The organism is Desulfobaccales bacterium (genome assembly GCA_041648175.1).
GTDB lineage: Bacteria > Desulfobacterota > Desulfobaccia > Desulfobaccales > 0-14-0-80-60-11 > 0-14-0-80-60-11.
On the sequence record JBAZPO010000008.1, the window covers coordinates 1 to 57671 of the forward strand.

The following is a 57671-nucleotide window of genomic DNA, read 5'->3' on the forward strand; positions in this document are numbered from 1 at the left end:
TAATACCAAGTTGCGTCCATAGAAGTAAAAATAGCTTCGGTTTTGTAGGATCGTACCTGCATGTTCGGCCACCATGAGGGCGGACACATAGGTCCGCCCCTACAAAAACAAAATTACCTGTATGAGCGCAACTTGGTATAAGAGGAGCCTTCGCGGCGCTTGGGCGGAAAGTGGCGTTCCCAAGTACAACTTGGGAATGAGGTTAAAAATTCGCTGCGCACTTCCGGCTCCGAGAAGATTACTTCCCCCTCACCCTAACCCTCTCCCCCATTGGGGAGAGGGGAAAAAGTGGAACCGATTTAATGCTTTATGGTTACTAAAACGGTCACATCTCCTACCCCCTCTCCACCCGCTTCGGGGGGAGAGGGCTGGGGTGATACCAAGTTGCGCTCATAGAAGTAAAAATAGCTTCGGTTTTGTAGAGGCACACTTGCATGCGCGACCACTCTGAGGGCGGACACATAGGTCCGCCCCTACAAAAACTATAATTACCTATATGACCGCAACTTGGTATGAGGGGGGCAGAACAACCTCATGCAATTTTCTAACCGGACACTGCTGCCTAATCTAAGTCCCCCTTTTCCAAAGGGGGACTTAGATTAGCACAGGCGAGACGCCTGTGCCACCGAGGAATTTATAAACGCCCAGATTAAGATATCGACCTCAACGAGACTTTTGCAAGAGGCTCAAGGTTTTTCTTATTAGCCCTGACGCTCTCCCACAAGGGGCGAGGGAAATAAGAAGAAAGACCTTTTGGCAATCGCGATAAGATGAGGCAGCCCTTTGCCAAGATCAATCTTTAGCTGGTTCCTCCGACTCGCTTAAGTCCAAGGCACCGGATTTTTTTAGGGCCGCGAGGCCGCCTTGGACGTTGACGGCGTTACAGAGGCCCGCGGTTTCGAGCTGGCGCAGGGCTTCATAAGAGCGCACGCCGGAGTTGCAGACCACCAGGAGGCGTTTATCCGGCGGGATTTCGCTGAAGCGGTCTTTCAGGGTCTCCTGGGGGATATTGAGCCAGCGGTCGCCAAAGAGGTCGACGTAGGGCGCAGCGTTGGCGGCGCCGCGCACGTCCAGACAGAGGGTGTCAGCGTCCTTGTCGGTAAGGAAACACTGCTCAAACTCGGCTACTTCGATGGTACGGTTGTAGCCGTCCAGGATATTTTCCAGGGTGTTGGCCACGGCGTTGACGATATCCAGGGCCGCGGCGAAAGGCGGGGCGTAAGCCACCTCCAGGTTGGAGAGGTCTTGTAAGTCGGCCTTGAAGGGCAGGAGTGCTGCTATGCTATTGATGCGGCCCACCAGGGCGTCACCGTTGTGGCTGATACCCTGGGCCCCTAAGAGCTGCCGGGTTTTGCGGTCCGCCACGAGGGCGAGATACATGAGGTCCTGGGTGGGGTAGAAATGAGCCCGGTCGGCCTGGATGACCAGGGCCTCGACGGCATCAAAGCCTTCCCGAAGGGCCGTAGTAAGGTTCAAGCCGGCCCCGGCCACGGCCAGATCAAAGGTCTTGAGGGTGAAGGAGCCGACGATGCCATTGAAGGTGGCGCGGCCGCCAGCCAGGTTGGTGCCGATGACGCGGCCCTGGCGGTTGGCCAGAGACCCGGAAGGGAAATAGACGGATTTGCCGGTGATGAGGTGGTGGTTGTCGATGCAGTCACCGCCGGCATAAATGTGGGGGTCTGAGGTCTGAAGGCGGCGGTTGACTTTGATGCCGCCATCGGGTCCAACCAAGAGGCCGGCTTGGCCGGCCAGCTCGGAGTTGGGCACCGCGCCCACCGCGGAGATGACCAGGTCGGCAGGGAGGACGGCATTATCGGTGACCACTTCCAGGGCAGCGCCGCCGCCGGAGTGAGGCCGGATTTCCTTAATGGACTCCTTAAGGTGAAGTGCGACACCCTTGCCCTGGAGATGTTTTTGGACCATGCGGGCCATTCCGGCTTCCAGGACGCCGGGGAGGACCTGGGGAGTGATCTCCACCAGGGTGGTCTCCAAACCCCAAAGGTCGGTCAAGGCTTCGGCCATCTCAATCCCGATGGCGCCGGCCCCGATGATTACGGCGGAGCCCACCTGGCCCTTGGAGATTTGGTCCCGGACGGCCATGGCCGCGGTAAGATTGGAGACATTCATGACCCCCGGAAGATCGGCCCCGGGGACAGGAAGGGGGCGAGGGCGACTGCCGGTGGCCAGGACCAGCTCGTCATAGGGGAGGTCTTCCTCCTGGCCGGATTCCAGGTCGCGGACGCGCACCAGTTTGGCCGCCCGGTCGATGGCCAGGGCCCGGGTTCGGGTGCGGACCTGGACGTCTTTGGCGCCCTCAAAAAATTCCGGCGTCCGCAGCATATGGAAGCTGGTGCTCATCAGCTCCTTGATATCGCTTAAGTCACCGGAGATATAGTAAGGAATGCCGCAGCCGCCGTAGGAGATGTACTCGCCTTGATCAATCATGGTGACGGTGAAATCGGGGCGCAGGCGTTTGACGCGGCAAGCGACCTTGGGCCCCAAGGCCACGGCCCCGATGATGACTATGCGTTTGTGCTCCATATGAGTTCCTCTCTGGCTAAACCAGGCTGCGCTGCCACCCATTGGGCTGCTGATAGAGCGCTTCCATAGGTTTATGCCGAATGCTGGCTTTTATTGCGTTTGCCATAAATTTATGCCGCTGGCAGAGAAATCCCCCCTAACCCCCCTTTGGCAAAGGGGGGGATAAGAGGAGCCCAAGCTGAGCTTGGGCTGAAAGTGACGTTCCCAAGTACAACTTGGGAACGAGGTTAAATCCAAATCCCCCTAAACTAAATCCCCCTTTTTCAAAGGGGGACTTCGATTCGCACAGGCGAGACGCCTGTGCCACCGGGGAATTTATCAACGCCCAGATAAGATTTCGACTGCAACGCGACTTTTGCAAGAGGCTCAAAAGTTTTTTCTTATTAACCCCTCACCCTACCATTGGGGAGAGGGGAAAAAGTGGAACCGATAAAATTATTTTTCCGGAGGATCGGACTTGCCCGGGTTTTTATGGCGGCCGTTGCAGGTGAGGGTGTCTCGCCGCCAGAGGAGCTGCATCCTGGTGTCCTCCCGGCGATGCTCACAGAGGTCGTGGCCGCAGATGGGGCACTCCGGTTCCATGCAAGGATCGGCATGGATGAGGATATCAGCCTGGCCCCGGAAGTAATCATCGAGAATATTTTCCAGCTTTTTTACCTCATCGTGACTGACTTCCAGGGAAAGGTCCCGGGGCAGGATAAGGTGGAAGTCCATAAAGACGTGAGTACCGGACCGGCGGGCGCGCAGTTGATGGATATCGATCCACATGGGGCGGCGGTGCTCGGCGATCACCCGGCAGATCTCTTCTAAGAGTTCAGGGTCGGAGGTGTCCATAAGGGCGGCTCCGGCCTGGTGAACCAACCGGGCTCCGGTCACCAGGATATTCAGCCCCACCAGGATGGCCACGGCGCCATCCAGCCAATTCCAACCGGTAAAATAAACGCCGACCAGGCCCAGGACGACCCCAGCGGTGGTGTAGACATCGGTGAGGATGTGCTTGCCATCGGCGACCAGGACGATGGATTTGGTGCGCCGGCCGACAACGAGCAGGATGGCGCCCAGGATAAGGTTAACCAGGGCTGCACCTACAATGAGGATCAGACCCTCTTCCAGTTTGGGAATGGCCTGGGGGTGGAAAAGACGGGGCCATGCCGCATAGAAGATGCCGAGGGCTGCAAAAACGATGAGGGCTCCTTCAAAGCCGGCGGAAAAATGCTCGACTTTGCCGTGGCCGTACGGGTGAGCGGGATCGGGCCTCTTGGCGGCCACGAGGATACTGACCAGGGCGAAGCCGGCGGCCACCACGTTGATAATGGACTCCAGGGCGTCGGAGAGGATGGCGGCGGAATTGGTGAAATAGAAGGCTGTGAACTTGATGGCCATCAGACCCGCGCCGATGAGCAGAGAGGCGGAGATGGCCAGGAGGTGATTTCTGAGGTTGACGTTTGTCTGGGAGTTCACGGACGCATTATAAGGGAAATTAAACTTTTATAGCGTTTGCCATAAATTTATGCCGTTGGCTGATTTTTAAATCCCCCTAAATCCCCCTTTTTCAAAGGGGGACTTTATAAGTAATTCCTTATAGTTCCCCAATTTACCAAAGGGGGCTTAGGGGAGATTTGGGGTGTTAAAGTATCTCCTATTTACGGAAAAAACTTTTGGCAAACGCTATATGTACTTCAATACCTACCATATAATCAGGCAATGGAAAAGCCTCCAGGAGCGTCAGGTTTGACGGAAAAGGAAATTTTCGCAGCCAGACCGTTAAGAGCGTTGGTTACTTATGAAAATGTATGAAGATGTTCTCCCGTTCAAAAACTCCCTTGAGTATTATTTCTTCCTGATCCGATGAAAAGAAGGGGTGCAGGTCGAACTCTTCTTCGGGGAACCAATCGGTTTCCAGGGTGAGGCCGGAGTCCCTTTGCCGGATGATCAGATGGCCTTCATCGGCCTCTTCCAGGGGCCAGGCGAGATAAAGGCTGAAGGTCAAGGAATCGGGGGTACGCTGGATGGTGGCTTTCTTGGCCTCCCAGATTTCGTACTTGGGATCGCCGAAACCGGACAACCAGTAGAGGGTGATATAGTTCAGGCCGTCGAACATAGAGGCTCCGGGATAGGTCTCGGGGAATTTGTGAAATTATGCGCAAGATAGTTATTAAATATAGTTCAGGGGAAATTTGTTGTCAAAGACTTTGTGGGGCTGAGTGGAGGAGCGAAGGGTAGCACTACAGATAAGAATTGTTTGGTTCTATTGGGGTGGAGGAGCCGATTTCGGATAAACGGGAAGCGCCGGGATGGAACCCGGCGCCTTGGGAAAAATCCGATGAGGGATGACTTACTGCCGACGCCGCCTCCAGGCCAATAGACCGGTCAGCCCGGAACCCAGGAGCAGCATGGTTGATGGCAAAGGAATAGCTGCATACCGAAGGTCGTCGACTGCGAAGGCATCACTGGCAGCGGAACTTGGCCCAATCTGGATGGAGGCGATATCAGCGGTGAGGCGCTCAAAGCCCACAAAAATCCCCGGGAGGGGGAAGGTGCCGGGAGGAGGGAAGAAGCCGCCGGAATACCCAGGCGGCAGGGTCTCCGAAGCCAGGACGGTGAGACTTTCCAAGACACTGTGACCGGCATCATAGGCTGTGACCGTATAATCCCCCAAGGGGGCGGTGTCAGACAGAAAAATCTGGACGGCAGATTGTAAAGTGGCAAAAGCGGCAGTAATGCCTGCTATGGTCGGGGATGAATAGCCGCCTTCCGTGCTGCCGGTCAGAACGTGATCCCCCGAACTGGCGCCGTACCCAAAGAGCCAGGGAAACACATCGATTTGGGGGCGGCCAGCCAAAGGCGCCTGGCCAAAGGTTACCCCCGGATATTGGGTGTCGATCAGGGTTCCTTCGGAAAAGCCCTCAAAGTCGATGAGGGAGCCTCCGGTAAGAACCGGGGTATAGGATTTAATGGGGGTCGCCATGGCGGTACCCACGGCAAAAATGACGATCAAAGCCAAGGCAAGCATACTGATTTTGAGATGTCGCATACAACCTCCTTGGGGTCTACGATTCTTCGCCAATTGAGGCAGGCCTGGCGATAGTTTTCCGCCAGATCCAAACAGGCCGACAAAGTTTAAGTTTCCTCTCTGGACTGCGGGTGTTCCCTCCTTTACAAGAAAATCAGGATGCCTCCAACAGGCACCTTGGTATCTCAATCCTTAATACCCATGGCTTTCCATTGCTGCCCCATAATATAATTAATTTAAATAATAATCAATTATATTTATATAAATTAGTAAACTATTAAGCTAATTTTAATTTAAAATAATGCAATTTATACTCATTGTTAAAAAAAACCCTGACCTCCCGCAAGGCCCGCAAGGGGAGAGGGGAATAGAAGGAAAGAACTTTTGGCAAACGCTATGAGTTAAGCGGGGCTTTGCTTATGAAGCAGGGTACTTAAAGACCATGACCAGAATCACCGCGGCCAGGATGAGACGGTAAATGGCGAAGGGGATAAAGGTGTGGTGTTGGAGGAAGCGCAGCAGGTACTTGATGGTAAGGTAGCTGGAGATCACCGCGGCTAAAAAGCCCAGGGTGGCAGGCAAAAGGGGAAGGGTCCCGGCGGGTTCGTTAATCCACTTGGGGAGGTGGTGAAGGCCGGCGCCGGCAATAATCGGGGTGGACATCAAAAAGGAGAAGCGGGCGGCGGAGCGGCGGTTGAAGCCCAAAAAGAGGCCCGTGGTCATAGTGATGCCGCTGCGGGAGACCCCGGGCATGATGGCGAAGGCCTGGGAGATGCCGATCAGAATAGAGTCCTTTAAGGTCATCCCGTCCAGGCGGCGGATATGCCGGGCCATGATCTCGCCCAGAATGAGGAGCAATCCCACGGCGCCCAGAAGGATGGCGATGCGGGTCGGCTCCCGGAAGATGGTCTCGGCCTGCTTTTCCAGGAACAACCCGGCCAGGGCCCCGGGAATGGTGGACACAATGAGGAAGAACAGCATCTTGCGTTCCGGGCGGTTATAGCGGGAGGGCGAGATGAAGGCGTGGAACATATCCAGCCAGTCCCGGTAGAAATAGGCCACCAGAGCGAACAGCGTGCCTACGTGCAGGAGAATGTCGAACCCCAGGCCGCCGGCCTCAACGTGCAGGTAACGCTCCAAGAGGGCCAGGTGGGCTGAACTGGAGATGGGTAAGAATTCGGTAATACCCTGAACCACGCCGAGCAGGAGAGCTATGAGGGGGTGCATAGTTGCGGAATGTATCACGGGAAAGGAGCGCAGGCAATCTGAAAAAGTTGGAGCCAAAAATATTTTATCAATTCATTCCGATAAACGCACTAGTTCCGCAAGTGGTCGGCAATAAAATAAAACAATCATTATTTATCGTTTAACGATAATTTTATCTTGACGAAGCGCTGCAATTGGATAAAATTGCGGTAGTTTGAAAATCGTTTAGTTGCTTTCCCACTTTTCTCATGGCAGAGGCAACAGGGAGAAGCCAGGTGCAAAGGAAAGCAAGATTCAGGCATTGAGCCTCATCGAACCCAGCGCGGAGGAGGAGTTGAGCCATGGAGAATACCCAACGCATCATAAGCGTGAGCCGCAAGTTAAGGATTACCTGTAAATGGTTGATTATCTGCCTGCCGATAATATATGGGGTCTTTTGGACTTTCTTCAATCAGCTCTATGGCATGGGGCCATTGGTTCCTTTGCCGGTGCGCGTGGATCATGATCTTCCCCGCCTGACGCGGTTTCTGGCCTTCCTGGCCGATATGATTCCCATGGTGGCTATCATTTACGGTTTGCAAAAACTTGAAGGACTATTCCGGCTCTATGAAAAAGGCTTGATATTCACCGAGCGGCATGTGAGATGTTTTCGCAGTCTGGGCCGGACGCTGATCGTTTGGGTGGGGTGCGATGTGGTGAGAAATTCATTGTTGAGCATGGTCCTGACATTGGACAAAACACCAGGGACGAGGGTAATCACAGTGGGGTTCGGTTCAGCAGACTTCGCCGCGGTATTCGTGGGCATCGTGGTGCTGATCATCTCCTGGGTGATGGATGAAGGTCGAAAGATTCAGGAAGACCAGGCGCTTATCATCTAGGAATTGCTATGACTATCATAATTAATTTGGACGTCATTCTTGCCAAACGGAAGGTCAAATCAAAAGAACTGGCTGAGTATGTCGGCATCACCGAGCAAAATCTATCGCTGATCAAAACCGGAAAAGTGAAAGGAATTCGGTTATCGACCTTGAATTCCATCTGCGCATACTTAGGTTGTCAGCCTGGAGATATCCTGGAATACCGAGAGACTGACTCCTGACCACATGCTCAGGACAAAGTCGCCAGGAATCAGGAAGACTTGGCTACGGTCACGGTCACGATGGTGGGCTTAGAGCGCACCAGGCTGAGGCCGCCGGGCAAGTCCACGGAGACATTGACGCGGTGGCGGCCGGGGCTCAGGTTTTGCGTGTCCACCCGGGCCTTGAGGTCTTCTGCCTTGAGACTCTGCACCTGGGGCCAAGGGCCTTTGATGGTGAGGGTCACCTGAGTGGGAGATATCCGGGTTAACGGGGGCTCAGAAAACACGGGAACCCCGGAAAAAGTCCGGGTAAGGGTTTTGGGGCCGATCTGGATATCGGCCAGGATGGGGATTGGCTCTTTCAAGGACAGATGGAGGTTCTTAAAGTCCAGGTCCGTGGCGATGATGGTGTTTTCCTTCAGATGCAACAGGTCAATGGGAAGAGTGGGAATGGAATTCAATTCGTCCAGTTCAGAATGAGGTCCTTTTACCGTTACCTGGGCAGGTTTGGTTTGGGCGCTGATGACCTCGTAACCCTCGGGAGGGTTGTTCTCCAAGACCGGTTTGATGGGCAAGGTCCGAGTCATGGTGCTGGCCAGGGTCAGGTTGATGGGATTGGGTTGCATGCGGATGACCTGCACCCCTCGCGGCAAAGCGAAACTGTTGGGGCCGAGATAGAAGGTGTGACGCCCGCCTTTATAGCCGGCGAGGTCCAAAGTTTCGGTTTGGCGGGTCTGGGAGAGACTGTTAACGATGGAACGGGGACCCACAACCCGGACCTGGATGGTCGGCGGCACCTCACTGGTGACCATGAGATTAGGCTGGATATTGACCATTTCCAGGGCCATGTTGAGCGTGGTCTCGGTGCGCTCCTCACCGCTGACCGCAAACCACAGAGCCACGGCCAACAAAATGGAAAGGAGTTTCAGGAGCCTGTTACGCTTTAAGGTGCCGAACCAGCTTGTCAAGCCAATTTCCTTTATGGTGGGCCGGGGTTTCCAGGAGGTCCCGGAGGGCCTGGCGGAGTTGCAGCCGGGTAAGGTCGCGTCGCAATTTGCCCCCTTGCGCCAGGGAGATCTGTCCGGAGGTTTCGGAGACCACCAGGGCCAGGGCATCGCTTTGCTCGGTGATTCCCACCGCGGCCCGGTGACGGGTGCCCAGGGTAGGGTCCAGGTTGGGGTTGCGGGACAACGGCATCAGGCAACCCGCCGCCACGGCCCGGTCCCCCTGGATGATGACCGCACCGTCATGGGTGGGGTTGTGGGGCCAGAACAACGAAACCAGCAACTCTTTGGAAACCAGGGCATCCAATTTGATGGCGCTATCGACAAAATCTGACAAGCCGATGTAGCGCTCCATGATGATGAGGGCGCCCATGTGGCGAGAAGCCAGGGTGTCGGCGGCATCACAGACTTCTTCAGCCGTGACCGGGGCTTGGATGCCGGTAGGGGCCAGGGCTTTTTTGCCCATGCGGCTGAGAACCCGGCGGATGTCGGCCTGAAACAGAATGATGACAATGAGCACAAAGCTTTTGACGATGATATCCAGGAGCCATTCCAGGGTAAAGAACTCCAATTGGCGAGCCACCAGATAAGCCAGGAACAGGAGGAAGAGCCCGGCCAAGACCTGGATGGCCTGGGTGCCGCGGAGCACCAGTACCACCTGGTAAATGATGATGGCCACCAGAATGATGTCCACACCATCCTGCCAGCGCAGATTACCGAGAAATTGCCACATGATGGGGTAAGAGCGAGTCCTTTCCTGAGACTAGTATACTCATTGCCAACAGAGCCGCTTGCAAAATTGCCGGGCATTATGTAGTCGCAGGCTTTACCGTGAAAATCCAAATCCCCCTAAATCCCCCTTTTCCAAAGGGGAACTTTAAAAGCCCCCTTTAAATAAAGGGGGAAGGGAGGGTTTCATCCCTCAGGGGTGGCAGCTTGCGGCCATGTATGTTTAACCTGCATGAGCACAGGCTGGAAAGCCTGTGCTACCGGTGAATTTATAAGCACCCATAAGGATTCGACCACAAAGAGACTTTTGCAAGAATCTCTTTTGGCAAAGCGCTGTAAAATGGTGCGCAGGGCGCACCCTACATCTTCTTTTGAAGGGCCACGGGCCAAAAACGTTAAGCTTGTGGGTACAGTAATGCGCAGGGCGCACCATTATACCAACTACAGTTAGGACGGAACTTAAGGGATTTTATGGGGTTAATAGAAATCTCCCCTAACCCCAATACTGTTCACTTAAGCATTGGCCATGTCTATTCGGATGCAGGAGCGGGGTTTTCCCACCCGGCCCATGCCATTTTTCGAACCAGGGCGGGGAGACCCCACCCCTACAAATGCTTAAGTGAACAGCATTGGCCCTAACCCCCCTTTTCCAAAGGGGGGAATTACTGGGCTGGCTTTTGGGGCGCTCTTTGTGAGATCTTTCGTTGCCTCATACCGAGTTGCATTCAAAGAGCAATGTCGGGTAGGCGCAGGCTATTCCTGCGCCTGCACAGGCGAGACGCCTGTGCCACCGTTTGAATGCGAATTGGTATCAGAATGACAAAAAGCTATTTTTCAGCAGCCGAACAAGCGGCTGTTGCCGCCGGGGTGGAGCGGATCGCTTCCAGTACGGCCAGGAATTGTTGGGCATAGGCCACGTTGTGGGTGCGGACGATCTTGGCGCCGCGCAGCACCGAGATGGCCAGAGCCGCCAGGGTGCCGATGTCGCGCTCCTCTCCGGCGGGCTGCCCGGTGATGCGGCCAATAAAGGCTTTCCGGGAGGGACCCAGCAGGAGGGGGACGCCCAAATCAAGGAAGACATCCAGGTGGTTCAAGATTTCCAGGTTGTGTTCCCCGGTTTTGCCAAACCCGATGCCGGGGTCCAGGACCAGGAGGTCGGCCGGTATCCCCTGGGATGCGGCGAAGTCCAAGCGTTCCTGAAAGAAGGCCCGAATTTCCCCCAGCAAATTGTGGTAGTGCGGCTGGCGCTGCATATCCCGGGGGGTGCCCTGCATGTGCATCAAGACCACCGGAGCCTGATATTCGGCGGCCAGGGAGGCCATATCCGGGTCGAAGGTTAAGGCGCTGATGTCGTTGATCAGGGTGGCGCCTTTCGTAAGCGCGGCTTTAGCCACCGGCGCCTTGTAAGTATCGATGGAGATGGGGATGGTGATCTCAGGGAGAATGGCGTCGATGACCGGCAAGACCCGGCGCAGTTCTTCCTCAAGGGGCACGGGGTCGGCGAAGGGACGGGTGGATTCACCGCCGATGTCCAGGATGTCGGCGCCGGCCGCCACCAGGGCCCGGGCCTGGGCCAGGGCCGCGGCATGATCAAAGAAGCGGCCGCCGTCGGCAAAGGAGTCGGGGGTGATGTTGAGCACCCCCATGATCAGCGGGCGTGGCGCAGCCAGAAGGTCCGCCCAGATCTGGCGACGCGATGGCATCCCCGCGGGGCCGGAGTGAGACACCAGGCCCGCCATGGTTACGCCTGCTGGAGCGTCAGTGAGGCCGTAACTTCCGGGGGTTCAAGGGGTTCGTCCGGCGGCTTGAAAGAGTTCAGAATCCGGTCGATATCGTTTGAGTCCAGGGTTTCCTTCTCAAGGAGCCCTTGGGCCAGGGCTTCGAGTTGGGCCCGATTCTCGGTCAAAATGTCCCTGGCCTGATTATAGGCGCTGAGAACCAGGTTCTTGATGGCGTGGTCGATGACCCGGGCGGTTTCTTCACTGAAATCTTTGGATTGGGAGATTTCCCGGCCCAAAAAGATGTGTTCGTCCCGCTTGCCGAAGGTTACAGGGCCGAGTTCGTCGCTCATGCCCCAATTGCAGACCATCTTGCGGGCCAAATCGGTGGACCGTTCCAGGTCGTTGCCGGCGCCAGTGGTGAAATGCTGAAAGATCAGTTCCTCGGCGGCCCGACCTCCCAATAACACGGTCAGGGTGCCGGAAAGATATTCCTTGGGGTAGGTGTGGCGTTCATCCAGGGGTAACTGCTGGGTGAGGCCCAAGGCGCGTCCTCGGGGAATGATGGTGACCTTGTGAATGGGGTCGGTGCCCGGCATGACCTTGGCCACCAGGGTATGACCGGCCTCGTGGTAGGCGGTGTTGATGCGTTCGCTCTCAGTCAAAATGAGGCTGCGCCGTTCGGAGCCCATGAGGACCTTATCTTTAGCCTGTTCGAAATCAGGCATGGTGACCGTATCACTGCCGCGGCGGGCGGCAAGCAGAGCGGCTTCGTTGGCCAGGTTCTCGAGGTCTGCGCCGGAAAAACCGGGTGTGCCCCGGGCCAGGATAGAAAGTTCCACCGAGTCGGCCAAGGGGGTACGGCGGGTGTGGACCTTGAGGATGGCCTCACGTCCTCTGACGTCGGGGACCGGGACCACCACCTGGCGGTCGAAGCGGCCGGGCCGCAACAAAGCCGGGTCGAGGACGTCCGGGCGGTTGGTGGCGGCAATGAGGATTACGCCTTCATTGGCCTCGAACCCGTCCATCTCGACCAAAAGCTGGTTTAAGGTTTGCTCCCGCTCATCGTGGCCGCCGCCCAAACCGGCGCCCCGATGGCGGCCCACGGCGTCAATTTCATCGATGAAGATGATGCAGGGGGCACTTTTCTTGCCCTGAATAAACAGGTCTCGCACCCGGGCAGCGCCGACACCCACGAACATCTCAACGAAATCGGAGCCGCTGATGCTGAAAAAAGGCACGCCGGCTTCCCCGGCGATGGCCCGGGCCAGGAGGGTTTTACCGGTACCCGGCGCTCCCACCAGAAGGACACCCTTGGGGATGCGACCGCCCAGGCGGGTGAACTTCTTGGGATCTTTGAGGAAATCGATGATTTCCGAGACCTCTTCCTTGGCTTCCTCGATGCCGGCCACATCAGCGAAGGTGATCTTGACGGTGTTTTCCGTCATGAGGCGAGCCCGGCTTTTGCCGAAAGACATGGCTTTGCCGCCGCCGGCCTGCATCTGGCGCATGAAAAAGATCCAGATGCCCACCAGGACCAACATGGGCAACCAGGAAATCAGCAGGGTGGTATACCAGGGAGAATCATCCCTGGGCTTGGCAGTGATCTCCACCTTTTTGGCCTGGAGCAGCTTGATCAAATCCGGATCGGAGGGGGCATAACTTTTAAAGGCCTTGCCGTCTTCCATTTCGCCGGCAATTTCATCGCCTTGGAGGGTAACCCGGGTGACTTTGTCGTCTTTCACCAGTTCGATGAATTTGCTGTAATTGATGGTAGCTTTGCCGCGGGCGTGCTCCACGCTGTTGAAGTAGTTAAAGAGGAAGATCATTACCAGGGTAATGAGCAGCCACAAGGCGATATTCTTATAAAAGGGGCTTAAACGGTTATTCATTGGGTCCTTAGGCATATACGGAAGCTAGAAGAATGTCGATTTTATCGAATTCACCAAAGTTTATTTTAAGGCTAACGGAGGAAAAATGCAAGGAGCATTCTGGTCCAGGCTTGAGGCGAGGCGGGAGAGCCCGGGAAGGGGGTCCAAGTCCCGCTCTTTTCCTAGCCTGACGGAAAAGAGCGGGACCTGGGGTTAGGGGGGGTATCGATAGAAAGGAGGAGCGAAGTCAGGTGGATCTAAAACGTCTCTCCCGGCAGCAGGCTGGCCAGACTTTCCCGGGGAATGCGCCAGGGGCCGCGACCATATTTGACCCCATTGATCCGGCCATCGCGCATCATCCGGTAGACGGTGCGGCGGGAGAGAACCAGAATGGCGGCCGCTTCATCGGGCCGAAAAAACCGCTTATTACTACTGACTAATTCCATGTATAGCCTCCTTGCGGTGCGGGTTGCTCTTCCTTGAGCCTTCTGGCGACCTGTTTATGCAAAGCGGGTGCCATTTATAGCGTTTGCCATAATTTTATGCCGCTGGCTGATTTTTAAATCCCCCTAAATCCCCCGTTTTCAAAGGGGGACTTTATAAGTAATTCCTTATAGTTCCCCCCTTTACCAAGGGGGGTAGGGGGGATTTGGGGTGTTAAAGTATCTCCTATTACGGAAAAAACTTTTGGCAAACGCTATATCTCTTTCTGTTTATCTGTTGCCGGAAATTTGTCTTTTCACTCCTCGTAAGGATATGCGTTCAAACAGATAATTTGGTAGCCACAGGCTTTTACCGTGAAAATCCAAATCCCCCTAAATTCTGAAACGTTAAGTATAGCATCTATCATATCGGAACCATTTAATAATCCCCCCTAACCCCCCTTTAAAAAAGGGGGGAATTAAGGAAGGTTTATATTACTTAACGTAACAGGACTAAATCCCCCTTTTGCAAAGGGGGACTTTTTACCCCCATCCCTTAAGGCTCGCGGGTTTCGGACCTGAAGGGTCGTCAGCCGGCGCCTAACTTTCCGGGATTAATCATCAGCCTCGCAAGGGCACAGCGCAGCAGTCAAGAGCACACTCCGATCGGGAATGTCCCTCCAGGCTCTCAGGAGCGCCAATAGTTCAATAAGTTCATTTGCCCCCTAATATTAGGGGGGCTTTCGGACAATACCCCTAGGGATTGCCGAATAGCCCTATACCCTTTGGGGTCCCGCCAGCCGTGTCGTAGAGCCAGCCTGATCCAAAAGAGAGGAGCTAATCCTTAAAAGTTGGCACGGGTCAGATTTTCGGGGCCGAAGGTTGGCACCATGAGGCGCCAGGCGGGCCAAAGGCCGCTGCTTTAGGGCAGGCTTGGGTTTGCGGCCCTCAAGGGAGCGGCCTTTGGTCCTTTTTGCTCCCCAGGCAAGGGGGCTCAGAGGGCCTCTGAGGCAGGGAAATCTGGGGATTTGTGACAAGTTGGGACAAGTGTCCTTAAGGTTGCACGAATCTTGAATAGAGAGTTGGCATCTGCGCCAAGAAAGGGAGGAACAAGCGATGATCCAAGAACGGCTGATGCGGCCCAGGGAAGTGGCCAACCGCCTGGCGGTGTCCCGCTCCACGGTATACCGGTGGTTTTGGGAGGGCAAGCTCAAGGGCGTCCAGATCACCGGGGGAACGGTCAGAATCCTGGAAAGCGCAGTAAACGAGAGGATGGCCGAGGTTTATTAAGGGTGATTGAGGCAAATTACCGTATAGCCGGGGGCCGGAGCGCCGGCCACCGAGTAACAGCAGAAAGCAAAGAGGTTACGCCGATCTGGTAAGGCATGGATAAAACTGAATCTGATGTGGAGGTACGGATGGTGGTCCCTAGTTTTAGATAAGTAAGAGCGTTGGGGATGGCTGTTCCAGGTGTGCTGGAGATTGAACCGACTATTATTGATATCCAGGCAGCCATGACGGAAAACAAGAAAAAGGCGAAAAAAGGTAAGCGGGATTTGTACTGGGAGGATGCCCAGTCGCAATTCCTGGCAGGAAAAGAATTAGAAGAGATTAAGGATCTGGTCCCGGTGGCCCTTCAGACTTTGAAGAAATGGCACCAGGAAGGGCAATGGGAAGAAAAGCGGCGGCAGGTGCCGGTATCACCCCGATGGCTGGGAGAAGCCTTGAAGGGGGTCCTGCGGGAAAAGGCCGGAAAGATCATTGTCAGAGGCGACCTGAAGACGCAGGAACTGGATGAGCTGACCAAGATTGTGACTCTTCTCGACCGCCTGTGCAGCCAGGGATGGGACCTGCGGGCGGCGGCCCTGGAAGTGATGGACCGATTCAGCGATTTTTTGCGGGGCTTCGTGACGGATCAGGATGAATTGAAGCGAATTTCATTCCGGGTGCAGGAGTTTTTCCGGCAATTGGAAGAGGATCTGTGAAGGCGAGGTTTTGTCTTATTCGCACCCCTCACCCTAACTCTCTCCCCTCAAGGGGAGAGGGGATAAGGAAGGAACTTTTAGCAATGGGAAGGAGGCGGGCGGGACGCCCGCCCTACCGCACGGAAGCCCTTTTTTAAGGACCGCAGGCGGGGTCTAGAGCGCCCCCCTCAAGATGGTCACGATGGGAAACGAATGATTCTTATGGCGGGCATGGATGCCTGCCACACCGGCACAAGGAAGTGCAATGACTTTAAATAAAAAGCTGACCAAAAGCGAGTTTCGCAAGCGGGCCGACAAGATCCTGAACCGGCTATCGCTGGAAGTGATGCCCTTTTGGGCGGACAGCGAAGAAAAACAAAAGCAGCGCCTGAAACGGGCCGCTGGTGATCCGCTCTATTTTTGCCGCACTTATCTCCCTCATTATTTTCCCCACGCCCCAGCGCCCTTCCACTATGAACTGGTGCGGATGCTGGAGCAGAGGGACGGCGACGTGGTGACCCCCATGGTGGTGGCCGCCCCCCGGGAATTCGCCAAAACCACGGTGTGCACCTTCGGCTACGTGCTCCATCAAATCTGTTTCCGGAAGCGGCATTTCATCCTGATCGCCAGCGACACCGAAGATTTGGCCTCGGATCTCACCGGCTACATCTACCTGGAGCTGCTCTACAACGAAAGATTGCAGCAGGATTTCGGTGAACTGGTGAAAGGCAATAAGCCGGTGGATGATTTCGTCACGTTGAATGACATCCGGGTGAAAGCCCGGGGGCGGGGACAGCGGCTCCGGGGTCTCAAGCACAAGCAGTATCGGCCGGATTTGGCCATCCTGGACGACATGGAAAACGATACCAACGTGCGCAATCCCGAGATCGTCCAGGCCTTGTTAGATTGGGTGAAATCCACGGTCTATCCGGCTCTGGACGCCCGAGGCACCCTGATGATCATCGGCACCATTCTGCGGTGGCGCAGTGCCCTGCACCAGATGTTGACCAGCCCGGATGAACCCTACTGTAATTTCCAACGGCAGGTTTACCGGGCTTACCAGGATGACGGGACCTCGTTGTGGGAGGCGCGGCACCCGGTGGCCCGCCTTAAGCTGCAAAAGCAGTTGATGGGCAGTGTGGCTTTTAACCGGGAGAAGATGAACGAACCGGCGCCGGACGGCGGCTTTTTCAAGGAAGAATGGATTCATTACTATCATCCGGACAGTCTGAAGGACCGGGAGTTGGTGGTGACGGGTTTCTTTGATCCATCTTTGGAGACCGGGGCCACTTCAGATTACAAGGCTTTTATCACCGTGGGGTGGTGCCGCCGGGAAATGGTGTTTTACGTGATGGACGCGGTAATCCAGAAGACCACTTTAGAGCAGGTTATGCGGACGATTTATAACCGGCACCAACAATACGGCTATCAGGTGGTGGGGGTAGAGGACAACCTCTTTCAGCGGCTGCTGCTCAAGGACTTCGACCGTTTGGGGCAGGAGCGCAGCCAGATATTGCCCGTGAAAGGGGTGACCCACCGCATTGCCAAGGAAACGCGGGTGGCCGGCCTGTCGCCGCTGTTGGAGCGGGGCAAGATACGCTTCATCCGCGGGCACTCGGACCAGGAACTGCTGGTGGAACAGTTGCTATTTTTCCCCTCCCGGACGCTGCACGACGATGGGCCGGACGCGTTAGAAGGAGCGGTGACGCTGACCCAGAATGTGCCGACGGGAGAAGCGCCGAAGTTCACCCCCTTAAAGACGCGGCATTTCACGAGCGCAGGGGCTTATTAATACCGAGTTGCATTCAAAGAGCAATGTTGGGTAGACGCAGGCTATAGCCTGCGCCTGCACAGGCGAGACGCCTGTGCCACCGTTTGAATGCGAATTGGTATAAGACGTGCGAAGACGGGCGGGGACGCCCGTTCTACCAAGGGACGGCGGGCGAGGACGCCCGCCCTACCGGGACGGCGGGCGGGGACGCCCGCCCTACCGGGGCGAGGACAACATGGGGCTGAAGGATTTATTCGGAAGGCTGTTTAAAGAGACGGTGAAGCCGGAAACCCGGGAACTGTCGGCAGTAAGCCTGTTGGAACGCTGGAGTAGTTACCCCAGCTCGGGACTGACGCCCAGCCGCCTATCGGGAATCTTCCGGGAGGCGGATCAGGGCAACGTGTATCGGCAGATGGAGCTGTTTGAGGAGATGGAGGAGAAGGACTCCCATCTGGCGGCTATCCTGCAGACCCGGAAGATGGCCGTGTTGAGCAAGGACTACGAGGTGATGCCCTTCGCTAAGACTCCGGAGGATGAAGAGATCGCGGCGCGGGTGGGGGAGATCGTCTACGGCATCCCCAACCTGGAGGAGGCCCTCCTGGACCTGTTGGACGCCACTGGCAAGGGGTTCGCATTGAACGAAATCCTCTGGGAAGTGACGGGCGGAGTGGCAACGGTGTCGGAGCTGAGGTGGATTCCCCAGAAAAAGGTGACTTTTGGCGAAGATTGGAAGCCGCGCCTGATGACCTCGGAAGCCAACTTTCAAGGAGTGACGCCACCACTTTGGAAGGTCATCTACCACCGCTACAAGGCCCGGAGCGGTTACGCCAACCGGTCGGGGGTCCTCAGGGTGGTGGGCTGGATGTATCTCCTCAAAAATTTTGCCATGAAGGACTGGGCGGCATTCAACGAAGTGTTCGGTATGCCGCTCCGGCTGGGGAAGTATGACGCCACGGCTTCGCCGGCGGATCGGGAGGCGCTGGTTACGGCCATCCGGAACCTGGGGTCCGATGCCGCGGGCGTGATCAGCAAGTCCACCGAGATTCAATTTGTGGAAGCTGCCCGGGCGGGAGGGGCCAATCCCTATCAACTCATGGCGGAATTTTGCAACCGGGAGATGTCCAAGGCGGTATTGGGGCAAACTTTGACCACTGACACGGCGGGGTCCACGGGCACGTATGCCGCAGCCAGGGTCCAAGGGCAGGTGCGCCGGGATCTGGTGGACGCCGACTCCCAGGCCCTGGCCGCCACCCTGCGGGAACAACTGTTGCGTCCCCTGGTGGGATTCAACTTCGGCTGGGACAAGCCGGTGCCCTGGTTCCGCTTCAGGTTTGAAGAGGAGGAAGACCTGAAGGCGTTGTCCGAAGTTTTCCGTAATCTGGCGGCCATGGGGTTCCCCGTGGATATGGAACACGTGGCTGAACGGTTCGGCATTCCAATGGCCGGGGCCGCGGGTAAGGGCAGCAGTTCATAAGCTAATATGGGGAGGCGGGCGGGGACGTCCGCCCCGAAGAGGAGGATAGGACTCATGAGGAAAGGCATGTGGCTATGGGTGGTGGCTCTGGCATGGCTCAGCGGCGGTTGCTGCAATAATCCGGGGATGTTCCAGAAGGTGCACGACTCCATGGCGCTGGTGCAGAGCTTCTATGATCCGTTGATCAGGCAGGATCTGGACCGCAACGAGACCGCAAAACAGGCGGTAGTGGCTGCGGATACTACTCTGCTGCTGGCGGGAGAACTCCAGAAGCAGTGGTGTCCAAATCCCGGTCAGGCCAAGCAGTTGGAACTGCAGGCTCAAGAGGCCAAGCAATTGGCTCAGGCTGCAGGGGTAGCCGAAGGGAGCGCCGCCCTCGACAAAGTCTCAATGAAAGGCTCGGAGTAAAGGGGGAAGACCATGGCGCCTAACGAAGGTAGCAAAAACCAGTCTGCAGTCCTGCCCGAGTGGATCAGGGTGCTCCCCCTGGGCAAAGTGGAATTGGCGGACCACCGGGAGCCCTTTATGGTGGACGAAGCGTCCCTGGACTCCATGGTGGCGGCATTCCGGACCCGGGGGATCGATCTGGTGATCGATTACGAACACCAATCCCTGAACGGAGAGCGGGCCCCGGCGGCCGGCTGGATCAAGGACCTGGAGGCCAGGAGCGACGGGCTCTGGGCCCGGGTGGATTGGACCCAGCAGGCCCGGGAATACCTGGCGCAGCGGGAGTATCGTTACTTTTCGCCCGTGCTGCGACTGGACCAGGAAACCCGTAGGCCCACGGCTTTGATGCACGTGGGTTTGACCAACGTGCCGGCCATCAATCATCTGCCGCCTCTGGTGGCCCGGTGGGGGGGTGAGGCCAAGCCCGCGGCCCTGGAGTTTAAAACCCCGATGATGGAGATGGACCCGGTAAAGGAGAAGCCGATGATGGTGGAAAAACTCAAACGCCTCATGGGGCTTACGTCCGAGGTGGAAGAAAGCACGGTCTGTGACAAGGCGCTGGAGGCCTTTCGGGACTTGGGTGCGATCTTGAATCTTCCGGATGATGCCACCGTGGCTCAACTCAAGGGAGCGGTGGAAGCTCACAAAGCCGCGGTGGTGCGCTTGCACAAGGCCGAAGAGGAAGTGCAGAGCCTCAAGGCCCGTCTGGTGGAAGAAACCACGGAGCGATCCGTGGAAGAAGCCCTGAAGACCGGTAAGGTCAGTCCGGCGCAACGCGGTTGGGCCCTGGAATATTGCCGCCGGGACCCCGAAGGTTTCAAAACTTATGCGCAGCGGGCACCGAAACTGGTACCCACCGGCGAGGAATTGCAGCTTAAGAAAGACCCCTTTGACGGGGAGTATAGCCTGGTCCCGGAGGAACTGGCCATTTGCCGCTCCTTGAACGTCTCGGCAGAAGCGTTTCTCAGGGCCAAAGAGCAGGGGTCAGGGATTAGGGATTAGGGGTCAAAGGCTAATATTTTTCCTGGAAACCTGACCTGGAACATAAGACCTGATGTGGGAAACCGATAGAGCAGTGGTCAGTAAATGAATGGGCCAAGATTTTTAACCGAAAACTGAAAACCAAAACAAGCGGAGGTAGAAGGATATGTCAGCTTTAACCCGTGACCGGGCTACCCCTTACCGGGAAGGTATTGAGGTGGATTACCCGGTAGCAACCAACACAAAAATTTTCGCCGGCTCCCTGGTATGTGTCAATGCCACGGGATATGCAGTGCCGGCAGCGGACACCGCCGGCCACCGGTTCGCCGGGGTGGCCATGGAACAGGTGGACAACAGCGGCGGGAGTAACGGCGGCCAAAGTGTGAATCTGCGGCGAGCCGGGGTGTTCGAGTTCGACGCTGCGTCCATCACCCAGGCCATGGTGGGAACGGAGATGGAAGTCACCGATGACCACACCTTTGATGACACTGCCGGCACCACCAATCACATCAAAGTGGGCCAGTTGGTCAAATATGTCTCGGCTACCAAGGGCTGGATCGACATCGCCAAATAACGGGAGGAAACACGCATGATTGTCAACGTAGAGAGCTTAGCGCGACTGTACACGGGGTTCACCGCCGTGTTCAACACCGCCTTCCAGGATACCCAGACCTGGTACGAACAGGTGGCCATGACGGTGCCGGCCACTACCCGGATTATGGATTACAAGTTCCTCCTGGATTTCCCGATGGTCCGGGAGTGGATCGGGGATCGGCAGATCAGTTCGCTGGAACCCAAGGCCTTTCAGGTGGAAACCAAGGATTGGGAAGCCACCATCGAGGTGGACCGGAATGACATCGAAGACGACCAGTTGGGATTTTACAATCCCATCGTGGCGGCCCTGGCCCAGGAAGCCCGGAAGCACCCGGAGAAATTGATCGGGGACTTGCTGAATGGGGCTTTTGCCACACCGTGTTATGACGGCCAGAACTTTTTCTCCGCGGCTCATCCCGTGGGGGAGGGGACCGCGTCCAACTTCACCGACGGAGGCAGCACCCCGTGGTTCCTCCTGGACACCAGCCGGGCCGTCAAGCCGTTTATCTTTCAGTTGCGGCGGGAAGTCCAACTGGTGCGCATGGACAGGTCAGATGACGAACACGCCTTCATGCGGAAGAAATTGCGCTACGGCGTGGACTACCGGGGCGCGGCGGCTTATGGCCTGTGGCAGCTCGCCTATGCCAGGAAGGATGATCTCTCTGCCACCACGTACGCTGCAGCCCGAGCCGCCATGATGTCGGTGAAGAATGCCGACGGCCGGCCCCTGGGGATCAGGCCTAGCTTACTCGTGGTGCCCCCTTCCCTGGAGGAGTCGGCCCGGGAGATTTTGCAGGCGCAGTTTATCGTTGGCGACGCGGTCAACGGCGGCTACAAAACCAATATCTGGCAGGGGACAGCGGAACTCCTGGTGGTGCCGGAATTGGGTTAAAGGTTGGCGGGCGGGGACGCCCGCCCTACCGGGGAGGCGGCTTAACCGCCGCCCTCCCCGATCTTCAGGAACAGGCCCCAAATGACCTTTGGAATGGGGCAAAGATGGGCAGCCGCGTAACCATCCTTGACGGCAGGCGGATCTCATCAGAGAGGAAAACATGGCTTATTGTACCGAAGACGACCTGCTCAAGATGATCCCTGAGGAAGACCTGACCGAATTGACGGTGGAATCAGGCGAAGTCCCTGACAGCATCATCATCGCTGATGCCATCAACAAGGCCGATGCCGAGATCGACTCATACCTGGGGGTTAAATATGTGGTGCCCATCTCCCCCACTCCGGACCAGGTCAAGGCCCTGTCGGTGGACTTGGCGATCTACCACTTGTATTCCCGACACAGCATCATGCGGCCGGTGCGACAGCAAAAGTATGAAGCTGCGGTGGCCTTTTTGAAGCAGGTGACGGCCGGACAGGCAGTGATTATGGGTCCGGGAGGGGAGCCACCCACGGTAGCGAAAGAGCTGATTGACTCTTCCAGCGCGGTCCGGTGCTTTACCCGGAATACCCTGACGGATTGGTAAGGGATTGCATCTATGGCCAACGATCTTTGGACGACGGTGGAAGAAGCGGTGCTGGGAGCCCTGGAGCAGGAACTGACCGGCCAGGTCAAGACCCTGGCCGCCTACCAGGGGGATTGGCTGGACGACCTGACCCAGGAGTACTGGCGTTTTCCTGCAGTTTTGGTGCAGTTGCGCCAGAGCCAGGGGGAGCAGGTCACCCTGGGCTCCTATGACCTCACCCTGGAATTTACCATTTTCGTGGTGGCTCGGGGAGGTTCCCCTAAACAGCGCGCGGCAAACGGAGTCAACCTGATATTGGCAGGGGTGCGAGAAGCCTTGTGGCATCAAGACCTGGGGCTGGACCTGCAACCCTTCAATCTCATCAAGGAAGAGCCGTTATTGAATAACCAGGAATTTTCCGTATACGCCGCCCACTATGGCACTGCCATGGTGCAGGATCTGTGAAGCTGACGAGGAGAGAGAATCATGACCCGGTCCATCCGGAATTTTTTGGCCACCCATAATCTGCTGGCGGTATCGGCTCAAAGGCAGGAAGTGGCCATGAACATCGAGCAGGAGTTGGATACCACGATGCTCGTGGACCTGAATACGGTGCTCAACTACCAAGCCGTGAAAAACCTGAACCGGGAGGAGGTCACTGGCAAAGAGGAAGCCGACCGGCTCCATGATTTCGGGGGCAAAGTGGTGGGCACCCTGACCTTTTCCCGGGCCCAGCCGCAGCATTTCGGTTTTCTGCTGGGCTACGGCCTGGGTGCAGTCGCCACCGCTCCGGCCGGGACCAGCGGCTTCCGGCACACCATCGCCCCCCAATCCGGGGAGGTGGACGCGGCCCGGTCTAATCCATCTTTTACCGCGGCCATGCGTTTCGGCCGCCAGGTGATGAAACGGCGCTTCGCCTCCTGTTTCATCGATCAAGTCAGAATGGACTTCAGCAAGGACGGCTGGGCCAAGATCAGCGGGACCGTCAAAGGCAGCGGCAAAGTGGTGGATAACACCCTGATGGAGGAGATAGCCGCGGCCTACAATGCCACCAGCCTGACCCTGGCGGCCAACGGGGTGACCGGGGAAACGCCGGCGGAACTCCTGAGTAACGTCCAGGCGGTGCAGGTGCTGAATCCCACCACCCAGGCCTGGGAGGAAGTGGCCTACCAGGCCGTGACTGCAACGACCCCCGGAGTCATCACCATTACTGCGCCGGGAGCGACCGGGGAGAGCACCAGCTACCGGGTCTACTATGTCCCCGGCGAGAGCGGCTGGATGAACCTGCCCCCCCGGGTGGAAGAGCCGCCCTTGAAGGTGAATCAGTTGAATGTCACCGTGGGAGGGCGCTTTAACGGCACGAGCTTTCAAGGCGGGTATCCGTTGACCACGGAACTTAGGGGCGTCACCTGGATTTTGAAAAACAACCTGACGCCGGAGTCCACGCCGGGAGCCGGGGGCAATTACGCCAACCGCGCCTTCAGGACCGGACGGGAACAGAGCCTGAAATTCGATAAAGATTTTCGGGACTTTATACTAGCCCAAAACCTGAAAGACAACGACACCTTGGGGATCTCTTTGAAGGCCACGGGTCCGGAATTTGCGCCGGGGGTCAACTATCAGGTGGAACTGGTTTTTCCTCGGGTGGCGGTGCTGGGAACCACGGTAAAGGTGTACCAGCGGCGTTTGGGGGAAGAGGTGGAGTTTGCGGTCCTGGAAGATGACACTTACGGGTCGGTGGTGGCTTACGTCCAGAACCAGGTGAGCAGTTACGTAGCATAGCACCTGACGGCCTAAGGCCGCACAAAGTCCCCCTTTGGAAAAGGGGGATTTAGGGGGATTTCCAGACGGTTAACAAAATCCCCCCTACCCCCCCTTTGATAAAGGGGGGAATAAGGACGGTGGAGATAACATGGCGAGACTTTTGGGAGAACAACGCCACATGCTGGCGATCCAGGACCCGGTCTCCGGGTCGGTAATCAACCTGTATTACCGGCGGCCGACCTCGGAAGAGCGGGTGGCCTACCAGCTTTCCGCCTTCCGCCTGGAAAATGGAGAACGGCGATTTTGCCTGGGGGAGACGCGGCTGGGCTTCGGGCTGGAAATCCTCACCGGGTTTGAGGCAGGGGATTTTGTCATGCATGCAGAGGGCGAAGAGATCCCCCTGGACCCGGCCCGGCATCCCGATTGGAAAGAGCGTCTCGCCAATGATGCCCCGGACCTGGTATCGTACCTGGCCCAACAAGTGTTCGAAGGCATGCGGGTGGTAGCCCAAAGGGAGCAAGAGTGAGATTGGAGAAGGCTTCCGGAGAGGAGCGCCAGGACTGGCCGCTGAATAAAGAGTTGCAGATGCTGGCCAGCGGACGGCTCTGCAATGAGGAGGAGCGGCAAAGGTGCCGGACGGAGAGCGGGGCCTTTGCGGATTGGGCCTGTGGGGCGTGCGCCGAGCGGGTGCGCCCGGAGGCCATCTCCCCCTGGACCTGGCACCTGGTCTTCCTGTATCAGTTGAGCCGGGCCGGTTACCCTTTCAAAGCCAACGATCTCAGCCTCGAAACCTGGCTCCTCATGGGGACGGTACGCCGGGTTTTGGAAGGAGTCCAGCGAGGACAACATGGCTAAAACGAAAACGCAAAGCACTACGCACCAGAAAAAGCTGCAAGATTACCGCGCCTATCAGGAAGAGCTGCTGAACATCAGCCAGCAATACGGGCAGGCCCGCCTATCTGTTTGGGCTCGCGAGGCCCAGGCCCTTCATGAAAGTTGGAGCAGCTTATCCCAGGATTGGCAGTCCAACCTGGACCAAATGGCCGCGGTGTCCGGCAGCCAGTTTACGGCGATGGCCGCGCAAGGACAAGCCGCGGCCGATCTCATGGGTCAGAGCTGGCAGCAAAACCTGACGGCGGTCTCGGGGTCCGTGGACCAGTGGGGGGAAAACTTCCTCAATACCCTGACCAAAGTAGCGGGCGCCTGGGGAACGACCGCAGGGAGCTTTGGCGGTGGTGGCGGTGGCAGCCCCTTGTCGCTTTTGGGCGGGGTCCTGGATTTCGGCGGCATATTTCATGAAGGCGGGATCGTGGAGGCCCACCAGGGCATGGTGATCTCCCCGGGGACCCTCATGGCTGACGAGCAGCTCATCCTGGCCCAGAAAGGCGAGGGGGTCCTCCCGCGGGAGAGTATGGCCCGCCTGGGCGAGAAAAACTTTGAGGCCCTGCGGACCGGTAAGTTCGATGGCGGAGGCAAAACCGCACCCGGCTTTAATGTGACCATTCAGGTCCAAGCCCTGGATGCCTCCGGGGTGGCGGGGCTGGACTGGGATCGGGTGGTGCAGCGGCACCTGATGCCGGCCTTAAGGCAAGAAGCGAACCGGCGCTGGTAAGGAGGGGAGATGGCAAACGCCAGAATGGAATGGACCCCGACAGGAAGCAGCCGCCAGAGCTATACCTTGCCGGTCAACTTCACCTGGGATTATCAGGAACTGGCCCAGGATGAAACCGACCGGGAACGGGCCCTGGACGGCACCATGAGAAGTTACCTCCGGGGGTTGAAGCAGCGCTGGGTCTTGCAGTTCCAGTTCATTTCCGCAACCCAGAAGGATGCCCTCATAGCTATCAAGCAGGCCCAAACTGATATCGATTTTTTCCGGGATGGGACCGGGTCCAAGTCTTTTACCGGAGTCTGGACCAATGACCTGGACTTCCGGGAGGTCTCTCCCGGCTTCTGGTCCGGGAGCATGATTTTGGAAGAAGTTTAAATGAGCAGTGAGCAGTGAGCAGTTAAAACTTTTCTTTCTAATATTAATTGCTCTGAAAAGAGAGAAACCATGCGGCAAGCTGGAGCGGAATACCTGCAGGAAGAAGCTCGTTACCGGGGCGCCAGACCTCGAGTCAAGGCGGTTCTCTCCCCCTTCGGGCTGGACTACGGACTGGCCCCAGGCTCCGGAGAGTTTATCCAGACCGTCTATGGCGGAGAGTCGGGAAGCCTGGCGATGGGTGACGGTTACTATACCTCCGGCGCCTGGACTTCTCCGGTAATCCAGGCCTTTTCGCCCTACCTGGACAAGGCGGCGCCGTCCTGGGAGACGGCGACGGGGCATATGGATCTGGAGATCGGGTTCCGCAGCGGGGCGACCCCGGACGGCTTAACCCAGGCGCCTTTTGTCTCCTTAGCGCCCGGACAAGAACTTGCGCTCGCCCCGTATTTTCAGGTGAACGTTAACCTTCAGGAAACCATCCGGGCCTGGGCCTTGGATGTTGCCGGACAGATAGATGACTTTTCGGCCTATGCCGCAGACCTTTCCCCGGACGGAGGTTTTGAGTCCTACGCCTCGGACGGGCCGGGATGTTTGACCGGATTCAGCCTGGAGGGACGGCTCACTTTACCGGAGCAGGAAATCATTGATCCGGGCGGTTTGCAGGTGGAATTGGCCCGGGACTTCAGTGAACTGAGAGCCGCCGACCACGTCCTGGTTCTGGATAACCGGCTGGGGCAATGGTTGAACCGGCCCGGCAACGCCTATCTCCAAGGGCAGGATCTGACCCAAACGCAACTGACCCTGTACCATGGCTGGGAACTGGCCGACGGCACAGTGGCCTGGCAGCAACTCTACCAGGGGGTGGTACAGAGCCTGGCCGGCATGGCCCACGGCTGGAGGCAACAGCATCGGGTCCGTCTGGAAAGCCAGGATTGGGTGGCGGCGGGGCTCAATCGGATGGTGGGCGCACCCGACGGCACGGGAGCACGACGGCCATTTATGCGGGGCACCTACCTGACCCAGGGAGAGATGATCCGGGTGATTCCCGCAGCGACGAGCGAGATAACCTGGACAGGCAGCGGCAGTGCCTTCCTGCATCTCCTGGGGGCCTACCGGGGAGATTACCCTCAAGACTATGTCCTGGAAGTGGACGCTGGCGGCGAGGTGGGAAGCGCCACGTTCCGGTGGTCCCACGACCAGGGGCAGAGCTGGCAAAAAACAGGATTGGTCGCCGGCGGGCCGGATGCACCGATGCAGTTGGAGGACGGCCTATCGGTTTATTGGACGTCGGGAGTGGGGCAGGACCTGGCTGCGGGAGATCGCTGGAGCTTTACGGCGGTTCCCCAGGTTTACTGCTATCAGGTCTTTGGGGCCCCCTTTGAAGCAATTGCCACGGTCTATCTCGACGGAGAGATAGACGACGACCGGGTAACTGCGGATGCCGGCACCGGCTTAATCCAGGTGAGCGGCAAGAACGTCCAGGTACAAGCCCGGGTGGTCATGGGTCACACCACCCATCCGGTGGATATTGTAACCGACATCCTGGCGGAAGTGGGCCTGAGCCCGGCCATCAACCAGGACTCTTTTGCCCTGGCTAAGAGCCTTACCCCGGAATACACCATCGGGGTGAGGTTTGAAAATGTCACCGCGGCTCAGGCCATCCGGGAAATCGTCCGGCGGTGCCTCTTTGATCTCTGGATCGATTTCGGGGAAATCAAGATCAGGGCGTATCTGGGTGAGCAGTGAGCAGTAAGCAGAAGTTAATGGTGCGCAGTGCGCACCCTACATCAAAGGGATGACCATGGGACGCGTGCAATGGACCCGGGCCTCACAGTTTAATTGGGTCTTCGACAATATGGGAGGGACCCCGCTTCAGGAGGCGGTGGCCGGCAACTGGAATCAAGCCGTGGCCACGGTCCAGGCGGATGGCCGGGTGGCGATCACCGCTCCCAACCCCGGGGGCGGCCAGGTTTACTGGATACGGGGGGTCTGGCCGGTGGATACCCTGTTTCCTTATGAGGGGTTCTGGGCCGACCCCTTGAGCGGGGACGTCACCAACTATTACAGCGGCGGCTCTTTTGCCAATGATGGAGACCTGACCACGGTCACCCTGGGGACGGCGCTGCCGGCCGGAACCCCGGTGCAGCTTTATTACATCTATTTGACCGGGGAGCAATCGCGCAAATATGAACCGCTGAATGATTACCCGTGCATTCGCCGGGCCTACCGGGCCCGGGACGATTACACCTACGATTTCGCGGTGGACCGGATGCTGGACCTGATGGTCTTGCTGCACCTGGCGGGAAGAGAGCGAGGGCAGAATTATGGCCCGTTGATCCAGTTCCTCTGGGATGCCTTTCAGGCTCGGGAGGAGTCCCGCACTTCCCCTCTGATGCATGATGACTTTGAACGGCAGCAGTGGGACCGGGGCGCACACTTACTCTATCGCGGCGCCACCACCGGGGCGGGCGCCTTTCAGGCCTTTCAAAGCGAGCTGGCTCCGAGCCAAAGCGGACGGGCGCTCCATGTCCGGGCAACGCTGCCCACCACGCAGGACGCAGCCTGGTTTGGCTATGGCCTGGATTGGTCTCTGACCGGCAATCCTTTCAAGGCCATGGACCGTCTCACTTTTACCGTACAGGGCAACGCCGACACCTGCCACCTGCATAATGTCACAAAAAATGGCAGCGGCAGCGCCGTTCTGGTGCTCCTGGGAGACTACACCAAGCAGGAGAAGCGGCAATTTGCGGTGGAGATCCAGACTACGGGAGAGGTGGGCTCGGCTACTTTCCGTTGGTCCAAGGACGGCGGGGTCACCTGGGTTGCCAGCGGCTTGGTAAGTGGCGACCGGCAGCACCCGGTAACGCTGGAAGAACAACTTGCCGTGGCTTGGGAGGGCGGAGGGGGCAACGACCTGGTAGCCGGAGACCTCTGGAATTTCTGGGGGGGCGAGCCCGCCATTCATCCCCGGCGCCTGTTGGTGACGCTGAACGATGCCGACCCGGATGATCCGGCCCCTTTCACCCCCCAACATACCTATGTCCATGCCATTCCGGACCGCTTTACCGAGGCGACCGCCTTTGACCTGCCGTTCAGCCAGTTCTGGCGCGTCGACAATATCATCGATGACGCCGACCGGCTCCAGGCCATGTGGGCGCCCTGGTACTCCGCCACCCAGGCGGGGGTTACCGACATCACCGTGGGGACCCGGGAAGCAACCGAGGTAATCCTGGATGAGACCTTTTATACCCAGCGGTACGTCACCTGGGGCCTGTCTCCCTATGTTACCGCGTTTGGGCTGTGGACCGGCCTCGATACCTCACGTTGCACTTCTACCGGCCATGTGAACGTCAACTTTCTCATCAAACCGGAAGTGACGGGAGTCAGCACCCTCACCATCCGGGTCAAAGTTAAGGATGCTCGGGGGAGCTATTTTTATCGGGATGTTCCAGTCCAGGTCAACGCCTGGCAACGGGTGACCGTGAATCTGGACGAGATGCCGCTGGAGTCGGGGGTTAGCCCCCTCACCCATCCCATCCAGGTTGTGGACCTCGGCATCCCCTCCTCTCCCCCTAGTAATGGGGCGATTTCCTTTACCGACCTCAAGTTCGATGACCACGTGACCTTCGCCGCGACAACGCGCCTCAAGGTGCTGGAATTCAAAATGGAGCAGCAGGGCCTGACGGAGCACGAATGGTGGCTGGATGGCGTGGCCCTCAACCTGAGCGCGGTGGACCCTTACCCCTATGCCCCCCGGCTGGCCATCTCTCTGACTGCTCATGGGCAGAACCCCTGGCGGGGACCGACCCTGGTGCATTACGTCCAACCCCTGGCCCCTCATTTGGTGGGAGCGCCGGCTCTGACCCAAACCTATCTCCAGGTTCACGAAGACGCCCAAGCAGAATATACCCGGCGTTACGGCGGGGCGCCGGGCCCCATTATGCCGGTCCACACCCGCAATGACGTGGAAAACATCGCCCTGTGTGGCGGGGAAGATTTTCTCCAGTTTTCCTGGTGGCCGCGCTACCGGGATTTCGGCAAAGTGGCAGGCATGTGGCATTTCAATGCAGGCCTTATAGACGCCTCCGGAAAAGACCATAATCTCACGTGGTCTGCCGACAACCCCACCTATACCGTTGGTATCTGCCAGCCAGGGAACACTGCCCTGAGCTTTGACGGCAGCGGCCAGCACGCATATCTCGATCCAGACGCTGATTTTCAACTGGAAGATCGTGATTTCACCATGGAGGCAGTAGTCAAGTTCAATAGTCTGGGTACCACGATGAGTGTCATGGCCCTTTGGGATCAAGCCAACAATCAACGAAGCTGGCGCTTCTATAAATCAGATAACGATCTGATCTATCTAAGCTATTCCACTGACGGAGTAAACTGCTTTGATATCCCTTTAGCCGGCGCCATAACCGACAGTAATTATCACCACCTCGTCGTCACCCGAACCGGGAATCTCTTGGACCTTTACCTTGACGGCAACCATTCAGGACAGGCCGACATTGGCACGCCCAGTTTTTATAGCAGCATTTAATAGGAGGTAACTCATGGCTTTTCCTACTAACTTAACCAACGCCGTTGACGGCATAACCGATGTAATGGCGGACCACCTCAATACCCTGGAAGCCAAGGTAGGCATTGACGGTTCCCTGGTCACTACCAGTCTTGATTACCTCGTGAAAAATCCCGCCAGCGACAATCCTGGTCACGTCCATAGCGCTTATCAAGTGTCTGGAAGCTACATCACGGCCCTCACGGGTGATGTAGCGGCTTCTGGCCCGGGAAGCGCCGGGGCCACGATTCAGGCGGGGGTTATTAGTCTTGCCAAGATGGCGAATCTGGCAGCCAACAGCCTTCTCGGGAATAACACCGCAGATCCGGCGACGCCCCTGGCATTGTCGGTTGCTCAGGTTAAATCGCTCCTGGCCATTGGCCAGGCCGATGTGGCGGGCCTCACCACGGCTTCTTCCCCCAGCTTTGCGGCCCTGATCGCAGCCTCTTTAACGAGTGCCGGGGCTTTGGGATTAAATGCCGGGGGCTTAAACCAGAACATCGTTTTAACACCCTCTGGAACGGGTTGCACGATCCTCAACGGCAAAGTCGGCATCGGCACGACAAGTCCGGGTTATGCCTTAGAACTCGGGAGCGGCAGTTTAAAACTGCCTGCTGGTGATGCGACCAACTTGCCCCTTGCTTTTGAGCTCGGAGCCTATAGAACCGGCCTTTATGGAGTTTATGCTGGCACTGTAGATGCTGGTATCGCTGTATACTGCGGCGGCACCCAACAAGCATTGATTGGTGGTGGGGGAATTGCTGTAAACGGCTTTAGACGTTTGTCTCCCAATACAACCTTTGAAGTTCAGGCTGATAAAGGAACTAATGCGTCTGGGATGAGGATACGCTACACCGGTCATAAGGCTGATGCATCGGGAACATTTCAATTGCTGCAGATCGGCGAGACCATAGGATACGCTTATATAACTGGTACTGGCGGGATCTTTAGGCAGTTAGCTATTACACCAGTCTATAATCAGACTTCAGGAACTGCTGCGAATACGGATTTATTTATCAATCGCATTGAAACTGCAGTGGGGAGCGGGGCACAATACCTTATTGATGCTCAAGTTGGGAGCCTGAGCAAATTCAATGTGACGAATCTTGGAGGGGGATATTTTGCCGGTAGCGTCGGCATCGGCACAACAAGTCCCAGCGCCGCGGCCCTGTTGCACCTATCCAGCACCACTAAGGGCTTTCTGCCACCGGCCATGGCCACGGCACAAAAAAATGCCATCGGCACCCCTCCGGCGGGGCTGGTGGTTTATGACTCAACCTTAAACAAGCTCTGTGTTTATACCGGAGCCGCCTGGGAAACCATCACGAGTTCGTAAAGGAGATTGTCTATGGCCTTACAAGAAACTCTTGAGGAAAAGGACTTGAGTACCGCCCAAGCCAAGGCCCTGATCGAGCAGGAGAAGCAAGAGCGGGTGAAACGCTGTGAGGCCAAGATTAACCAGGCCTTGCAGGATGAACGCTGTTGTCTTGAGGTGGCGGTATTGATAACGGCACGAGGGAACGTGCCCCAACTAAATATTTTCCCCCAGGATTGACGCTTCGATGAAATACGGCACTTTCCAATATGGAGCGGGGAATAAGTACGGTTCGGCTTCCCGACCTCTTTTCAGAGTGGGACGGATCGATACGGGAGCTTTTCTCAATGGATCTCTGGATTATGCTGCCGTGCACAAAGGCCGGGCCATGTCGGCCTCGGAAGTGGCGGACCGGTGGCAAATCATCCAGGGCCAGATGAACGGCTCGGCGTATCCGGAGGTGGGAAACGGCCTGGGCCAGTATTGGGCCTTCCTGCGTCTGGCGGAATATTTCTTCGTGACCGGCAACGGCGCGGCAGGGGAGATCCTGACGAACTGGGTCACCTGGATCGACACCTATGGCGCGCCTGACGGCAACGGCTGGAAGATTCCCACCCTCTTTTCGGAGTATGGCTTCACCTATGGAGCCTACGATCCGGGGATGGCTGCGTCCGTTGCCCTGGGATGTCTATGGATCTATCTGCGCAACGGCGATAACCGCGCCGCCACCTGGGCCCGGCGGCTTCTGGATGATCTGCGGGAGAACCGTTGGGACCCGGAGTTCGGTGGCTATAAGAGCGACTATCACTATGCCTGGCTCAATGCCCTGGCCATCCGGGCCTTTGGCATTGCGGCCCGGGGCGCGGCGGGGCAGGCTTATCTCTTCCCGTCTCTGCCCGAAGACCGGGAGCATTTTGACGCCTTGATGGCCTGGGTTTTCGCCCATGCGGGAGATGAAAAGCCTAACGTCCTGAACACCGACCTGATCCCCTTTTACTATAGCGAGGCCGTGGATGTTTGGGACAACGCCCCCAACTACCTGGCCACGCGCCAGATGGGCACCCTGGAGGCAGTTGTGGCCATGGCGGGTGCGGCCTTGGAGCATGGCAAGGGCTCCGGGGACTGGGCCTGGTGGCAGAGCCTGCTGGACTTTATCCTGCAGGACCATCTGGTAGGGTTGACCGCCTCACAGATCCGCTCTCTTACCCTGGCCTATGAACAGGCCGGCCCCAAAAACCTGGTGCGGGTGCTTTATGCCAACTACGACCAGGACAATACCAAATATGCTGAGGTCCGGGAGGATGCGACCATCAACTCCTGGGGCGAACAAACTCTGGATCTTGATTGCCGTTATGGTTCGCCGGTGGTCCTGGAAGATCCGGAGGTGGCCCAACTCCTGGCTTCCCGGCTACTGGCGCGCCTGGCGGCCCCCCGGGAGCAGGCCGAGGTGGAAACCTGGCTGGAAGGGGTACGTCTGGAACTGGGCGATACCGTGGCGCTGACCTCTGACTTTCATGGCTTGGACCAGGATGAATTTACCGTAACCGGCAAAGACCTGGACCTGGCGGGGCGGTCGATGCGTCTGAGTCTGGACCGGCCCCTGAAAACATCCTGGGTCTGGGCCGTGGACGCCCCAGGAGGAGCATCTGACGACTGGGCCATCGACGTGGCCAGTTCCTTTGACGATAATTGGGCCTTCCGGGCCGAGGCCGGGTAATTCCGGGAAGAGTCGAAACCCTCTTCCCGCCATATTCCAATCAGGTAAAAGCGAGGTTAATCCATGTCTCTGATTCACCTTCCCCAGACCAAATGGGGCAGCGGCACCGGCCGCCAGGTTATTTTGAAAGGCGATTTCGCCGAGATCGAGCAGGCGGTGTTGGAGGCCTTCGAACTCACCCGGGGACCCGGAGTGGAATTTGTGGACAGCGCCACCGTTCGGGTCAATGCTACGCCGGATTGCAAGGTCCGGGTCATGATGTCCGGCTTTCCTTCCCCCCTGACCCGGGGCCAGTGGGTGGATGGGGGCTTGAGCGATGGCCGCTACCGGGAGAATGCGGCGCCCGCGAGCCTCAATCTGGCCACCGCCGGGAATCTCTGGGGCAGTGAGAAGTCCAACCAGTGGTACGCGGTCTATGCCCTGGCGGGACCCACTGACACTCTGTTTACCCTGAAGGCCATGCCGGTGATCCGGGTGGCTTCTCAGGCCAGCCAGGTAATCACCTTGAGGGACAATCCCAACGGGGCCAACATCGGTTACGGGTTTACCGCCAATGAATTGGTGGGGGGCTGTCTTCTGGTCCTCAGCGGCGCTTCTCGGGGCCTGATCCGAGTCCTCACCGCCAATAATGGCGACAATGCCACTGCCGGGACCATTACCTACGGCGGTGCCGCTCTGACCCTGGCTCAGGGAGATTGGGGCATCATTTTGCCGGCCACTAATTTCCGGTATTTAGGGATGGTCTTTAACGATGCCACCGGCAACCTGGTGCCCTTTTACCAGGATGCGGGGCGCACCAGTTATGCCAGTTCCCGGCAGTTGGTGGCCGGACCCATTAATGGCTACACCCCCGTGGATCTGGGGCTGGTGGCGCCGCCCACGGCCTGCCGGTTGGAAGGTTATGCCGCAGCGGCAGGCGGATACGACGTGAAGCTGGCCGTATCCTATGACGGCAGCACTCCGGCCCTGGTGGTCCATGGCAACCCGCCGGCCACCGATTTCCAGGGAGCGCGAGGAGCTTTCGCCTTTGCCTTACGGGTCTTGGACGGCGGGCGAGTTTACCTCACTAATGATAATACCGCCAATCAGGCGGTCAAAATCACGGGCTGGGGGGAATGATGAGGCTGGATGGTAAGAAAACCTAGATCACCGCAGTGTCGGTATGTGGGTTATCCATACCGGCCAGTATTAATCCGTGGGCATAATTTTCTACCGATAACTTTTAAACGATGACAATCCAATGGAGCTAGACATTCAAAGTCAAGACGCCTTTCGTGATCTTAAAAGGGCTGAAATTAATCAAACCAATTAGAGGAGCACTATCATGCCTAAATCTGACTGGACCAACACGATGGAAAACGGCCCTAAACCAGGGATTCCTCTCTCCCCTACCATTGCGGGCATCACTTGGAACGGTCTTGCCGGCACCATGAAAGTGACCATGCCGACAAACGACATCGACCAAGGCGCCCTCACTACTCCTTTGGTCGATATCCTTGTGCAGTTTTGCAAGAAGGGAGAGGCCATCGAAAATGGCGTGATGGTGCAGTTTCCAGGAAGCTACCCTGCCGGTTCCGAACAAGTTGTAGCCGTTAATGTCCCGGCTTTTGGTTTGTACGAATGGCGGGCGCAGGTCGATAACACGGTGGTTTAATGTCAATTTCGCCCTGGTCTGAGTCCATGGTCTCAGGGCCAAAAAAGAGGTGGTTTATGACCCCAGTTACTATAACCATACCATCGTTTACTCTGAATGGCTGGAAGACTTATGTCTGTGCTGCAGCCCTGATAGGGCTCTCAGTAGCTCGTAATCTCGGCTATATCACAACTGACCTTTATGACATCCTACTCCCGATTGTGGGCGGAGGAGGTTTGGCGGCACTCCGATCTGCCGTCACCAAAAGCGGGCCGCAATCTATTCTGGATGGGGTCAGCAACTTAGTCACGGCAGCTATTCAGATGCAGCATCCTTTACAAGCGCCTGAAACGAAACCGCCCGCACTGGGGCTGGCGGCGCTGGCTGGGGCTATGCCTGTTACCCAGGGTAATGTTGGCGGAAACGGGTAAGGAATGAAACGGAGGAGGGACAAGACATGGCACCCTCACTCCCCCAACCGGATTTCGGGATAATATTATGCAATATCAAGATCTCAGTGCGCATGTGGGGACTTTGGTTTCGCTGCTGGGTATCTTTGCCGGGGTGAGCGCCATGCTGCTATGGCGTATGCTGGTGCGCATGGAAAAAAAACTGGACGACCTGGCCAACCATACCTTTACTTGCCGTCAGGAACTGGGGGAGCGTTTTGTTCCCCGCTTTGAGCATGAAGTGGAGCACCAGGGCATGTGGGAAGCTCTGAATTACCACGGCCACGATATGCGGGGGAGGGTAGTGCGATGACCGAAGATCGGGTGGACTATTTTGTCAACCATTTACACGTGACCTGCCTGACCCTGCTCCGGCTCAAGAAAGTGGACGCCTACGCCCAGGACCCCGGTTTCATGGAACTCCTGGGGGGGTTTCTCAACCATAGCCGCCAGTTAATGGACCTGATCCGGGACCGGGAAGAATTGGGCAAGGCAACCCAGGGCCGTTACGCTCATCCCTGCCGGCTGGGCGCAGCCGTTGGGGTCGCACGCCACACCCCATGATGTTTGGGGCCGCAGCCTCTCCTGGGAAAAGAAGGCATATAGGAAGGGACGGGGGCATTTGTCCCCCGTCCTTCCCTGGGGTGGTTACAGCCCCCCGGGAATAAAAATTATGGGATTCATGCCTGCGCCTGCAATTCCTCCCGGATCACCTTGCGCAAAGTCTCTTCCAGCATTTTGTCATGGTGCTGGATATAGGCTCTCAAGGCATCATTCATCATAGTCTGATAATTACCGCCCCCTCTTGAATTCACCTGCTCCCTGAACCAGTTCAAGGTATCGGTATCGATCCGGATAGTGATGCGGGTCTTGCCGGGTTGCACCGGCGCCACTGGACCACGTTTGCCCTGGCTAAAATCATATTCTTTTTTCATAAATGCTTATCTCCCTCCGAGTTTAGCCTTCTGCCTTGGTTGGTTCCATTTTATGTACACGTTTATATGTACGCTTGATTCCTTTGTCAAACGGGAAATAGCTTGATCCATCCTTTAATCTGCTTCTCATTCTCCCGATCACCTCTGCAAACTCTCCGTCTTGGCTGATAGCTGACAGCTATCTCCAACCCCCTCCGCCCTTGACGGTCACTGGTTTTTTTGATAGGCCTGTGCATAACAGGGACGGTGGGCATGAACCTCTTAGACTTGGGAATTATTGTTCTTCTGGCCTTGATTACCTTGCGGGGCTATTATCGAGGCTTCTTTCAAGAAGTGGCGGTCCTGGTGGGGATCGTGGGGGGCGTGGTGGTGGCCGCCCATGTCTACCTCCGCCTGGCCGAGTTAATCCGGCCCTGGATCACCGACCCCCTCTATGCCCGCTGGGTCGCGTTCGCCGTGATCTTTGTGGCCGTTTATTGGCTCACCCGGTTAGTGGCCCATTTTCTCCAACGGGTCCTTTACCATCTCTACCTGGATTTTTTTGACCGGCTCCTGGGTGGGACTTTTGCTCTGGCCAAAGGGGCGCTGTTGGTGGGGTTCGGTCTGATGTTCCTGGGGGTAGTGCTGCCCAAGAACTCCCACCTGTTTCAAGGTTCCGTAGCGGCTCCCCACCTTATGTCATTCTCCCGTCAAGCCTTGGGACTGCTGCCGCCGGAGTTCAAACAGCGCCTCAACGATTATCTAAAAGAATGGCGCCAGCCCCGGGAAAAACACCAGGCCGAAGAGTTCAAACCCCGGGAGGATGGCGCGCCCCAGCCCCCGGCTACCCCCTGGCCATCATTGGGGAAGTGGTCCCGAGCCTGAGTCGGCTGCCGTGGGGGTTAGCCATCTCACAATCTCTCTTTCTGGAGTCTATCGATATGACCGGCAAAGACCGCGATCCAGGTGCGGCGCTGAATGAATTTGTGGCCATTGTGCAACGGTTGCGGGCTCCGGGGGGCTGCCCTTGGGACGCTAAACAGACCCCGGAAACGTTAAAGACCTATCTGCTTGAGGAAGCGTATGAATTGATTGAGGCTCTGGACAGCGGCGATCCTCTCAAAATTAAAGAAGAACTGGGCGACCTGTTGCTGCACCTGGTCTTCTTGAGTGACCTCTACCAGGACCGGGGTGATTTCTCCTTGACGGAAGTGACCGCGGGGATCACCGCCAAGATGATTAATCGCCATCCCCATGTGTTTGGGGAGGCCACGGCCGAGACCCAGGAGGACTTGCGGCGTATCTGGCGGGAGGCCAAGGTCCGGGAAGGCAAGGAACCGGCGCCTCCGTCACTGGGTAAGGTCTCTCCGGCCTTGCCGGCCCTGATCCAGGCCCAGCGGCTGGGTGAAGCCGCGGCCCGCATGGGGTTCGATTGGCCTGATATTAAAGGAGCCCTGGAGAAAGTGGAGGAAGAATGGCAGGAACTGCGGGAGGCCCTGTCCCAGCCCGCCAATCCGGCCTGGGAGGAAGAATTGGGGGACCTGCTGTTCTCCCTGGTCAACGTCGCCCGTTTCCTGAAAGTCGACTCCGAGGGGGCCCTGAGGCGCACCATTTATAAGTTTATCAAGCGGTTCAACGTAGTGGAACGAACTTTGGCCAAGGCCGGCAAGACTCCCGAAACCGCCACCCTGGAGGAGATGGACGCCATTTGGGAGGCCTGTAAAAAGGAGAAAACCGGATCAAAGTGAGACTCGGGGCCTGGGGCGGTTTTTTCCGAGAATCCTTGTCAATCCAGAGAAAAAGTGATAGATTCAACAAAATTAAGGGTTTAATGAGATATGCCAGCCAACCGGTCCCGGGGAGTTTTTCGCCTGAGCCTGACCATCGTGGTCATTGTGGCCGGGACCATTGTCTTATCCACTCTCTTTTACACCTTCTGGCAACAACTCAACCGTAAAGTCGAAGTCACCCTCCAGGAACAATTCAACCAGCAGCAATTGTTTTTGGCCCGCAAAATCGCCGACAATGTGGAGTCCTATTTCGACTTCCTGGAAAATGCCCTGATGGGTTATGCGGGCCTGTTCCAGATGGTCTCACCCGATGACCAGGAGTTGACAGCCGCCTTGCATGAACGATTTTCCCGGCATCAACGGTTTGGCCTCCTGGCGATCCGCCGCTACAACGCCGCCGGCGTGGGGGTGCAGGTCTTCAGCACTTCCCCTGCTCCATCTAAACCCGGCAGCCTTGCCTTACCCCCTGTCTTTCTTGACTGGGCCAAAAATCCGGCGAACCGGGACAAGCTGTTCCTGAGCGAAACCTACGTGGACTCTGATTCTCCCTGGAAGGGCCGCAGGGTTATGCGATTTTTGACCCCCCTTTATTTGCCGGGTCCAAATTCCCAATTAACCGGAGTGCTGGAGTTTCTGATCAACCCGTTTTTCATCTGCGAAAAAGTCGTTTCCGATGTTAAATCCGGCCAGACCGGCTATGCCTGGATTATCGATCAGGATGGGGTATTTCTGGCTCACTTCGAGAAAAATTTTGTCGGCAAAGATGCCATTAAGGTTCGGCTAGAGCGCAATCCCGATATCACATTTAAAGGTCTCCGGGAGATTCAAGCTGACATCCTGGCCGGCAAGGAAGGTGTGGGCGAATACACCTCCGGCTGGCACCGCCAGCGCCTGGGAGAGACTCCCAAGCTGGTGGCCTACACCTCCATCAAATTTGAGAAGGGCCTGATCACCGGCGTCACTGAAGTCCAGGACCCCAAGCACAATCTCTGGGGGGTGGCGGTGGTGGCCCCCGTGGCTGAGGTGTCCGGGAGCGTGGGACAGGTCATGCACCAGGAATTATTTCTGGTGGGCCTCTTCTTCATCGTCTTGTTGGTGGCCAGTGGGACGCTCATCGGCACCGCTTTTTTCTGGAATAAAAGCCTGACCCGCCAGGTGGAGTTGAAGACCCAGGAGTTGCAGGATTCCCATGAGCGCCTCTTGCGCTCGGAACGGTTTGCCGCGGTGGGAGAAGCCGCGGCTTATGTCAGTCATGAGATCAAGAATCCCTTATTGGTCATCGGGGGGATGGCCCACCAGGTGGAGCGGCGTCTCCCCGATGACCCGGCGGCCCAGGAGAAATTGCGCATCATCCAGACCGAAGTCAGGCGCCTGGAGTCTTTTCTGGGGGAACTGCGGGATTTCTTGCGTCCGGCCCTGCCCACCAAACAGGAAGTTAATGTCAACGAGGTGATCCGGGATGTCAAGGCCTTGATGGGAGATGCTATCCAGGAAAAGGGGGTGGTCCTGGAAGATCGGTTGGACCCCAACCTGCCGCCCATTGAGGTCGATCCCAACCAGATCAAGCAGGTTCTGCTCAACCTGGTCAAGAATGCCGTGGAAGCTACCGAAGGCCAGGGCAAAATTCTGGTGAGCTCCGGAGCCAAAGATGGCCAGGTGTGGTTTGCCGTCCAGGATACGGGCAAGGGAATGAGCGAGGACATCCTGGAAAAGATCTTCAACCCTTTTTATACTACCAAGGATAAGGGCACCGGCTTAGGATTGGCGGTGATCAACAAGATTATCACCGATCACCACGGCACCATCACCGTGGACAGCCAGGCTGGGTCCGGTAGCACCTTCATGGTAAAATTGCCGCAAAAAGGGGCTAACACTGAGCAAGCGCTCGCCTAACCTCGGAACCGTTCTCCAACCGGAACAGCGTAAACGCCGCCGGGAGCGCCTCCTCATCGCCATATTGCTGGTACTGGTGGTGGCCATCACCTCCGTGGAGATTCATCTGGTGCGTCGGGGTGGCCAGCCGGTGACCGGCAGTCTCCTGGCTTTCGGCCTTCTCAATATAAATACCTTTCTCCTGCTCCTCTTCACCTTTCTTATTTTCCGCCATCTCTCCAAGCTCTTTTTGGAGCGGCGCCGCAAAGTCTTCGGCTCCCGGCTGCGCACCCGACTGGTCCTTTCTTTCATCACCCTGACCTTGCTTCCTACCCTGTTTCTCTTCTTCATGGCCTGGCAACTGATTTCCAGCCGGGTGGATTATTCTTGGGACCGCCAGGTGGAGCAGTCTCTGAGTCAGGCCCTGGCCGTGAGCCGGGACGTGGGCCAGCAACTGAAGGGCAAGCTTCTGGCCTGCGGCCGGGTGGTGAGCCTGGAACTCACCAGCCAGGAAGACTTGAACCGGGAAGATCGGGCCGCGCTGGAAGGTTTTCTCACGGCGCGCCGGGAGACCTTCCAGTTGTCGGGCGTGGAGATACTTAACCTCCAAGGGGCGGTGGTAGCCTCGAGCTTCGCGCCGGACCTGGGAAGCCTGCCGGCCAATATCGCTCCGGACAGTGACCTGGCCGTTCCTACGCCGGAAAAAATCATTCGGCAAATCATCCCGAAGGGGGAACTTCTGACCCTGTCGGTACCCTTCCGGGACGACGAGGGCACTGTCGAAGGTTATGTGCTGGTGCGGCAACTCATCCCCCAGGCCCAACTCCTCCAAATTGCCACCGCGGCCAAGAGCCTCCAGGACCTGAGGCGGAGGCACCTGCTTTTCAGTCCCGTCAAGGTGAGCCATTACCTGACTTTAATCATCGTCACCTTGATCGCCATCATGGCCGCCATTTGGCTGGCTTTTTACATGGCTCGGGAGATCACCACCCCCATCCGCCAGTTGGCCGAAGGCACCGTGAAGGTGGCAGGGGGGGATTATGATATCCATATCGATCAGGAGGGCCGGGACGAAATCGGCTTTCTGGTGCAATCTTTCAACAAAATGACCCATGACCTGGCTCAGAGCCAGACGCAGTTAGCCTTGGCTTACCGGCAGTTAAGCGACAGCCACGCCCTGATTTCCACCCAGAAGCGGGATATGGAGATCCTCCTCAAAAACGTGGCCGCGGGGGTGATCGGTATCGATGCCGAAGGCCGGGTGACCAATATCAACGATTCCGCCGCCCAGATGCTCCGGGTCAAGCGGGAAGAGGTCCTGGGCCAAGACGGCCGGGTGCTCTTGCCCCCAGGGGAGTTCAACCGCGTGGCCGAAGTGGTGGCTGCGGCCCGCAAGTCCAGACGGGGCATGGTGGAGAAGCCTCTGCACCTGGTTTTGCCGGACCAGACCCTTTACCTCCTGGTCAAAACCACGGTGCTCAAGGATGACGCAGGCCGGGACCTGGGAGCCGTGCTGGTTTTCGAGGATTTGACCGAGTTAGAGAGGGCGCAGCGGCTAGCGGCCTGGCGGGAGGTGGCCCGGAGGATCGCCCACGAAGTGAAAAACCCCCTGACCCCCATTAAGCTGGCGGCCCAACGCCTGCAGCGCCGCTTCAACGGCCGGCTGGGGGAAGACGACCAGATCTTTGGGGAATGCACCCAAATTATTATCAACCAGGTGGATGAACTCAAAAACCTGGTTAACGAATTTTCCCGGTTTGCCCGGCTGCCTCAGTTGACGTTAGCACCTCAGGATCTCAACGCCCTGATCCAGGAAACCCTGCTCCTCTACCAGGAGGTCCAGCCGCGCATCACCCTTGATTTTCAGCCTGACGTTGACCTCCCACTCCTGCTCCTGGACCGGGAACAGGTGAAAAGGATGCTCCTCAACCTGATGGACAATGGCTTGGCCGCCATCAAGGGGACTGGCGCCATCACCGTGTCGGTGAAAGGGAACCTGTCCCAGGAGCGGGTGAAGCTCATTGTCGCCGATACCGGCTTGGGCATCCCGGACCGGGACAAGGACCGAATCTTCGAACCCTACTTCTCCACCAAACGGGGCGGCACCGGCCTCGGTCTGGCCATTGTCAATTCCATCGTGAGCGAGCACCAGGGCTTCCTCCGGGTGGAGGACAATATGCCCCGGGGCACCAGGTTCATCATCGATATTCCTATGCATAAGGCCGAGTATGTCGGGAACGCTGCTAGTAGTTGACGACGAGCCCCAGATTATCCAGGCCGTCTCGGGCATCCTGCAGGACGAGGGCTTCGAGGTGCTCACCGCGCCCGACGGGGAGACCGCCCTGAAGTTGGTGGGCGAGCGGGTCCCGGACCTAGTGCTCCTGGACATCGCCCTGCCGGGTATGGATGGGTTGGACGTCCTCCAGGAATTGAAGCGCCTCCATCCCTATCTGCCGGTGGTGATGATTTCGGCTTACGGCTCGGTGGAAAATGCGGTCAGGGCCACACGCCTGGGGGCCTATGACTTTATCGAAAAGCCGCCCCATGCCGACAAAATCCTTCTGACGGTGCGAAACGGCCTGGAACTGGCTCGCCTGTCCGAGGAAAACCGGCGGCTGCGGCAACAGACGGCCCCGACCCGGGAGATTATCGGCAAAAGCGAGCCCATCCGCAAGCTGCGCGAGGCCCTGAATGTGGTGGCGCCCACCAACGCCTCGGTGCTCATCACCGGAGAAAACGGCACCGGCAAGGAACTGGTGGCCCGGGCCCTCCACGCCTATAGTAAGCGGTCCCACCGGACTTTTGTGGAGGTCAACTGTGCCGCCATCCCTGAAGATCTCATCGAAAGCGAGCTCTTCGGCCACGAGAAAGGGGCCTTTACCGGGGCCACGGACCGCCACCGGGGTAAGTTCGACCTGGCCCACGAAGGCACCCTCTTTTTAGACGAAATCGGCGATATGAGCCTGAAGACTCAGGCCAAGATCCTGCGCATTCTGGAGGAACAGCGGTTTGAGCGGGTGGGGGGGCAGCGGCCCATCCAGGTGGATGTGCGCATCATCGCTGCGACCAATAAGAATCTGGAAGAGGAGATTGCCAAAGGCGCGTTCAGGGAAGATCTTTACCACCGCATCAACGTCATCCCCCTCATTGTCCCGCCCTTGAGGGAGCGCCGGGAGGACATCCCGCCCTTAGCCACCCACTTCCTCAAGGAACTGGCCCGGGAGGAAAACGCCCCGGCCAAGACCTTCAGCCCCCAGGCCCTGGAAGCGTTGGCCGCCCAACCCTGGCCGGGCAACGTCCGGGAGTTGAAAAACTTCGTCTGGCGCCTGGGCATTATGAGTCCTAAACCGGTCATCGACCTGGCCGACCTGCCCTTCAACGCTCCGGCCTCCGCCCCGGAGGAAGGCGGCGAGGGCGAATTCATTGACCCGTTTCTCCAGGTGCCGTCCTTCCGGGAGGCCCGGGCCCTGTTTGAAAAGCAGTTCCTGCGGCGCAAACTGGAGGAATGCCGGGGCAACGTCAGCCTGCTGGCCGAAAAGATCGGCCTGGAGCGCTCCCACCTCTACCGCAAACTGAAGAGCTACGGCCTGGAGCCGGGGAAGTAGGGAAACCAAGAAAACCGAAATGGAATAAGAGAGGATGGTAATTATAGCAGTTGCCAAAAATTCTTTCTGATTGCTGGATTTCTAAATCCCCCTAAATCCCCCTTTTTCAAAGGGGGACTTTTAAAGCAATTCCGCTAAGTTCCCCCCTTTGGAAAAGGGGGGTTAGGGGGATTTAGCTTCTTAGACAGTGTACCTTGAAGGAAAAAACTTTTGGCAAAGCTATGTATTCTTTCTCTGAATGAAACAGGAGGATCTGTCATGGGACCCGCACTGGCAATTATTTTGAAAGAGCTGCGACTCCGCTTAGAAAGGTTATATGGTGATCGCCTCATCCATCTCCGTCTTTATGGCTCCCAGGCTCGCCGGGATGCCACACCGGGGTCAGATATTGACGTGCTGGTGGTCTTGCGGGGACAGGTGTCACCCTGTGAGGAAATCTCCAGGACCGTTAATGATGTGGCCGAGATTTCATTAAACCACGGGGTTGTCATCGCCTGTGTGTTTGTCTCCCAGGAAGCCTATGAACACGAACAGAGTCCTCTTCTCTTGAATGTGCGGCAGCAGGAGGTTGCCATTTGAAGACCGAGGTGGCTGATCTGCTTTTCCAGGCTCAAGAGAGCCTTGCCGCCAGGATATTACACCGCGAAAAATTTCATGGCTTTGCGGCAGCCAGGGCCTATCGCCAATGCTTAAGTGAACAGCATTGGATTTAGGGGGATTTGGATTTTACGGTAAAGCCTGCGGCTATCAATTTACCTGGTTGAACGCATTTTCCTATGAGGTGCCACAAACCTATCAGGAGCTTCAGGCGCCTATCCCTCCCTCCTACTCCAGCCCCTGCTTACGGCGTTGTTCGTACTCTTGCATACAAGACCAAAATTGTTCACCGCTGGGGCCTTTCACTACCTGGCAAACGTTTTGGCCCTGGGCCAAAGAGAGATATTTTTGATAAGCCAATTCATCCCCGATATATAAGGTGTTGAATTTCTCATCGTTATAAACATAATGAGTGCTGCCATTGGTCTCGAAGGTCGTAATTTTCCCTATGGGAATATTGTTCATCAGGGCCGCCCGGCTGCGGGTATAATCCTGGTACACCGGCAACTTCTTAAAGCCCGCTTGTTCCAGCAGATACGTCGTTGTTACCGTTTGCTGGGTGGTGGGCCCGTAAGAGGTGCACCCGCTGAACAGCACGATAAAAAGCATTCCCCAGACCGCCACGTTCATCCTGGCTTTCCGCCCCTCCGCCATCATGCCCTCCTCTGAGTTCGAATGACCTGTGCCCCTCGGCACCCAAAAGGAAGAGGGGTGGTTAATCATAGACCACCGGTTCATATTGTCAAGCAGGTTTGGCACAATCTGAGGATAGACCCCGAAGTGAGGATAGCTCGAAGATTCACCTAAAAACCGCAAAGGAACAAAAAGCCCTCCCAAACCGGAGCTTGGGAGGGCGACCTGAAACCTGAAACCCAAAACCTTTCTAAATCGGTGCGCCTACTTCGGCCAGAGTCTGGAAATAAACCCGGCGGATCAGGTGCAGGCGCTTGTGAAAACAGAGCCCCAGTTCCATGCAGGCGTTGTAAAAGGATTCACGGCTGAATTTCATGGAGACCAAACGGGCCGCGGCGTCCCTGGTAATCGCCTGGCGGAGCTCATTGACCTTCTGGGCCGCCTCCCCCAGTCCTTCCCACAGGGGCACCAGGACGACGTCCGACTGTTCTTGCAGGCGGGCAATTTCGGCTTGCACCCGTTGCATGGCCTGGAGAGGGCTGGCCTCCGTCTTCTCCGGGTTGGTTACCTGCACGACCTCCACTCCCAGACGTTCCAGGAACTTAATGAGAAAATCCTTGGGTCCCTTCTCCCAAGTGCAGAGGTTCCAGACGTCACCGGGGATGCCGACCTTGGGGGTCCGCCCCTTTTGCGGCAGCATCTGGCGCAGCTGTTGCCCCCGGGTATAGAGCCGCTCTTTCAGTTGCTGGAAGTATTTGTTCCTCTTGAAGGTGGCCTTCCATAGGATGATACGGCCGTAAGCCTTCATTTTGGCGAAGAACAAGTCCCGGGCCACGAGGCGTTGAAACACCGAGGTCCAACTGTAAAACTTCTTCATGGCCCGGTTGGTTTCCATCTGCAGTTCATAGGGGGTGAACTGCCGGGGTTGGAACACCGTGTGGTGGCCGTCGTACTGGCTCCAGTCCCGGCAGATGATGCGGTTCTGAGCCTCTATTTCTTTGAAGAACGGGGTGCCGGGCAACGGGGTAAGGATCAGGTATTGCAGGGAGTCCAGGTTCAATTGGCGGGAAACCTTCACGGTGTCCCGGATCACCTGGTAGTGGTCCTCCTCGGAGCCGAACACGAACATACCGTGGACATTGATGCCGAAGTGGTGAAAATTATTCACGCAATCCTTGATGCCTTGCACGGTCTGAGACTTGTTATAGGCCTTCAAAGTGGCCGGGTTGATGGATTCCAATCCGACGAAGACGATGTAGCAGCCGCTCTTGGCCATGAGAGCCAGGAGTTCCGGGTCCTTGGCGGATTCCACCCGCACCTGGGCGCTCCATTCGATTTTTATGCCTTCGGCGATGATGCGCTCGCACAATTCTTTCGTGCGCTTGCGGTCGGCCGTGAAGTTGTCGTCGCAGAAAAAGACGTGGCGGCTCTCAAGACCGTTCTGGCGAATCTCCGCAATCACCCGATCGATGGAATTGACCCGGTGCTGGCGCCCGAAGAGTTGGATAACCGAACAGAAGCTGCAGTTGAAGGGGCAGCCCCGGGAGGTGGCGATGGACACGACGCCTCGGTTATTTTTAGCCTTCCAGCCGTGAATCAGATTGTAGTTGGGGATGGGGAGGGCATCCAGGCTTCCCAGGAACGGGCGCCAGGGGTTCTGATGCATGATATCCCCGTCCCGGTAGCAGAGATTTTTGACGTCCGCCGGATCTCCGCCGTTTTCCAGGACGTTGATCAACTCCGGCAGGGCTTCCTCGGCCTCGCCGCAGATGACATAGTCGGCGTGCTCCAGCCCCTCCAGGGGCAGGAAACTGGGGTGCGCGCCTCCTAAGACCACCGGCAGTCCCTGGGCGCGATAAAAATCCGCCAATTCATAGGCCCGGGGGGCCGTGGAGGAGATGCTGGAGATGCCCACCAAGTCGGGTTGAAAGTCCAGGGTGGCGTAATCGGGCCTGGAAATTTCCTCCACCACCACTTTGACCTCGATCCCCTGCTGCTCCAGGATGGTTCCCAGCAACAGCGACCCTAACCGGGGAATGGCCACCCGGCTGAAGATATGTTCCTGTGGAGACCGGGGTTCGATGAACAACACCTTTTTAATGGGCCGCGTCATGTCTTACTCCTTCTGGTAAATCTCACTCTTCGAGGGCGAGTTCAAAAAAAACAATCCCCTCCCCGGCCTGGTCCTCAGGCCCGGTGAAAGGCTCAATTATATGGGAAAGTTAGATGGATCCTTTTACCACTGTAAAGGGGGGCGGCGCGAATGTCAAATTAATTCTCTGTGTCCGCACTATGAGGAAAGCATGAGACAGCAGACTCCCTCGCCAGGAAGGAGTCTGCCGCAATTGTGCCTTAACTTCTGAAACTGGGAGGGTGTTCTAGACGCAACCGGTGGGTTTCGCCAATCCCGCCATCTTACAAGCGCCTTTGCCCGGTCCTGAGGGAAAGAGCTCATAGATATGTTTCAGTTTGTAGCCGGTTACCTTGGAAAGAATCCGGACCATGGGGGCAATGCCGTTCTTCTTGTAGTAATCCTGGAGCATGTTGATGACTTTCCAATGCTCATCGTTCAGCTCAGCGATGCCTTCGGATTCCTTGACGTAGTCCACCCACTCTTCATTCCACTGATCCAGGTTCTCCAAAAAGCCGTCTTCATCTACCGTAAAGGTTTTGCCTTTGAATTCCACGGTGGCCATTAAGCGATATCCTCCTTCAATATTTTACTCGCGCAGTTTTAGTTTTTGATTTTCAAAGTTATGTCATTGTGAAATTTTTGTCAAGCATTAAAAATTCACGAAGCCCTTCCCTAGCGTGCCGGGCCCGCCTCTGGAAAGATCTTTCCCGGATTCATTATGTTGAGGGGATCAAAGGCCGCTTTGATGCGCCGTTGCAGGGCCATAGCGGCCTCAGACACCTCCAGCCCCAGGTAAGGGGCCTTGGTGAGACCGATGCCGTGTTCGCCGGACAGGGTGCCGTTCAATTTTCGCACCATGGCGAATATGTCCTCCACCGCCAGGTGCACCGCCTCCCGTTCCCGGGCCACCTGATGATCGTACAAGACATTGACGTGCATATTACCGTCCCCGGCATGGCCGTAGCTGGGAATGATCAGCCCATGGGTTCGGCCAATGTCCTTAAGGGCGTCGATAAGCTGAGGAATGGCCCCCAGAGGCACCACCACGTCCTCACTCACCTTATTGGGCTTCACCTTTAAGAGCGCCGGTGAGATAACTTTACGGGCCTTCCAGAGTTGCTCGGCCTCCTCTATAGTCTTAGCCCTAAGGACCAGCCCGGCTCCTTGCTCCTTACAGAAATCGGCGATCCGGGCGGCCCGGTTTTCCACGTCCTGGGGTTGGCCGTCCACCGCGATAAGCAATAGTGCAGCGGTCCCCTCCGGCAGTTCAAAGGGCAGCATCTCCTTGACGCAGGAGAGCGTCACGTGGTCCATGAACTCCAGCGCCGTAGGGGCCAGGCCCGACCGTAAGATCAGGCTGACAGCCTCCGCCGCGGCATTGAGGGTTGCAAATCCCGCGGCCAGGGTCTGGCGGGCCGGGGGTTTGGACACGAGTTTCAGGGTGATGCGGGTAATCACCCCCAATGTGCCTTCCGACCCCAAAAACAGGCGGGTGAGGTCATAGCCCACCACGCCCTTCATGGTGCGGGTCCCGGCAGAGATAAGCTCGCCCGTGGGCAGCACCACTTCCAGCCCCAGGACATAATCCCGGGTGACGCCATACTGCACCGCCACCGCACCTCCGGCGCACTCTGCGACGTTCCCGCCGATGGTGCAGAACTCAGCGCTGGCTGGGTCCGGTGGATAATACAGCCCCTCGGCCTCAACCGCGGCCTTCAGTTTCCCCAGGATAACCCCGGGCTCCACCACCGCCACCAGGTCGTTTTTGCTAATCTCGATAATGCGGTTCAACCGGGTCAGGACCAGCACCACCCCGCCCTCGATGGGCACCGCGCCGCCGCTCCGCCCCGTCCCCGCGCCCCGGGGCACCACGGGAAACCGGTGCTCGTTGGCCAGCCGCACAATCGCCGCCACCTCCGCCGCCGACCCTGGAAAAACCACCACATCCGGCATCCGCGCCCGGTCCGTGGCATCAAAGGCATAGCACCAGCGCTCCTCGGGGGTGGTGAGGATATGCTCGGGGCCAACGATGGCTTTGAGTTCAGAAATTACGTTCTCGGAAATCATATACCAAGGTAAGATACCAGAAAACATTAATCAGAGCATGATAAGGCGTAATTCTTCTAACTCCCTCCCCCTTGATGGGGGAGGGTTGGGGTGGGGGTGAATGGCATTGCTGTTTCGCTCCGAGTTATAATTATAAGGCTATAAAATTACAAATATAGAGCATATTTCACTAGTTAACAGATATTGACAATCAAGCGCCAATGATTATAAAAACACTAAAGGAGACTTGCCATGAAAGCTTTCTTTCTTGCTCTGTTGGTGACTATCGCCTTTACTATCATAAGCTGTGCCACAACTCCTCCCCAGGAAGAAACCGCCAACCAACAGAAGTGGCAACAGGAAATGGAGGTAATCCTGCCCAGAGGAGGGGCCAGATAATTTTTGATTCTGGTTTCTGGTTTTTTCTGGTTCCCAAGCTTCAGCTTTTTTTTCTGGTTCCCAAGCTCCAGCTTGGGAACCGCTTTTTCCTGCGAAGCTCTGCTTCGCTTAAAAGCTTGGTAATCCTGACTGACGCTCACGTCGCCAAGCAGATCTTGGATGCTAGATACGTCCATAAACATGAACTTGGGGACGAGGGAAAATTATTTACTATTCTGCGATATTTACTTTAAGTTGACTATAAGTTTTTCTAAGTTTATATCGTCGTCTGGGTCAGACCCTGTAAAATCAATGTAATGAATTACTCGCAACTGGCGTGGAACTCGGACCCCTTCATAGAGTACAGGAACTATCTTCTTTTTTGAGTCCAAAGCCGTAAGGAGTTCACCTCGAACTTCTAATGACTCTAAAGAATTCGTTGATAAGATTATGAGTAACGTTCTGCAGTCGTCGAGGGCTTTATCAATTTCTCGGTCATAATCCGCGCCAAGTGGGAGATTCCACTCGTCAACCCAAAGATTTACACCTCGGTCTTTGAGATTTTTAGCCAGTTTTAATGCAAATTCTTTGTCTTTTCGGGCGTAAGAGAAAAAAATGAAACCGCTCGAACTCTCAAGGTGACGTACCTCGCTCGGCTTTTCTCTAACGGGCTCTGCAACGGCCTGACCGGCAGGCTCCTCGACTACAACGTGCTCTGGTAGAATAGTTGATATCTGATTTTTAGTGAGCGGGGGTGGTTGCTCGGGGGGGAATCGAGTTTTTTTAGCTCTCCGCGACTCTCCTTTAGGCACTGTCGGTGTTTTTGGGTAAGGCGGTTCGAATTCTTCAATGACTAGGCTCTCGGATTCAGCAGGTTCTGTCCTTATGGGCGGCCGTTCGCTGAGTGGGGCCTCGATTGGCCTTTCTCCAGCGGCCTCTGTTACCTCGGGCTCTCGGGGTTGAGATGGCGGTCTGATGCCAAAACCAGTGAATAGTTGGGAGAAGACCTTTAGGGGTTGAGTTCGGGGTTGAGATGGCTGATCGATGCCGAGGGCTCTGAGTAGTTGGGAGAAGCCCGTGTCGTAACCGGCGGTAAAGTCAATATGCTGTAAGCGCCGCAGGCGAGATGGCTTATCGCAGGGGTGGAGAAGGATTGGTACAACTAGTCTTCCCTCTTCCAGGGCATATGATACTTCATTCATTACGTTATTGGAAGCCACCGATTCGGGAGAAAGGACAGCTATCATGCCCCGGCTGGTCTTCAATGCCTCTTCAACCTCGCGGTCCCAGCGCTGCCCGCCAAGGATATCCAGTTGGTCTAGCCATAGATTCACGCCGACATCCCGTAACTCTTTGGCCAGCTTCAAAACAAATTCCGAATCCTTGCGAGCATAGCTAAAGAAGTATTTGAGCTCTCCCATGGCCCTTGTTCCTCCGATACATTGCAGAATGCCTGGCCTTTACTTGGAGCGTCGGGGACTGATTTACAGTCATATTAGCGTCTAACGTATAAAGAAACATTTGTTAGGCATAACCAAGGTGGCCCTGTTTGTAGTGACATCGTCTTTTGGGAGTCATGATAACATAAAAATTTCGCTGCAAAGCATAATTGTTTTCCCCTGGTTCCCAAGTTGAGCTTGTGAACCCATTTGATTGCAAAGCTTTGCTTTGCCCAAGCCCAGATTGGGCCATAATTGCGTTCCCAAGTACAACTTGGGAACGAGAAAAATTCATCTCATTCCCCCCGGTTGATTATCTGGTCAAGTTCCTGCGTGAGTTTGTTGACCGTGAACTCTGCCCAAAGGGGAAGATGATCGCTTATCTCCCCTTTACCGCCTTTGGGTTCAATATCTTGAAATAAGACCTCATTATAGGGGATCACGTTGCATTTTCCCGTAAAAGAGAAAGAAGGCCGGTTGACCCAGGCGATCTTGTCAAAGGTCTTGTCCCTGGCGAAATTTGTGAAGAGCCGGTCCAAATTTTCTGGCATCTTAAAACCTTTCTCCGCCAAAGCCTGGAAGAACCGGTCTCCCATTTCTTCGATATTGAAATCCCCCACCACAAAGAAGTCCCGATCAAAAACCTTGCTTTTTTCAGCCTGAGACTGTTTGTCAATAAATTTAACCAGCTCCACGATCTCCTTTTGTCGTTCATCTGCTTCCGATTTAGTCTCACCATAATATATGTGGACATTGGTTACAACAAAGTCGAAGCGGCCGGCCCGAAAAGATGCACAATACGGCATGCGGTGCAACTGATAGCCGGTGTGAGTTTTTGCCGGCACCGGGAAGCCGATTTCGCATACCAGCCCGGTGGTGATCACAGTGCGCTTGTCGTAAAGGAAGGCGAACCGCTCATTGTTGCCCGTGGGGTCGGTAACGAGAATTTTGTAGTTACCTGGAAGAAATCCCTGGAGCCTGCTCAGGCCGCGCAGATCAGTTTTAATTTCCTGGAGCGCAATAATGTCGAAGCGCTCACAGATGTCGGCAATGTATTGCAGGGCCCGGGTAGACTTTTTATTCCCGAATTGCTGAATATTCCAGGTGGCGAGCAGGATATTCTCATCCACCCTGCGGCTGGGAACCTGGTATTCCCCCTGGTCCATGAGGTCCATGAGAGCCTTTCTTTCCTTGGAGATTAGAAGCGTGTCCGGGGGCATGGTTGTGCTCCTTTCAATTTATCTGGTTTTCAGACTTCCCCTTAAGGATGAAATATAATTTCCCATCCCATCATCTACAATTGTCACACAATTTCGAATACTTCTTCGGTGGGCGGTAAACATTATGATAAAATATTATAGAGAATAAGGCGGAATTTAAAGGAAAAAACGGCATTTGCTGGGAAATTATCCAGATAATTTTACAGTAACGTGCCATGCCTGGTTGTTGGGCTTCTTTTAGCCTGTCTCTTCCGGTGGCCCCTCTCGTTTTCGTCCCCCGGGACGAAGTTCCTGGCCCCCTCCCCCAAAAAATCCTACAACATACCCTGCTCAGCCAAACTAAAATATCCGTGGCGCCCGATGATCAGGTGGTCGTGGACCGTCAGGTTGAGGCCCCGGCTGGCCCTGACCAGGGCCCGGGTCAGTTCCTGGTCCGCGGTGGACGGGGTGAGGTTGCCGCTGGGGTGGTTGTGGACCAGGATGAGGCCGGTGGCCTTGTGTTTCAGGGCCAGTTCCAGGACCTTGCGGGGGTATACCACCGTCTGGTTCACCGTGCCTTCCTGGACGATTTCCTCGGTGATGACTTCGTTCTGGCTGTTGAGGAAGATCACCCTAAACTGCTCGTCGGGCAGGCCCCCCATGGAGGCGCGGCAGTAATCCACCAGGGTGTCCAAAGACTTGAGCTGTTGGCGCTTGATAGCTTCGGACTTGAGGGTGTATTCAGAGCAGGCCTTGACCAATTTTATGAGCACTGCGGAATACTCCCGCAGGCCGGTAAACTCCATGAGAGTTTCGGGGGCAGCATCGAAGACGTGGTTGAAGGAGCCGAAATGTTCAATAAGCCGTTTGGCCAGGGGCTTGACATCGGAGTAAGGAATGGCAAAGGTAAGCAGCAGTTCCAGGAGCTCATAATCCTGCAACGCCCCGGGGCCGCCGGTGAGGAAGCGCTGCCGCAAGCGGCCCCGGTGCCCATGGTAGTGGGGTTTTTCAGATTTCTCCATCATTTCTATGTTCTTTTACTCCGGCGTTAACTTAATTGCAACCGGGAAAAGCGCCAGACGGGATAAGGGCGGACATACAGTTCCGATCCTACGGGATATTTGCAACGCAAAAAAGCCGGAACCAGCGGTTCCGGCTTATAGCTCTCTTAAGGGGTTGGGGAGGGGCTTTTTTGTAAAGACCCCTGCCCCAATGCCTCATTTCTTAATGCTCTTCCCCCGCCGCGGCGGCTTCGGCCATTTCCCGGCGCATATCCATATCGAAGAGCACCCGCTCCCGGGCCTTGTCGATGCCTAAGGCCTTCCGTTTCAGATCGATGTGGGCGATCATCTTCTTGGCCATCAGTTCCGGGTCGGCCTCGAAGTCCCACTTGCCGCCCAGCTCTTCTTCGATGCCCTTGAAGAGGTACTCGGTCAGGATCTCGGAGCCGCTGGTGGGCCAGTTCACCCCAAACAGGGTGTACACACCCGAGGCCACGAAGTACTGGCCGATGGCGATGGCCTTCTCGCTCATCCACTCCGGCGCCGCGCCCGCCGCGGGCAGATCGCTGATGTCGCTGCCCAGACCGCCGGCCTTGACGCAGGCGGTGGCCGCCATCAAGATCCGGGAGTTGTCCACGCAGGCCCCCATATGCAGGACCGGCGGAATGCCCACGGTCTCGCAAACCTCGGCCAGACCCGGGCCGCAGTACTTGGCCGCCGACTCCGGCGACAGCAGGCCGTATTTCCCTGCGGCCATGGCGGCGCAGCCGGTGGACAGCACGATGACGTCGTTTTTCAGCAGCTCTTTAATCAGCACCATATGCGAGGTGTCCTGCGCGGTGCGGCAGTTGTTGCAGCCCACCACGCCGGCGATGCCCCGAATCCGGCCGTTGATGATGTTGTCGTTCAGGGTGTAATACGAGCCCCGGATGGAGCCACCCAGCAGGTACTGGATGGTCTCATAACTGAACCCCACCACGGTGGGCTGGGTCCCCGAGGGGATCAGCACCGGCGCTTTGCGGTTAGGGAAGTTATCGATGGCTTCCCGGATGATTTGCCGGGCTACGTCCAGGGCGTGATGCTCATCGAAGGCGATGTGCATGGTGGCCCCTTCCATCTTGGCCCGGTCGTCGGTGGTAATCAGTTTGGTATGATAGCACTTGGCCACATTGGCCAGGGCCTGCATCTCGCACTGCACGTCCACTACCATGGCGTCTACCGCGCCGGTGATCACCGCCAACTCCTGGCCCAGGTAGTTACCTGCCACCGGCACACCGTGGCGCATGAGGACCTCGTTGGCGGAGCAGCACATGCCGGCCAGTTGAATACCCTTGGCGCCCTTATTCTGGGCGTACTGGATCAATTCGGGCTCCTGGGCTGCCACGTAGAGCATCTCCGGTAGCAGCGGCTCATGACCATGCATGATGATATTGACGTGGTCCTCTTTGAGCACCCCCAGGTTGATTTCGCCGGCTACCGGGGTGGGGCAGCCGAACATGATGTCCTGGAGGTCGGTGGAGATCATGGAGCCGGCCCAGCCGTCGGCCAAGGCGCAGCGGGTGGACTGCTTGATGAGGTTGTGGTATTCCTGGTCCACGCCCATGTGGGTGCGGTGCATCAGCTCCACCACCTCGATGTCCACGCCGCGGGGCACCACGCCCAACTTGCGCCAGATTTCCTGGCGTTTCTTGGGGGCCCGGCGCACGTAGTTGATTTCGCCGTCCTGCTGGCCAAACTCCGCCAGGACCTTTGGACCCAGGTCTTTGGCGATGTCTTCGGCCGAGCGGGCTTTGGCGTCGTCGCCTTCACCCTCGGTGATGGGAATGTCCCAATCCCGGGCGACCCGCCTCAACTTGGCCACGTCCTTGATCTGGTAGCCCTGGGTCCGGCCGTTGGCCACTTCGATAAACAGCTTGGCCACGCCCCGGGCGTGGTCGCTGTGGGCGGCGGTGCCGGCGGCCACCATGCGGGCGAAGTTCCGGGCCACGATGGTCTCGGCGGTGGCGCCACACAGACCCATGCGGGCTTTCTTCTCGGCAGGCGGCTCTTCCCCGACTTTCTTCTTGGGTGGTGGCACTCGACAGGGGCCCTGAGCGCAGATGCGGCAGCAGGCACCTTCCACGCCGATGGGACAAGGCTTCATGGTCTTGGCCCTGTCAAAAATGGTCTCGACCCCCTCGGCCTGCGCTTTTTTGATCAACTCCTGGGCCGCAGTGTCCATGGATAGTTTTTCTAACTCTAAATCAGCCATCAAATTGCCCTCCAGTTTATTAACGCTTTGAAAAAATGTCTGTTTTTATCTAACCGAACCGGTATAAACACATTATCATCTATACATGATCAAGGCAAGGATAAAATAATACAAAGTCAAAGGAAAAAAGTAAGGAAGAAGGGTGGCGGTTAGGGCTGGGCTGGACGTACCACCCGGAAGCCGATATAGCCATCGGCATAGGTGGGCGGGGCGGATTGGCGGGCGGCGTTGCGCAGATCCCGGGGGCCATTGATCCAGGAGCCGCCCTTGAGGAGGCGTAAGACCCCCGGTCCAAAGGGGCCGCCCCGGCGCAGGGGCACATAGCGGTCCTGGCACCATTCGGAGACGTTGCCAGCCATATCGAAGAGGCCATAGCCGTTGCCGGCAAAGGAGCCAACCGGCGCGGTGAAGCTGAACCCGGAGGCTCCGGGCGGCGTGGTGCGAAAGTTGGCCCGAAAGACGCCACCTACGTCCGGGGCCTGGCTCCCCCAGGGATATGGTTGGCTCACCAGGCCCCCTCGGGCTGCGGCCTCCCACTGTTCTTCCGTGGGGAGCTTATGAGTCACACCGGTGACTTTAGTCAGCCACTGGCAGAAGGCCGCGGTATCAAACCAGGTGACCCCCACCACCGGCTGGTTGGGGGCGTTGAGGTTTTTGTCTTCCCAATAAAGGGGCGCCGGGTGGCCCGTGGCCTTGAGAAACCGGCCGTACTGGGCGTTGGAGATTTCAGTGACGCTGATATAAAACGGCTTGAGGTTGACTTTGTGGGATGACGCTTCGTCGGCATAACGCCCCGTCTCGTTGGGCGGCGACCCCAGGAAGTACCAGCCGCCGGGGATCAGCCGGAAGCTAATGCCTTGGGATTCCAGGTTTTCCTGGGAAAAGGCCGAAGTGGTGCAAACCATAATCGCCAGTGCCAGGGCAATCCAGAAAAGAGCTTTCGGCTTTTGGTTTTGGGTTTTCGGAGCATAGAAAACGTTCATGTGTGCTTTGTTTATAACCGAAAACCGAAAACTGAAAACCGAAAACTTCATATTTCCATCACCTTCTGGCAGGCAGTGAAATAGATACCTACCCGGATATTCTCCAGTTCAGTCAACCCCTTGGCTTTGGCCACCATTTCTCGGTAGGCCGTAAGCTGCGGCCGGTATTTTTCCGTCTCTCTGGCGATAAAGGTGTCCCAGTCTTCGCCAGCAACAGGGCGGGAAGTCTTGAAATCCAAAATCCACCAATCTTTGCCGTCGAAAACCAGGCGGTCCACCACGCCTCGGCGGATCTCGCCCGGCTGGGGCTGGTCTTCTATAAGCCATTCACTGACGGCGAAAGATAAATCGGGTTTAAGGAGCGCGGCCAGAAACGGGTCAGCCTGGCAGGCCTGCAACTCAGAATGGATCTCGGGGGCCAGGTTGGCGGCCCTGGCGGCGGCCAGCCCCGCATGGCGCAGGGCCGCGGCGAGAGACGCCGGGGTCGGCAGCGGCTCGCCCCGACCCAAAGTATCCAAAGCCCGGTGCATGATTTCCCCCCGGAGCCGGGCCGCGTCGCCATCCTCGGGAGGTTCGGCCTGGGGGTGTGTGGCCGTCTCGAAAGGCAGCGTAGCCAATTGTGAAGGAAAACTCACCTGATAAGGAGCGGCTTCCGGGTGAAAATCCCAGGCTGCGGGCAATTCTTGAGGCTCCTGGGGCGCGCCGGCCAGGGGCGGCAGCGCGGTCACCAGTTCCACTTGGAGCTCCGGGTCGGGCCAGTTTGCGGGAAATCCCGCGGGTGGCAGGTCCAACCGATAATGCTCCTTGAGCCAGGCCAGGGGGCTGTCATCCGAGATTTGCCACTGCCCCTTTTTATCGACTTTGGCCACCGCGGACATCACCAGGCGCTGCCGGGCCCGGGTCACTGCCACATAGAAGACCCGCCGGGCTTCGTCCACCACTCTCTGGTTTTTGATATTGCGCAGAAGCACGTAAAGGGAACTCTGCTTCTCCCGGATATAGGGCCGGGCCAGGGCCAGGCCGTGGACCCGGCTGCCGGGAATCTCCTCCAGCAGAAAGGGGGGCGTGTTGTCTTCACTCTTCAAGGGCTGCCAGTCCAGGAAGGGCAGAAAAATCTGGTGAAACTCTAAGCCCTT

At 57.0% G+C, this 57671-nt stretch carries 56 protein-coding genes (1 of these 56 running past the window's edge); 35 read left to right on the forward strand and 21 right to left on the reverse strand.

The window, feature by feature from the left end:
• Positions 1-792: 792 nt before the first annotated feature.
• The 5 genes from WC600_08900 to uppP all read right to left on the reverse strand — a co-directional run bounded on the left by WC600_08900 (position 793) and on the right by uppP (position 6781).
• Positions 793-2541 (reverse strand): FAD-dependent oxidoreductase, encoded by a 1749-nt coding sequence (locus WC600_08900; GenBank protein MFA4902849.1) that lies wholly within the window; start codon positions 2539-2541, stop codon positions 793-795.
• Between the two features lie 435 nt (positions 2542-2976).
• Entirely contained in the window at positions 2977-4002 is a 1026-nt protein-coding gene (locus WC600_08905; protein MFA4902850.1) for a cation diffusion facilitator family transporter, read from the reverse strand.
• Positions 4003-4318: 316 nt separating this feature from the next.
• Entirely contained in the window at positions 4319-4642 is a 324-nt protein-coding gene (locus tag WC600_08910) for a hypothetical protein (GenBank protein MFA4902851.1), read from the reverse strand.
• Between the two features lie 234 nt (positions 4643-4876).
• Positions 4877-5575, reverse strand: a complete 699-nt coding sequence (locus WC600_08915; protein ID MFA4902852.1) for a PEP-CTERM sorting domain-containing protein — start codon at positions 5573-5575, stop codon at positions 4877-4879.
• A gap of 396 nt (positions 5576-5971) precedes the next feature.
• Positions 5972-6781, reverse strand: coding sequence for an undecaprenyl-diphosphatase UppP (gene uppP / locus WC600_08920; protein ID MFA4902853.1), 810 nt, complete (start codon positions 6779-6781; stop codon positions 5972-5974).
• A gap of 320 nt (positions 6782-7101) precedes the next feature.
• On the opposite strand from uppP, the gene WC600_08925 reads away from it, so the two are divergent.
• Positions 7102-7638 (forward strand): DUF2975 domain-containing protein, encoded by a 537-nt coding sequence (locus WC600_08925; protein ID MFA4902854.1) that lies wholly within the window; start codon positions 7102-7104, stop codon positions 7636-7638.
• Positions 7639-7646: 8 nt separating this feature from the next.
• A complete protein-coding gene (locus tag WC600_08930) occupies positions 7647-7859 on the forward strand; it encodes a helix-turn-helix transcriptional regulator (GenBank protein MFA4902855.1) in 213 nt (70 codons plus the stop codon).
• A 29-nt stretch (positions 7860-7888) separates the two neighbouring features.
• Here the strand turns inward: WC600_08930 and WC600_08935 are convergent, their stop codons facing one another.
• The 5 genes from WC600_08935 to WC600_08955 all read right to left on the reverse strand — a co-directional run bounded on the left by WC600_08935 (position 7889) and on the right by WC600_08955 (position 13606).
• Positions 7889-8806 (reverse strand): CdaR family protein, encoded by a 918-nt coding sequence (locus tag WC600_08935; GenBank protein MFA4902856.1) that lies wholly within the window; start codon positions 8804-8806, stop codon positions 7889-7891.
• Entirely contained in the window at positions 8775-9575 is an 801-nt protein-coding gene (gene cdaA / locus WC600_08940; protein ID MFA4902857.1) for a diadenylate cyclase CdaA, read from the reverse strand. The genes WC600_08935 and cdaA overlap by 32 nt, the downstream gene beginning before the upstream one ends.
• A gap of 823 nt (positions 9576-10398) precedes the next feature.
• Positions 10399-11310, reverse strand: a complete 912-nt coding sequence (folP, locus tag WC600_08945; protein ID MFA4902858.1) for a dihydropteroate synthase — start codon at positions 11308-11310, stop codon at positions 10399-10401.
• Between the two features lie 2 nt (positions 11311-11312).
• Positions 11313-13181, reverse strand: coding sequence for an ATP-dependent zinc metalloprotease FtsH (ftsH, locus tag WC600_08950; protein MFA4902859.1), 1869 nt, complete (start codon positions 13179-13181; stop codon positions 11313-11315).
• Between the two features lie 236 nt (positions 13182-13417).
• Positions 13418-13606, reverse strand: a complete 189-nt coding sequence (locus WC600_08955) for a helix-turn-helix domain-containing protein (GenBank protein ID MFA4902860.1) — start codon at positions 13604-13606, stop codon at positions 13418-13420.
• A gap of 1092 nt (positions 13607-14698) precedes the next feature.
• On the opposite strand from WC600_08955, the gene WC600_08960 reads away from it, so the two are divergent.
• The 25 genes from WC600_08960 to WC600_09080 all read left to right on the forward strand — a co-directional run bounded on the left by WC600_08960 (position 14699) and on the right by WC600_09080 (position 36257).
• The gene (locus tag WC600_08960) at positions 14699-14872 is read left to right on the forward strand and encodes a helix-turn-helix domain-containing protein (GenBank protein ID MFA4902861.1); all 174 of its coding nucleotides are present in this window, start codon (positions 14699-14701) and stop codon (positions 14870-14872) included.
• Positions 14873-15039: 167 nt separating this feature from the next.
• Positions 15040-15567 carry a hypothetical protein gene (locus tag WC600_08965; GenBank protein MFA4902862.1) on the forward strand — a complete coding sequence of 176 codons (528 nt, stop codon included), beginning with the start codon at positions 15040-15042 and terminating at the stop codon, positions 15565-15567.
• 244 nt (positions 15568-15811) lie between these two features.
• Positions 15812-17338 (forward strand): phage terminase large subunit, encoded by a 1527-nt coding sequence (gene terL / locus WC600_08970; protein ID MFA4902863.1) that lies wholly within the window; start codon positions 15812-15814, stop codon positions 17336-17338.
• A gap of 106 nt (positions 17339-17444) precedes the next feature.
• The gene (locus WC600_08975; protein MFA4902864.1) at positions 17445-18791 is read left to right on the forward strand and encodes a DUF935 family protein; all 1347 of its coding nucleotides are present in this window, start codon (positions 17445-17447) and stop codon (positions 18789-18791) included.
• A 54-nt stretch (positions 18792-18845) separates the two neighbouring features.
• Complete coding sequence (locus WC600_08980; protein ID MFA4902865.1) at positions 18846-19199, forward strand: hypothetical protein; 354 nt, start codon at positions 18846-18848, stop codon at positions 19197-19199.
• 12 nt (positions 19200-19211) lie between these two features.
• Complete coding sequence (locus WC600_08985; GenBank protein MFA4902866.1) at positions 19212-20240, forward strand: phage protease; 1029 nt, start codon at positions 19212-19214, stop codon at positions 20238-20240.
• A gap of 145 nt (positions 20241-20385) precedes the next feature.
• A complete protein-coding gene (locus tag WC600_08990) occupies positions 20386-20793 on the forward strand; it encodes a hypothetical protein (GenBank protein ID MFA4902867.1) in 408 nt (135 codons plus the stop codon).
• Between the two features lie 15 nt (positions 20794-20808).
• Positions 20809-21705, forward strand: a complete 897-nt coding sequence (locus WC600_08995) for a Mu-like prophage major head subunit gpT family protein (protein MFA4902868.1) — start codon at positions 20809-20811, stop codon at positions 21703-21705.
• Positions 21706-21865: 160 nt separating this feature from the next.
• Positions 21866-22288 (forward strand): DUF1320 domain-containing protein, encoded by a 423-nt coding sequence (locus tag WC600_09000; protein MFA4902869.1) that lies wholly within the window; start codon positions 21866-21868, stop codon positions 22286-22288.
• A gap of 12 nt (positions 22289-22300) precedes the next feature.
• Positions 22301-22732 carry a phage protein Gp37 gene (locus WC600_09005; protein MFA4902870.1) on the forward strand — a complete coding sequence of 144 codons (432 nt, stop codon included), beginning with the start codon at positions 22301-22303 and terminating at the stop codon, positions 22730-22732.
• A 21-nt stretch (positions 22733-22753) separates the two neighbouring features.
• Positions 22754-24049, forward strand: a complete 1296-nt coding sequence (locus WC600_09010; protein ID MFA4902871.1) for a hypothetical protein — start codon at positions 22754-22756, stop codon at positions 24047-24049.
• Between the two features lie 130 nt (positions 24050-24179).
• A complete protein-coding gene (locus tag WC600_09015) occupies positions 24180-24557 on the forward strand; it encodes a hypothetical protein (GenBank protein MFA4902872.1) in 378 nt (125 codons plus the stop codon).
• Positions 24554-24886 (forward strand): hypothetical protein, encoded by a 333-nt coding sequence (locus tag WC600_09020; GenBank protein ID MFA4902873.1) that lies wholly within the window; start codon positions 24554-24556, stop codon positions 24884-24886. The genes WC600_09015 and WC600_09020 overlap by 4 nt, the downstream gene beginning before the upstream one ends.
• Complete coding sequence (locus tag WC600_09025; protein MFA4902874.1) at positions 24879-25643, forward strand: hypothetical protein; 765 nt, start codon at positions 24879-24881, stop codon at positions 25641-25643. Before WC600_09020 ends, WC600_09025 begins: the two co-directional genes overlap by 8 nt.
• A 9-nt stretch (positions 25644-25652) precedes the next feature.
• Positions 25653-26018 carry a hypothetical protein gene (locus WC600_09030; protein ID MFA4902875.1) on the forward strand — a complete coding sequence of 122 codons (366 nt, stop codon included), beginning with the start codon at positions 25653-25655 and terminating at the stop codon, positions 26016-26018.
• Positions 26019-26087: 69 nt separating this feature from the next.
• On the forward strand, positions 26088-27764 hold the full coding sequence (locus WC600_09035; GenBank protein ID MFA4902876.1) for a hypothetical protein: 1677 nt from the start codon (positions 26088-26090) through the stop codon (positions 27762-27764).
• A 55-nt stretch (positions 27765-27819) separates the two neighbouring features.
• Positions 27820-30561, forward strand: a complete 2742-nt coding sequence (locus tag WC600_09040; GenBank protein MFA4902877.1) for a LamG-like jellyroll fold domain-containing protein — start codon at positions 27820-27822, stop codon at positions 30559-30561.
• Between the two features lie 13 nt (positions 30562-30574).
• On the forward strand, positions 30575-31915 hold the full coding sequence (locus tag WC600_09045; protein ID MFA4902878.1) for a hypothetical protein: 1341 nt from the start codon (positions 30575-30577) through the stop codon (positions 31913-31915).
• 12 nt (positions 31916-31927) lie between these two features.
• The gene (locus WC600_09050; GenBank protein MFA4902879.1) at positions 31928-32134 is read left to right on the forward strand and encodes a hypothetical protein; all 207 of its coding nucleotides are present in this window, start codon (positions 31928-31930) and stop codon (positions 32132-32134) included.
• A gap of 7 nt (positions 32135-32141) precedes the next feature.
• Positions 32142-33611 (forward strand): phage tail protein, encoded by a 1470-nt coding sequence (locus WC600_09055; GenBank protein ID MFA4902880.1) that lies wholly within the window; start codon positions 32142-32144, stop codon positions 33609-33611.
• A gap of 63 nt (positions 33612-33674) precedes the next feature.
• Positions 33675-34730, forward strand: a complete 1056-nt coding sequence (locus tag WC600_09060) for a hypothetical protein (protein MFA4902881.1) — start codon at positions 33675-33677, stop codon at positions 34728-34730.
• A gap of 205 nt (positions 34731-34935) precedes the next feature.
• Entirely contained in the window at positions 34936-35265 is a 330-nt protein-coding gene (locus WC600_09065; GenBank protein ID MFA4902882.1) for a hypothetical protein, read from the forward strand.
• A 56-nt stretch (positions 35266-35321) separates the two neighbouring features.
• Positions 35322-35675, forward strand: a complete 354-nt coding sequence (locus WC600_09070) for a hypothetical protein (GenBank protein MFA4902883.1) — start codon at positions 35322-35324, stop codon at positions 35673-35675.
• Positions 35676-35742: 67 nt separating this feature from the next.
• The gene (locus WC600_09075; protein ID MFA4902884.1) at positions 35743-36006 is read left to right on the forward strand and encodes a hypothetical protein; all 264 of its coding nucleotides are present in this window, start codon (positions 35743-35745) and stop codon (positions 36004-36006) included.
• Entirely contained in the window at positions 36003-36257 is a 255-nt protein-coding gene (locus tag WC600_09080; protein ID MFA4902885.1) for a hypothetical protein, read from the forward strand. The genes WC600_09075 and WC600_09080 overlap by 4 nt, the downstream gene beginning before the upstream one ends.
• Positions 36258-36373: 116 nt before the next feature.
• Here WC600_09080 and WC600_09085 read toward each other — a convergent pair whose 3' ends face one another.
• Positions 36374-36628, reverse strand: coding sequence for a BrnA antitoxin family protein (locus WC600_09085; protein ID MFA4902886.1), 255 nt, complete (start codon positions 36626-36628; stop codon positions 36374-36376).
• 252 nt (positions 36629-36880) lie between these two features.
• On the opposite strand from WC600_09085, the gene WC600_09090 reads away from it, so the two are divergent.
• The 7 genes from WC600_09090 (at position 36881) to WC600_09120 (ending at position 44587) form a co-directional block, all read left to right on the forward strand.
• The gene (locus WC600_09090; protein MFA4902887.1) at positions 36881-37492 is read left to right on the forward strand and encodes a CvpA family protein; all 612 of its coding nucleotides are present in this window, start codon (positions 36881-36883) and stop codon (positions 37490-37492) included.
• A 56-nt stretch (positions 37493-37548) separates the two neighbouring features.
• Positions 37549-38355, forward strand: a complete 807-nt coding sequence (gene mazG, locus WC600_09095) for a nucleoside triphosphate pyrophosphohydrolase (GenBank protein ID MFA4902888.1) — start codon at positions 37549-37551, stop codon at positions 38353-38355.
• 90 nt (positions 38356-38445) lie between these two features.
• Positions 38446-40290 (forward strand): ATP-binding protein, encoded by a 1845-nt coding sequence (locus WC600_09100; protein MFA4902889.1) that lies wholly within the window; start codon positions 38446-38448, stop codon positions 40288-40290.
• 64 nt (positions 40291-40354) lie between these two features.
• Complete coding sequence (locus WC600_09105) at positions 40355-42523, forward strand: ATP-binding protein (protein ID MFA4902890.1); 2169 nt, start codon at positions 40355-40357, stop codon at positions 42521-42523.
• Positions 42498-43874 carry a sigma-54 dependent transcriptional regulator gene (locus WC600_09110; GenBank protein MFA4902891.1) on the forward strand — a complete coding sequence of 459 codons (1377 nt, stop codon included), beginning with the start codon at positions 42498-42500 and terminating at the stop codon, positions 43872-43874. The genes WC600_09105 and WC600_09110 overlap by 26 nt, the downstream gene beginning before the upstream one ends.
• A gap of 258 nt (positions 43875-44132) precedes the next feature.
• Positions 44133-44453 carry a nucleotidyltransferase domain-containing protein gene (locus tag WC600_09115; protein ID MFA4902892.1) on the forward strand — a complete coding sequence of 107 codons (321 nt, stop codon included), beginning with the start codon at positions 44133-44135 and terminating at the stop codon, positions 44451-44453.
• Entirely contained in the window at positions 44450-44587 is a 138-nt protein-coding gene (locus tag WC600_09120) for a hypothetical protein (GenBank protein ID MFA4902893.1), read from the forward strand. Before WC600_09115 ends, WC600_09120 begins: the two co-directional genes overlap by 4 nt.
• Before the next feature lie 112 nt (positions 44588-44699).
• On the opposite strand, the gene WC600_09125 is transcribed toward WC600_09120, so the two are convergent.
• The 4 genes from WC600_09125 to WC600_09140 all read right to left on the reverse strand — a co-directional run bounded on the left by WC600_09125 (position 44700) and on the right by WC600_09140 (position 49305).
• Positions 44700-45128, reverse strand: a complete 429-nt coding sequence (locus WC600_09125; GenBank protein MFA4902894.1) for a hypothetical protein — start codon at positions 45126-45128, stop codon at positions 44700-44702.
• Positions 45129-45354: 226 nt separating this feature from the next.
• Positions 45355-47217 (reverse strand): radical SAM protein, encoded by a 1863-nt coding sequence (locus tag WC600_09130; GenBank protein ID MFA4902895.1) that lies wholly within the window; start codon positions 47215-47217, stop codon positions 45355-45357.
• Positions 47218-47482: 265 nt separating this feature from the next.
• Complete coding sequence (locus tag WC600_09135) at positions 47483-47800, reverse strand: TusE/DsrC/DsvC family sulfur relay protein (protein ID MFA4902896.1); 318 nt, start codon at positions 47798-47800, stop codon at positions 47483-47485.
• A gap of 110 nt (positions 47801-47910) precedes the next feature.
• Complete coding sequence (locus WC600_09140) at positions 47911-49305, reverse strand: FAD-linked oxidase C-terminal domain-containing protein (GenBank protein ID MFA4902897.1); 1395 nt, start codon at positions 49303-49305, stop codon at positions 47911-47913.
• A 231-nt stretch (positions 49306-49536) separates the two neighbouring features.
• Between WC600_09140 and WC600_09145 the strand changes: the two genes are divergently transcribed.
• Entirely contained in the window at positions 49537-49683 is a 147-nt protein-coding gene (locus tag WC600_09145) for a hypothetical protein (GenBank protein ID MFA4902898.1), read from the forward strand.
• A 224-nt stretch (positions 49684-49907) separates the two neighbouring features.
• On the opposite strand, the gene WC600_09150 is transcribed toward WC600_09145, so the two are convergent.
• From WC600_09150 to WC600_09175, 6 genes are all read right to left on the reverse strand, one after another.
• Positions 49908-51083, reverse strand: a complete 1176-nt coding sequence (locus WC600_09150; protein MFA4902899.1) for a TIR domain-containing protein — start codon at positions 51081-51083, stop codon at positions 49908-49910.
• A gap of 314 nt (positions 51084-51397) precedes the next feature.
• Positions 51398-52321: an endonuclease/exonuclease/phosphatase family protein gene (locus WC600_09155; GenBank protein MFA4902900.1), complete on the reverse strand. Its 924-nt coding sequence runs from the start codon at positions 52319-52321 to the stop codon at positions 51398-51400.
• A 314-nt stretch (positions 52322-52635) separates the two neighbouring features.
• Positions 52636-53325 carry a DNA repair protein RadC gene (gene radC, locus WC600_09160; protein MFA4902901.1) on the reverse strand — a complete coding sequence of 230 codons (690 nt, stop codon included), beginning with the start codon at positions 53323-53325 and terminating at the stop codon, positions 52636-52638.
• A gap of 199 nt (positions 53326-53524) precedes the next feature.
• Complete coding sequence (cooS, locus tag WC600_09165) at positions 53525-55552, reverse strand: anaerobic carbon-monoxide dehydrogenase catalytic subunit (protein MFA4902902.1); 2028 nt, start codon at positions 55550-55552, stop codon at positions 53525-53527.
• Positions 55553-55701: 149 nt separating this feature from the next.
• Positions 55702-56535 carry a formylglycine-generating enzyme family protein gene (locus tag WC600_09170; GenBank protein ID MFA4902903.1) on the reverse strand — a complete coding sequence of 278 codons (834 nt, stop codon included), beginning with the start codon at positions 56533-56535 and terminating at the stop codon, positions 55702-55704.
• Positions 56536-56582: 47 nt separating this feature from the next.
• On the reverse strand, positions 56583-57671 hold the end of the coding sequence (locus WC600_09175) for a UvrD-helicase domain-containing protein (GenBank protein MFA4902904.1). Its footprint extends 2298 nt past the window's final position; only the last 1089 of its 3387 coding nucleotides appear in the window; the start codon falls outside the window, past its right edge; its stop codon occupies positions 56583-56585.

Bases quoted from the DNA above. Each gene is read 5' to 3' on its own strand.
- WC600_08900 (MFA4902849.1), bottom strand. From the start codon at position 2,541: ATGGAGCACAAACGCATAGTCATCATCGGGGCCGTGGCCTTGGGGCCC.
- WC600_08910 (MFA4902851.1), bottom strand. From the start codon at position 4,642: ATGTTCGACGGCCTGAACTATATCACCCTCTACTGGTTGTCCGGTTTC.
- WC600_08915 (MFA4902852.1), bottom strand. From the start codon at position 5,575: ATGCGACATCTCAAAATCAGTATGCTTGCCTTGGCTTTGATCGTCATT.
- uppP (MFA4902853.1), bottom strand. From the start codon at position 6,781: ATGCACCCCCTCATAGCTCTCCTGCTCGGCGTGGTTCAGGGTATTACC.
- WC600_08925 (MFA4902854.1), top strand. From the start codon at position 7,102: ATGGAGAATACCCAACGCATCATAAGCGTGAGCCGCAAGTTAAGGATT.
- WC600_08930 (MFA4902855.1), top strand. From the start codon at position 7,647: ATGACTATCATAATTAATTTGGACGTCATTCTTGCCAAACGGAAGGTC.
- cdaA (MFA4902857.1), bottom strand. From the start codon at position 9,575: ATGTGGCAATTTCTCGGTAATCTGCGCTGGCAGGATGGTGTGGACATC.
- folP (MFA4902858.1), bottom strand. From the start codon at position 11,310: ATGGCGGGCCTGGTGTCTCACTCCGGCCCCGCGGGGATGCCATCGCGT.
- ftsH (MFA4902859.1), bottom strand. From the start codon at position 13,181: ATGAATAACCGTTTAAGCCCCTTTTATAAGAATATCGCCTTGTGGCTG.
- WC600_08955 (MFA4902860.1), bottom strand. From the start codon at position 13,606: ATGGAATTAGTCAGTAGTAATAAGCGGTTTTTTCGGCCCGATGAAGCG.
- WC600_08960 (MFA4902861.1), top strand. From the start codon at position 14,699: ATGATCCAAGAACGGCTGATGCGGCCCAGGGAAGTGGCCAACCGCCTG.
- WC600_08965 (MFA4902862.1), top strand. From the start codon at position 15,040: ATGGCTGTTCCAGGTGTGCTGGAGATTGAACCGACTATTATTGATATC.
- terL (MFA4902863.1), top strand. From the start codon at position 15,812: ATGACTTTAAATAAAAAGCTGACCAAAAGCGAGTTTCGCAAGCGGGCC.
- WC600_08980 (MFA4902865.1), top strand. From the start codon at position 18,846: ATGAGGAAAGGCATGTGGCTATGGGTGGTGGCTCTGGCATGGCTCAGC.
- WC600_08985 (MFA4902866.1), top strand. From the start codon at position 19,212: ATGGCGCCTAACGAAGGTAGCAAAAACCAGTCTGCAGTCCTGCCCGAG.
- WC600_08990 (MFA4902867.1), top strand. From the start codon at position 20,386: ATGTCAGCTTTAACCCGTGACCGGGCTACCCCTTACCGGGAAGGTATT.
- WC600_08995 (MFA4902868.1), top strand. From the start codon at position 20,809: ATGATTGTCAACGTAGAGAGCTTAGCGCGACTGTACACGGGGTTCACC.
- WC600_09000 (MFA4902869.1), top strand. From the start codon at position 21,866: ATGGCTTATTGTACCGAAGACGACCTGCTCAAGATGATCCCTGAGGAA.
- WC600_09005 (MFA4902870.1), top strand. From the start codon at position 22,301: ATGGCCAACGATCTTTGGACGACGGTGGAAGAAGCGGTGCTGGGAGCC.
- WC600_09010 (MFA4902871.1), top strand. From the start codon at position 22,754: ATGACCCGGTCCATCCGGAATTTTTTGGCCACCCATAATCTGCTGGCG.
- WC600_09015 (MFA4902872.1), top strand. From the start codon at position 24,180: ATGGCGAGACTTTTGGGAGAACAACGCCACATGCTGGCGATCCAGGAC.
- WC600_09025 (MFA4902874.1), top strand. From the start codon at position 24,879: ATGGCTAAAACGAAAACGCAAAGCACTACGCACCAGAAAAAGCTGCAA.
- WC600_09030 (MFA4902875.1), top strand. From the start codon at position 25,653: ATGGCAAACGCCAGAATGGAATGGACCCCGACAGGAAGCAGCCGCCAG.
- WC600_09035 (MFA4902876.1), top strand. From the start codon at position 26,088: ATGCGGCAAGCTGGAGCGGAATACCTGCAGGAAGAAGCTCGTTACCGG.
- WC600_09040 (MFA4902877.1), top strand. From the start codon at position 27,820: ATGGGACGCGTGCAATGGACCCGGGCCTCACAGTTTAATTGGGTCTTC.
- WC600_09045 (MFA4902878.1), top strand. From the start codon at position 30,575: ATGGCTTTTCCTACTAACTTAACCAACGCCGTTGACGGCATAACCGAT.
- WC600_09050 (MFA4902879.1), top strand. From the start codon at position 31,928: ATGGCCTTACAAGAAACTCTTGAGGAAAAGGACTTGAGTACCGCCCAA.
- WC600_09055 (MFA4902880.1), top strand. From the start codon at position 32,142: ATGAAATACGGCACTTTCCAATATGGAGCGGGGAATAAGTACGGTTCG.
- WC600_09060 (MFA4902881.1), top strand. From the start codon at position 33,675: ATGTCTCTGATTCACCTTCCCCAGACCAAATGGGGCAGCGGCACCGGC.
- WC600_09065 (MFA4902882.1), top strand. From the start codon at position 34,936: ATGCCTAAATCTGACTGGACCAACACGATGGAAAACGGCCCTAAACCA.
- WC600_09070 (MFA4902883.1), top strand. From the start codon at position 35,322: ATGACCCCAGTTACTATAACCATACCATCGTTTACTCTGAATGGCTGG.
- WC600_09075 (MFA4902884.1), top strand. From the start codon at position 35,743: ATGCAATATCAAGATCTCAGTGCGCATGTGGGGACTTTGGTTTCGCTG.
- WC600_09080 (MFA4902885.1), top strand. From the start codon at position 36,003: ATGACCGAAGATCGGGTGGACTATTTTGTCAACCATTTACACGTGACC.
- WC600_09085 (MFA4902886.1), bottom strand. From the start codon at position 36,628: ATGAAAAAAGAATATGATTTTAGCCAGGGCAAACGTGGTCCAGTGGCG.
- WC600_09090 (MFA4902887.1), top strand. From the start codon at position 36,881: ATGAACCTCTTAGACTTGGGAATTATTGTTCTTCTGGCCTTGATTACC.
- mazG (MFA4902888.1), top strand. From the start codon at position 37,549: ATGACCGGCAAAGACCGCGATCCAGGTGCGGCGCTGAATGAATTTGTG.
- WC600_09100 (MFA4902889.1), top strand. From the start codon at position 38,446: ATGCCAGCCAACCGGTCCCGGGGAGTTTTTCGCCTGAGCCTGACCATC.
- WC600_09110 (MFA4902891.1), top strand. From the start codon at position 42,498: ATGTCGGGAACGCTGCTAGTAGTTGACGACGAGCCCCAGATTATCCAG.
- WC600_09115 (MFA4902892.1), top strand. From the start codon at position 44,133: ATGGGACCCGCACTGGCAATTATTTTGAAAGAGCTGCGACTCCGCTTA.
- WC600_09125 (MFA4902894.1), bottom strand. From the start codon at position 45,128: ATGATGGCGGAGGGGCGGAAAGCCAGGATGAACGTGGCGGTCTGGGGA.
- WC600_09130 (MFA4902895.1), bottom strand. From the start codon at position 47,217: ATGACGCGGCCCATTAAAAAGGTGTTGTTCATCGAACCCCGGTCTCCA.
- WC600_09135 (MFA4902896.1), bottom strand. From the start codon at position 47,800: ATGGCCACCGTGGAATTCAAAGGCAAAACCTTTACGGTAGATGAAGAC.
- WC600_09140 (MFA4902897.1), bottom strand. From the start codon at position 49,305: ATGATTTCCGAGAACGTAATTTCTGAACTCAAAGCCATCGTTGGCCCC.
- WC600_09145 (MFA4902898.1), top strand. From the start codon at position 49,537: ATGAAAGCTTTCTTTCTTGCTCTGTTGGTGACTATCGCCTTTACTATC.
- WC600_09150 (MFA4902899.1), bottom strand. From the start codon at position 51,083: ATGGGAGAGCTCAAATACTTCTTTAGCTATGCTCGCAAGGATTCGGAA.
- WC600_09155 (MFA4902900.1), bottom strand. From the start codon at position 52,321: ATGCCCCCGGACACGCTTCTAATCTCCAAGGAAAGAAAGGCTCTCATG.
- radC (MFA4902901.1), bottom strand. From the start codon at position 53,325: ATGATGGAGAAATCTGAAAAACCCCACTACCATGGGCACCGGGGCCGC.
- cooS (MFA4902902.1), bottom strand. From the start codon at position 55,552: ATGGCTGATTTAGAGTTAGAAAAACTATCCATGGACACTGCGGCCCAG.
- WC600_09170 (MFA4902903.1), bottom strand. From the start codon at position 56,535: ATGAACGTTTTCTATGCTCCGAAAACCCAAAACCAAAAGCCGAAAGCT.